The sequence below is a fragment of the Aquimarina sp. MAR_2010_214 genome, from assembly GCF_002846555.1.
Classification (GTDB): Bacteria; Bacteroidota; Bacteroidia; order Flavobacteriales; family Flavobacteriaceae; genus Aquimarina.
In genome coordinates, this window is record NZ_PJMS01000001.1 from 2191517 (window position 1) to 2249187 (window position 57671).

Annotated in this window: 50 protein-coding genes and 1 pseudogene (2 of these 51 running past the window's edge); 22 read left to right on the plus strand and 29 right to left on the minus strand. The window is 32.1% G+C overall.

Annotated elements, in window-relative coordinates:
• Positions 1-664: the 5' portion of a cell division ATP-binding protein FtsE gene (locus ATE84_RS09230; RefSeq protein WP_101447690.1), read on the minus strand. 20 nt of this gene lie to the left of the window's left edge; only the first 664 of its 684 coding nucleotides appear in the window; the start codon lies at positions 662-664; its stop codon lies off the left edge, out of view.
• 410 nt (positions 665-1074) lie between these two features.
• On the opposite strand from ATE84_RS09230, the gene ATE84_RS09235 reads away from it, so the two are divergent.
• The 4 genes from ATE84_RS09235 (at position 1075) to ATE84_RS09250 (ending at position 7433) form a co-directional block, all read left to right on the plus strand.
• Positions 1075-4092, plus strand: coding sequence for a tetratricopeptide repeat protein (locus ATE84_RS09235; RefSeq protein WP_101447691.1), 3018 nt, complete (start codon positions 1075-1077; stop codon positions 4090-4092).
• A gap of 51 nt (positions 4093-4143) precedes the next feature.
• Positions 4144-5901, plus strand: a complete 1758-nt coding sequence (locus ATE84_RS09240; RefSeq protein ID WP_233195777.1) for a TonB-dependent receptor — start codon at positions 4144-4146, stop codon at positions 5899-5901.
• A 185-nt stretch (positions 5902-6086) separates the two neighbouring features.
• Positions 6087-6899 carry a M23 family metallopeptidase gene (locus tag ATE84_RS09245; protein WP_101447692.1) on the plus strand — a complete coding sequence of 271 codons (813 nt, stop codon included), beginning with the start codon at positions 6087-6089 and terminating at the stop codon, positions 6897-6899.
• A gap of 177 nt (positions 6900-7076) precedes the next feature.
• Entirely contained in the window at positions 7077-7433 is a 357-nt protein-coding gene (locus ATE84_RS09250) for a hypothetical protein (protein WP_101447693.1), read from the plus strand.
• 209 nt (positions 7434-7642) lie between these two features.
• On the opposite strand, the gene ATE84_RS09255 is transcribed toward ATE84_RS09250, so the two are convergent.
• From ATE84_RS09255 to ATE84_RS09275, 5 genes are all read right to left on the minus strand, one after another.
• Positions 7643-8503 carry an outer membrane beta-barrel protein gene (locus ATE84_RS09255; protein ID WP_101447694.1) on the minus strand — a complete coding sequence of 287 codons (861 nt, stop codon included), beginning with the start codon at positions 8501-8503 and terminating at the stop codon, positions 7643-7645.
• Positions 8504-10531, minus strand: a complete 2028-nt coding sequence (locus ATE84_RS09260) for a PKD domain-containing protein (RefSeq protein WP_101447695.1) — start codon at positions 10529-10531, stop codon at positions 8504-8506.
• Between the two features lie 91 nt (positions 10532-10622).
• On the minus strand, positions 10623-11516 hold the full coding sequence (locus ATE84_RS09265; RefSeq protein ID WP_101447696.1) for an IS1595 family transposase: 894 nt from the start codon (positions 11514-11516) through the stop codon (positions 10623-10625).
• Between the two features lie 110 nt (positions 11517-11626).
• The gene (locus ATE84_RS09270) at positions 11627-12256 is read right to left on the minus strand and encodes a response regulator transcription factor (RefSeq protein WP_101447697.1); all 630 of its coding nucleotides are present in this window, start codon (positions 12254-12256) and stop codon (positions 11627-11629) included.
• Positions 12253-14298, minus strand: a complete 2046-nt coding sequence (locus ATE84_RS09275; protein ID WP_143273602.1) for a sensor histidine kinase — start codon at positions 14296-14298, stop codon at positions 12253-12255. The genes ATE84_RS09270 and ATE84_RS09275 overlap by 4 nt, the downstream gene beginning before the upstream one ends.
• 168 nt (positions 14299-14466) lie before the next feature.
• Between ATE84_RS09275 and ATE84_RS09280 the strand changes: the two are divergent.
• A pseudogene (locus ATE84_RS09280) lies at positions 14467-14680 on the plus strand (IS1595 family transposase); the annotation flags it as partial.
• A gap of 303 nt (positions 14681-14983) precedes the next feature.
• Positions 14984-16777: a DUF885 family protein gene (locus tag ATE84_RS09285; RefSeq protein WP_101447699.1), complete on the plus strand. Its 1794-nt coding sequence runs from the start codon at positions 14984-14986 to the stop codon at positions 16775-16777.
• Between the two features lie 94 nt (positions 16778-16871).
• On the opposite strand, the gene ATE84_RS26090 is transcribed toward ATE84_RS09285, so the two are convergent.
• Positions 16872-17009 carry a hypothetical protein gene (locus ATE84_RS26090; RefSeq protein ID WP_158237215.1) on the minus strand — a complete coding sequence of 46 codons (138 nt, stop codon included), beginning with the start codon at positions 17007-17009 and terminating at the stop codon, positions 16872-16874.
• Positions 17010-17341: 332 nt separating this feature from the next.
• Positions 17342-18346 carry an SMP-30/gluconolactonase/LRE family protein gene (locus ATE84_RS09290; RefSeq protein WP_101447700.1) on the minus strand — a complete coding sequence of 335 codons (1005 nt, stop codon included), beginning with the start codon at positions 18344-18346 and terminating at the stop codon, positions 17342-17344.
• A gap of 236 nt (positions 18347-18582) precedes the next feature.
• On the opposite strand from ATE84_RS09290, the gene ATE84_RS09295 reads away from it, so the two are divergent.
• Entirely contained in the window at positions 18583-19599 is a 1017-nt protein-coding gene (locus ATE84_RS09295) for a sensor histidine kinase (RefSeq protein WP_101447701.1), read from the plus strand.
• A 30-nt stretch (positions 19600-19629) separates the two neighbouring features.
• Positions 19630-20325: a LytTR family DNA-binding domain-containing protein gene (locus ATE84_RS09300; RefSeq protein ID WP_101447702.1), complete on the plus strand. Its 696-nt coding sequence runs from the start codon at positions 19630-19632 to the stop codon at positions 20323-20325.
• A 34-nt stretch (positions 20326-20359) separates the two neighbouring features.
• Here the strand turns inward: ATE84_RS09300 and ATE84_RS09305 are convergent, their stop codons facing one another.
• Entirely contained in the window at positions 20360-21115 is a 756-nt protein-coding gene (locus ATE84_RS09305; RefSeq protein ID WP_101447703.1) for a DUF6503 family protein, read from the minus strand.
• Between the two features lie 243 nt (positions 21116-21358).
• The gene (locus ATE84_RS09310) at positions 21359-22432 is read right to left on the minus strand and encodes a PorT family protein (RefSeq protein WP_233195778.1); all 1074 of its coding nucleotides are present in this window, start codon (positions 22430-22432) and stop codon (positions 21359-21361) included.
• Positions 22433-22728: 296 nt separating this feature from the next.
• Here ATE84_RS09310 and ATE84_RS09315 point away from each other — a divergent pair, with 296 nt between their 5' ends.
• Positions 22729-24351, plus strand: a complete 1623-nt coding sequence (locus ATE84_RS09315; protein ID WP_101447704.1) for an amidohydrolase — start codon at positions 22729-22731, stop codon at positions 24349-24351.
• Here the strand turns inward: ATE84_RS09315 and ATE84_RS09320 are convergent.
• Positions 24348-25019: an RNA polymerase sigma factor gene (locus ATE84_RS09320; RefSeq protein ID WP_101447705.1), complete on the minus strand. Its 672-nt coding sequence runs from the start codon at positions 25017-25019 to the stop codon at positions 24348-24350. The genes ATE84_RS09315 and ATE84_RS09320 overlap by 4 nt on opposite strands.
• Before the next feature lie 111 nt (positions 25020-25130).
• On the opposite strand from ATE84_RS09320, the gene ATE84_RS09325 reads away from it, so the two are divergent.
• Positions 25131-25505 carry a hypothetical protein gene (locus tag ATE84_RS09325; protein WP_101447706.1) on the plus strand — a complete coding sequence of 125 codons (375 nt, stop codon included), beginning with the start codon at positions 25131-25133 and terminating at the stop codon, positions 25503-25505.
• A gap of 101 nt (positions 25506-25606) precedes the next feature.
• Here ATE84_RS09325 and ATE84_RS09330 read toward each other — a convergent pair whose 3' ends face one another.
• Complete coding sequence (locus tag ATE84_RS09330; RefSeq protein WP_101447707.1) at positions 25607-26377, minus strand: hypothetical protein; 771 nt, start codon at positions 26375-26377, stop codon at positions 25607-25609.
• Between the two features lie 140 nt (positions 26378-26517).
• On the minus strand, positions 26518-27228 hold the full coding sequence (locus ATE84_RS09335) for a bifunctional 2-polyprenyl-6-hydroxyphenol methylase/3-demethylubiquinol 3-O-methyltransferase UbiG (protein ID WP_101447708.1): 711 nt from the start codon (positions 27226-27228) through the stop codon (positions 26518-26520).
• 137 nt (positions 27229-27365) lie between these two features.
• Here ATE84_RS09335 and ATE84_RS09340 point away from each other — a divergent pair, with 137 nt between their 5' ends.
• Positions 27366-27860: a YkgJ family cysteine cluster protein gene (locus tag ATE84_RS09340; protein ID WP_101447709.1), complete on the plus strand. Its 495-nt coding sequence runs from the start codon at positions 27366-27368 to the stop codon at positions 27858-27860.
• A gap of 71 nt (positions 27861-27931) precedes the next feature.
• Here ATE84_RS09340 and ATE84_RS09345 read toward each other — a convergent pair whose 3' ends face one another.
• Entirely contained in the window at positions 27932-28615 is a 684-nt protein-coding gene (locus tag ATE84_RS09345) for a Lipl32 family lipoprotein (protein ID WP_101447710.1), read from the minus strand.
• Between the two features lie 593 nt (positions 28616-29208).
• Here ATE84_RS09345 and ATE84_RS09350 point away from each other — a divergent pair.
• A complete protein-coding gene (locus ATE84_RS09350) occupies positions 29209-30207 on the plus strand; it encodes an IS1595 family transposase (protein WP_101444842.1) in 999 nt (332 codons plus the stop codon).
• Positions 30208-30577: 370 nt separating this feature from the next.
• Here ATE84_RS09350 and ATE84_RS09355 read toward each other — a convergent pair whose 3' ends face one another.
• The 11 genes from ATE84_RS09355 to ATE84_RS09405 all read right to left on the minus strand — a co-directional run bounded on the left by ATE84_RS09355 (position 30578) and on the right by ATE84_RS09405 (position 38385).
• Positions 30578-31012 carry a hypothetical protein gene (locus ATE84_RS09355; protein WP_101447711.1) on the minus strand — a complete coding sequence of 145 codons (435 nt, stop codon included), beginning with the start codon at positions 31010-31012 and terminating at the stop codon, positions 30578-30580.
• A gap of 134 nt (positions 31013-31146) precedes the next feature.
• Complete coding sequence (locus ATE84_RS09360; protein WP_101447712.1) at positions 31147-31935, minus strand: hypothetical protein; 789 nt, start codon at positions 31933-31935, stop codon at positions 31147-31149.
• A 122-nt stretch (positions 31936-32057) separates the two neighbouring features.
• On the minus strand, positions 32058-32786 hold the full coding sequence (locus tag ATE84_RS09365) for a hypothetical protein (protein ID WP_101447713.1): 729 nt from the start codon (positions 32784-32786) through the stop codon (positions 32058-32060).
• A gap of 112 nt (positions 32787-32898) precedes the next feature.
• A complete protein-coding gene (locus ATE84_RS09370; protein ID WP_101447714.1) occupies positions 32899-33969 on the minus strand; it encodes a DUF6620 family protein in 1071 nt (356 codons plus the stop codon).
• Positions 33970-34003: 34 nt separating this feature from the next.
• A complete protein-coding gene (locus tag ATE84_RS09375) occupies positions 34004-35041 on the minus strand; it encodes an SPFH domain-containing protein (RefSeq protein WP_101447715.1) in 1038 nt (345 codons plus the stop codon).
• 20 nt (positions 35042-35061) lie between these two features.
• A complete protein-coding gene (locus tag ATE84_RS09380) occupies positions 35062-35826 on the minus strand; it encodes a hypothetical protein (protein WP_101447716.1) in 765 nt (254 codons plus the stop codon).
• Between the two features lie 17 nt (positions 35827-35843).
• Positions 35844-36047, minus strand: a complete 204-nt coding sequence (locus ATE84_RS09385; RefSeq protein WP_101447717.1) for a hypothetical protein — start codon at positions 36045-36047, stop codon at positions 35844-35846.
• Positions 36048-36157: 110 nt separating this feature from the next.
• On the minus strand, positions 36158-36841 hold the full coding sequence (locus ATE84_RS09390; RefSeq protein WP_101447718.1) for a Lipl32 family lipoprotein: 684 nt from the start codon (positions 36839-36841) through the stop codon (positions 36158-36160).
• Positions 36842-36888: 47 nt separating this feature from the next.
• On the minus strand, positions 36889-37500 hold the full coding sequence (locus ATE84_RS09395; protein ID WP_101447719.1) for an SIMPL domain-containing protein: 612 nt from the start codon (positions 37498-37500) through the stop codon (positions 36889-36891).
• A gap of 31 nt (positions 37501-37531) precedes the next feature.
• Positions 37532-37873, minus strand: a complete 342-nt coding sequence (locus ATE84_RS09400; protein WP_101447720.1) for a zinc-ribbon domain-containing protein — start codon at positions 37871-37873, stop codon at positions 37532-37534.
• A gap of 92 nt (positions 37874-37965) precedes the next feature.
• Positions 37966-38385 (minus strand): hypothetical protein, encoded by a 420-nt coding sequence (locus ATE84_RS09405; RefSeq protein ID WP_101447721.1) that lies wholly within the window; start codon positions 38383-38385, stop codon positions 37966-37968.
• 266 nt (positions 38386-38651) lie between these two features.
• Between ATE84_RS09405 and ATE84_RS09410 the strand changes: the two genes are divergently transcribed.
• Both ATE84_RS09410 and ATE84_RS09415 read left to right on the plus strand, forming a co-directional pair.
• Positions 38652-42713, plus strand: coding sequence for a gliding motility-associated C-terminal domain-containing protein (locus ATE84_RS09410; protein ID WP_101447722.1), 4062 nt, complete (start codon positions 38652-38654; stop codon positions 42711-42713).
• Between the two features lie 3 nt (positions 42714-42716).
• Complete coding sequence (locus ATE84_RS09415; protein WP_101447723.1) at positions 42717-43643, plus strand: type IX secretion system membrane protein PorP/SprF; 927 nt, start codon at positions 42717-42719, stop codon at positions 43641-43643.
• Positions 43644-43794: 151 nt separating this feature from the next.
• On the opposite strand, the gene ATE84_RS09420 is transcribed toward ATE84_RS09415, so the two are convergent.
• The 3 genes from ATE84_RS09420 to ATE84_RS09430 all read right to left on the minus strand — a co-directional run bounded on the left by ATE84_RS09420 (position 43795) and on the right by ATE84_RS09430 (position 48023).
• On the minus strand, positions 43795-44439 hold the full coding sequence (locus ATE84_RS09420) for a response regulator transcription factor (protein ID WP_101447724.1): 645 nt from the start codon (positions 44437-44439) through the stop codon (positions 43795-43797).
• Between the two features lie 76 nt (positions 44440-44515).
• Positions 44516-46675, minus strand: coding sequence for a tetratricopeptide repeat protein (locus tag ATE84_RS09425; protein WP_101447725.1), 2160 nt, complete (start codon positions 46673-46675; stop codon positions 44516-44518).
• A gap of 67 nt (positions 46676-46742) precedes the next feature.
• The gene (locus ATE84_RS09430) at positions 46743-48023 is read right to left on the minus strand and encodes an exo-beta-N-acetylmuramidase NamZ domain-containing protein (RefSeq protein WP_101447726.1); all 1281 of its coding nucleotides are present in this window, start codon (positions 48021-48023) and stop codon (positions 46743-46745) included.
• Between the two features lie 8 nt (positions 48024-48031).
• Between ATE84_RS09430 and ATE84_RS09435 the strand changes: the two genes are divergently transcribed.
• The 3 genes from ATE84_RS09435 to ATE84_RS09445 all read left to right on the plus strand — a co-directional run bounded on the left by ATE84_RS09435 (position 48032) and on the right by ATE84_RS09445 (position 51847).
• Positions 48032-49273 carry an ABC transporter permease gene (locus tag ATE84_RS09435; RefSeq protein WP_101447727.1) on the plus strand — a complete coding sequence of 414 codons (1242 nt, stop codon included), beginning with the start codon at positions 48032-48034 and terminating at the stop codon, positions 49271-49273.
• 92 nt (positions 49274-49365) lie between these two features.
• Positions 49366-50727 carry a pyridoxal-phosphate dependent enzyme gene (locus ATE84_RS09440; protein WP_101447728.1) on the plus strand — a complete coding sequence of 454 codons (1362 nt, stop codon included), beginning with the start codon at positions 49366-49368 and terminating at the stop codon, positions 50725-50727.
• Between the two features lie 139 nt (positions 50728-50866).
• Positions 50867-51847 carry an AraC family transcriptional regulator gene (locus tag ATE84_RS09445; RefSeq protein WP_101447729.1) on the plus strand — a complete coding sequence of 327 codons (981 nt, stop codon included), beginning with the start codon at positions 50867-50869 and terminating at the stop codon, positions 51845-51847.
• 368 nt (positions 51848-52215) lie between these two features.
• On the opposite strand, the gene ATE84_RS09450 is transcribed toward ATE84_RS09445, so the two are convergent.
• Positions 52216-53070, minus strand: coding sequence for a peroxiredoxin family protein (locus ATE84_RS09450; RefSeq protein WP_101447730.1), 855 nt, complete (start codon positions 53068-53070; stop codon positions 52216-52218).
• A 196-nt stretch (positions 53071-53266) separates the two neighbouring features.
• On the opposite strand from ATE84_RS09450, the gene ATE84_RS09455 reads away from it, so the two are divergent.
• The 5 genes from ATE84_RS09455 to ATE84_RS09475 form a co-directional block, all read left to right on the plus strand.
• The gene (locus ATE84_RS09455; protein ID WP_101447731.1) at positions 53267-54547 is read left to right on the plus strand and encodes a DUF2851 family protein; all 1281 of its coding nucleotides are present in this window, start codon (positions 53267-53269) and stop codon (positions 54545-54547) included.
• Between the two features lie 29 nt (positions 54548-54576).
• Complete coding sequence (locus tag ATE84_RS26550) at positions 54577-54798, plus strand: PspC family transcriptional regulator (protein WP_024768898.1); 222 nt, start codon at positions 54577-54579, stop codon at positions 54796-54798.
• Positions 54795-55811, plus strand: a complete 1017-nt coding sequence (locus tag ATE84_RS09465) for a TrkA family potassium uptake protein (RefSeq protein WP_101447732.1) — start codon at positions 54795-54797, stop codon at positions 55809-55811. Before ATE84_RS26550 ends, ATE84_RS09465 begins: the two co-directional genes overlap by 4 nt.
• A gap of 99 nt (positions 55812-55910) precedes the next feature.
• Positions 55911-57518, plus strand: coding sequence for a sodium:alanine symporter family protein (locus ATE84_RS09470; RefSeq protein ID WP_101447733.1), 1608 nt, complete (start codon positions 55911-55913; stop codon positions 57516-57518).
• A 15-nt stretch (positions 57519-57533) separates the two neighbouring features.
• A protein-coding gene (locus ATE84_RS09475; RefSeq protein WP_101447734.1) for a helix-hairpin-helix domain-containing protein crosses the window boundary here: on the plus strand, positions 57534-57671 show its 5' portion. Its footprint extends 741 nt past the window's final position; 138 of the gene's 879 nt are visible here — the first part of the coding sequence; its start codon is at positions 57534-57536; the stop codon falls past the right edge of the window.

Genomic DNA, 57671 nt, shown 5'->3' on the forward strand with positions numbered 1-57671 from the left:
CTTCAAATACTTTATTTCCATCACATTTTAATGTTTTAGAAGGGTATTTAAGTAATAAAGCATAATCGTGAGTTGCCATAAGTATGGTGTTACCATTCTTGTTGATATCCCTTAAAACTTCCATAACCTCTACAGATGTCTGTGGATCCAGGTTTCCGGTAGGCTCATCAGCTAATATTAACTCAGGATCATTAAGTAATGCTCTTGCAATAGCAATACGTTGTTGTTCTCCACCAGATAATTGATATGGATATTTAAAATCCTTAGTTTTCATACCTACTTTATCCAATACATCATCAATTTTACTGTCCATCCCTTTTTCATCGGTCCAACCTGTGGCTTTAAGGACAAATAAAAGATTGCCTTTTACCGTTCTGTCGTTAAGCAATTTAAAATCCTGAAATACAATACCTAATTTTCTACGTAAAAAAGGGATTTGATTTTCTTGTAGTGTAGGTAGATCAAAGTCAACAATACTACCTTCACCTTCTAGTAAAGGAAGGTCCCCATACAACGTTTTCATAAAGCTACTTTTACCTGTACCAGTCTTACCAATAAGATATACAAAATCACCTTTATTTACTTCAACATTGACATCAGAAAGAATTAAACTTTCGCGTTGATAAATTGAAGCATTTTTGAGGCATAATACCGTATTGGACATAGTTTATGATTCTGAATTAATATACTTGGTAAAAGTAAAAAGTTTTCTGTTAAAAAAATCAGGTATAGAAAATAGTTTTTAATAAAATTCATTTAAAATTTTCATTCTAATTGAAAAAGTTTAAACGAATTCATTTACTCTATACCAATAACAGAGTTTCAGAATAAATATTTTGATTTTTAGAAAGTCAACCCTCAAATTGAAAGAAAATTACCCATTTTTATGAATCCATTTGAGGTAGATTATATCAAAAGTGAAGTTTTAATATTCATAAAGTATTCCCAATTCTAAATTCACTATGTAATTATATCCAAGATATTTCGTTATTAAAATGAAGATTAAGGTATCTTTAACACAAAATTTATTCGCGGGAAACGATATTTACTTTTTAGATTGTAATACTTACTTAAATGAACAAATACATCACCTCGATGCTTTTTGTGATTGTAGTGTCTGCATATATGTCTGCACAGCAATCCGCAATTTACACCAATGAATTAGTACTGTATAATCAGGCTCTCGAATTGTATAACAATAAACAATTTCTAGCAGCTCAAAACCTATTTGATAAGGTCAAAGATGCCTCTGGAGATGAGAATATTGATGCTGATTGTACGTATTATATTGCTAATTGTGCAGTATGGCTAAATCAAAAAGGAGCAGATCAACTTTTAGAAGATTTTGTAGTGCAATACCCTACAAGTATTAAGCGTAATGCAGCATACCTTGATGCAGCGACATACTATTTTGATAATGGTAAATATGCATACGCACGTAAATGGTATGATAAAGTTGATGAAAGTAATTTAGGTCGGGCAGAAAAAGAGAAATATAGTTTTAATAATGGGTATGCCTATTTTAAAATTCAACGATTTAATGAAGCAAAGAAATTTTTGAATCGTGTAGAAGATTCTCCAGAGTATGGAGCTAAAGCAAAATATTATCTGGGTTTTATTGCTTATGAAGGAGATAATTATAAAGAAGCCGATAAATTGTTTGACGAAGTAAAAGACCTGGATCAGTACAATAAGAATTTATCATATTTCCAGAGTGATATGAACTTCAAGTCAGGAAATTTTGAAGAAGCTATTAATGAAGGATTAGTACAATTGCCTAAATCGAAGCGTTCAGAAAGATCTGAGTTAAATAAAATAATAGGAGAAAGCTATTTTAATCTTGGTAAATATGATAAAGCAATTCCATACCTTAAGGAATATAAAGGACGAAAAGGTAAATGGAATAATACAGATTATTACCTATTGGGATATGCTTATTATAAACAAGGAGCATATCAGAATGCAATTTCAGAATTTAATAAAATTGTAGATGGGCGTAATGCTACAGCTCAAAACGCATATTATCACCTGGCAGAATCGTATCTTAAAACAGATCAGAAGCAACAAGCGTTAAATGCTTTTAAGAATGCTTCAGAAATGGATTTTGAAGCTAAAATCAAGGAAGATGCTACGTATAATTATGCAAAATTAAGCTATGAAATAGGAAACTCCTTCGAGAGTGCCCCAAAAGTTTTACTATCCTATTTAGATCAATACCCTAAAACAGAATTTGAAGAAGAAATCAAAGAACTGCTGATCAGCTCATATATTACATCAAAGAATTATAAAGAAGCAATGGATCTGCTTGAAGGAAGTAGAAATTTTGCAGATAAAGAGGTGTATCAAAAAGTAGCTTTTTATCGTGGGATAGAATTGTATTCTGAAAATAAGTATCCAGAAGCAATAGTCTATTTTGATAAATCTTTAAAAGAACAAGTCGATCCGACATTTACTGCCAAAGCTATATACTGGAAAGCTGAGAGTGATTACTTACTAAACAATTTTGATGATGCTTTGATTGGATTTAAACAATTTAAAGGCAGCACAGGAGCTTCATCGACCAGTGAGTATGAACATATAGATTATAATATGGGATATACTTATTTTAAGTTGAAACAATACCCTCAGGCGGCTCAATATTTTGAAACTTTTTCTAAGAGTAACAAAGCCGATGAAACAAGACAAACAGATACCTATCTAAGATTAGGAGATAGCCATTTTATTTCTAGTAAATATTGGCCGGCAATGGAAGCTTATAATCTGGCAATCAAAAAAAATGGACCAGATTCTGATTATGCACATTATCAAAAAGCAATTAGTTATGGTTTTGTAAATAAGCATAATAAAAAGATCCAGGATCTAGAGATGTTCTTAAAAATGTACCCCAGATCCACGTATCGTGATGATGCTATGTTTGCCCTTGGAGATGTGTATGTTTCTGAAAATAAAACACAGCGAGGTATTGATGCTTATGATCGCTTAATTAGAGATGTGCCCAGAAGTTCGTATGTGCCAAAAGCATTACTAAAACAAGGGTTAATTTATTATAATGGAAACCAGGGAGATAGAGCTTTGTCTAAATTTAAAAAGGTAGTTGCAGAATATCCAGGTACTGATGAAGCAATCCAGGCTGTAAATACGGCAAGATTAATCTACGTAGACTTAGGAAGAACAAATGAGTATGCTAGCTGGGTAAAGGGATTAAGCTTTGTAGATGTTAGTGATGCCGATTTGGATAATACGGCTTTTGAAGCTGCAGAAAAACAATTTGTAGAAAATAATGAAAATGGAGCAATTAGTGGTTTTGAGAAATACCTCAGTGAATTCCCTAATGGTTTGCATGCTCTTAAAAGTCATTTTCACCTGGCGCAGCTGTATTTCAAGAAAGGAAATAAAGATGCAACAATCCCACATTACGAATTTGTCCTGCAACAAGATAGAACCGAGTTTACAGAGCAAGCATTGGCAAGACTCTCACAAGTGTATCTGGAGAATCGTAAATATGAAAAAGCAATCCCGGTGTTAGAACGTTTAGAGAGTGATGCTGATTATCCGCAAAATATCATTTTTGCACAATCTAATTTGATGAAGTCTTATTATCAATTGTTGAATTATCAAAAAACTATCGAATATGCTGATAAGGTTTTGGCGAATCCAAAAATTCAAAATGATGTAAAAAGTGATGCTAAGATTTTTACTGCCCGCGCAGCATTTAAGACTGTAGATATGCAACGTGCAAAGAGAGCATATGCCGAGGTACAAAAAATTGCTACGGGAGAATTGGCTGCCGAAGCATTATATTATAATGCGTATTTTAAAAATCTTGACGGTAATTACAAGGTTTCTAATGAAACCATTCAAAAATTATCTAAAGATTTTCCCGGATATCGATTATATGGTTCTAAAGGACTAGTGCTCATGGCCAAAAACTTTTACGGACTTAAAGATGCATACCAAGCCACATATATTTTGGAAAGTGTAATTAAAAATTTCACCGATTTCCCCGAGGTAATCGATGAAGCACAAACCGAACTTAGAAAAATCAAAGCCGAAGAAGCAAAAACAAATTCATCCATCCAAACCGAACAGTAAGAATCAGTTAGTAAAAACGAGTTGTATTGTATGTTTACATATTTTAAAAAATTGAATAGACCTCACAGGTCTTCAAGACCTGTGAGGTCTAGAGTATTACTTTTTGTTCCTATTTTTATAATTGGACTAAAAAGCTTTGCTCAAGAAAAAGAAAATGAAACTCTGGAAACAGAACGTGTTGTTATTGTAAAAGCATACACACCAACAATTAGTGATGCATTTAAAGTAAAATCTACTCCCGTTCTTAATGATTCTGTGACACAGCAGAAAAAACAAATACGATATAGTATTTTTTCGGTACCAGTAGCATCTACATATACACCTGCAAAAGGAAGAGCAGCCAATATCGATAGACCAAAACCCATAGATATCTATGATAACTATGCTACATTAGGGTTTGGAAATTTTACATCGGTTCTTGCAGAGTTTTATAGCAATTTTCAGATTAACCGATCGGATAATATGGGATTGTATTTGCATCATAATTCATCACAGGGAGGCATAGAAGAGGTGCAATTAGACGATAAATTTTATAATACTTTTCTTGATCTTAATTATACATCCCGTACAAGAGATTATACGTATGGGATTGAAGTAGGAGCAGAGCACCAATTATACAATTGGTATGGATTACCAGATGTTCCATCACTAACACAGGAACAGATTAATGCAATTGATCCACAACAAAGTTATTTTGGAGCAAAGCTCGGAGGAAAACTACAATTTGATGATCTGTATTTTAAGAAAGCAGTAGTAAACTATAGATATTTTGGCGATGCTTTAAGTTCTGTAGAACATCATGTGATAGCGAAACCTACTTTTGAGTTCGAAATTGGAGATAACCTAATCACAACCAATTTTATCGCAGATTATTTAAAAGGAAGTTTTGAACGTGATCTTGCGTTCCAAACACCTAATGAGTACGGCGTTTTAAATGTTGGGGTCAATCCAAGTCTTGTGATATTAAGAGATAACCTTACCGTAAATCTTGGAGCAGCAGTATATTATAGTATTGATACAGAAAATAGTGATAACGATTTCTTTATTTACCCCAAAGTAACTGCTTCTTATAGATTATTAGAAGAGGCTGTTATCGCCTATGGAGGGTTAGAAGGAGATTTACAGCAAAATTCGTACAGAGATGCAGTACAAAAAAATCCTTTTGTATCTCCTACTTTAGTTATAGAACCTACAAATATGTTGTATGATGCTTATGTAGGATTGAAAGGAAAAATATCTGATGTGGTAAGTTATAACTTCAGAGGAAGTTATATTTCAGAAGATGAGAAACCTTTGTTTGTTAATAACGTTAGACCAACATTACAACGAGAAGGGTTTGATTACGGAAACTCATTCTCGTACCGTTATGATGATGTTAATACACTAATAGGGTATGGAGAGCTAAATTTTGAAATTAGCAAAAAGTTTAAATTAGGAGCTTCTGCAGAATATTTTAATTATAGTTCAGAAGATGAACAAGAAGCATGGAATCTTCCAGAGCTAAAAGCTTCAGTACTTATGGATTACCAGATCAATAAACAATGGTATGTAGGAGCACAATTGTTTTATGTTGGCGAACGAAAAGATATTAATAATCAAATCACTTCTTTACCTACTGTTCCTGAGTCTATCGTAACTCTAGATTCTTATTTTGATGCTAATGTAAATTTGGGATATCGGTTAAGTGACAAACTATCTTTCTTCATTAAAGGAAACAATCTGGCAGGAGATAATTACGAACGTTGGGTGAATTTTCCAGTTCAAGGAATACAGGTTTTAGGAGGAGTTACATATAAGTTTAACTACTAATTTTAACCTCGAATTTAGATAGATTTAAAATTTTTGGTACCTTATAGTAATAAAAATGCCAGGCATCTATACATATTTTGAATATAGAATGATCAGGTTTCTTTACCGATAATACCTTGTTAATTGATTAATTAACATATTGCTATCGGTATAGTTTTTGTTACTATTTAGATAAAATAAAGCTTATGAAAGGTACTTTACTTCTTATTTTTTGCCTGTTTTCAATAGGTGTGTTTTCCCAGGATAACTTTAAACTCTATTATGAAGAAACAGAAAATGGGTTTAAGATTCTGGCAGATAATGATGAATATACTCCGGTATCTGCAAAAATAGATTTCAGATTAGAAAATCTTACATCAACTAATGGGAGTAATAAAGTTTTTGTAATACCAGCAAAAACCAAGAGACATACGATTACAGATTTAGAAGTAATTGATAGAAAGAAACGTATAAAACTGGGATATGAATCTACCTATAATCATGGAAATCATAACCAAAAAAAATACGATACTAGTTTTAAGTATTATTTACCATTTCAAAAAGGAACAGAATATTGGTTGTCTCAAGGATATAATGGCGCTACTTCTCACCAAAATGAAAATGCATTAGACTTTAAAATGCCTGTGGGAACTAAAATTTATGCGGCACGAGATGGAGTTGTTGTAGATATTGAAGAAAGCTTCAGTAAAAGTTGTACTTCAGCAGAATGTGCCAAGTATAATAATTTTATTCTCATTTATCATAGTGATGGTACTTTTGCCGAGTATACCCATATTAAAAAGAATGGAGCACAAGTAAACATTGGAGATGAGATAAAAATAGGTCAATTTATAGGATATAGTGGTGATGTAGGTTGGGCTACAGGGCCGCATTTACACTTCATCGTATTTTTTCAAAGATTAAAAGAAAGAATAACCCTAAAAACAAAATTTCTGATCGGAAAAGGAAAACAAGCTGTTGCACTTAAAGAAAAAGAGAAATATATTAGAGAATACTAATTTATTTTTTGACAGATTTTAAATACACTATGATATACCAATAAATAGGGATTGAAACACCCCTGTTTTCAGTACGTTAATTTTCATCGTTTACGGTGTTTTGGATACACCTAAACCGCTATATCTTGCACAGTATTAGGAACAGTTTTATTACAACTTTTAATACTAGATATACAGATGAAAAAGATTAATATAAATACGTACATAACTACATTTGTTTTACTTTTTGTTTTAGCAACAATATGTAGTTTAATTGGATATGCTAATAATGAAGGAACACTTGTTTTTACTCCTACAACAGAATTCTTACTAAAATTACATTCTATAGTTAACCTTCCTACAAATACTATAGGATACCCTGAATTGGTTAAGGGTGTTTACGGTGTTATAGGAGGATTAGCCCTTAATGTAATGTTATACTCTCTGGTATTTGAGCGTTTTGTTTTTTGTCTAAAAGCCTTGAAAAGAAGTGTTTCAAAAACTAAAAAAATAACTATAAAAGAAAAACAAGCTATTTTACTTATTGAAAAGTAAGCGTACCAAAATCGCATCAAAACCCAATACATCATTGACCTCACAGGTTTCACAAGCTTGTGGTTTTTTTAAAGTTTATCTCCTCATTGAATCTGAATTCCTACGGATAGATACTTATGGTGTTTTACTTTGTTTTTGAGGGCTAAAACACCATTAACTATTATGTCATCTAATCGATTAAGAATGTATGTTACCAAGTTTTTGTTAAATTATAATTGGCATAAACACTTGTTTGTTTCTTTAAAATTTATCCCCAATTTAATTTGAATTCCGGCAGATAGATACTTACTGTGTTTTACCGTATTATTAGCGGCTAAAATACCATTAACTGCTATGTCATCTAATCCATTAAGGTTATATGTTACCAAGTTTTTTGTTGAATTATGATCTTGTAAATCTGTTAAACCATAATCGGCATAAATACCTGTATACAACTTCGTTCCTTTCTTTAAAGAAAAACTAAGTCCACCTTCTAAACTTAATAAAACAGATGGTTTTAACGACAGGCTTCCTTTATCTTCCCAGTTGTTTAAAATTCCAAAACCATGATTTGGTAAATCATCAATTTCTAAATTTAAATCTGGATAATAACCACTTGTAGCTATTGTTGCTGCACTAGCCGACACTTGTTGATTGGTTGGTAGTAAAAGTTTTCCTCCAACCCCAAAATAAAACTCTGTTTTATTAGAAATTAGCGATCGATATTGAACAATCAATGGTATCGCAACAGAAACAAAAGATTGGTCTTCTTTGTAACCTGTTGTTTTTACCTGATAGTAAAAAGCAGATCTGTAATCATCAATTTTTGGTGTTGAAATAACCTCATCTGTATTTAGCTTATATTGGTTTTGATTATAAGCAATTTCTGCTCCTGTTAAAATACCCCAATGAGCATTCAAAAAATAAGTGTAACCAACTCCTAAACCTCCTCCAAAACCTATTGTTCCTTTACCATTTAAATCATCATATAAAATGCCAGAAAGACCACTACTTGTTTTTAATACAAACTCTTGTGTATGACCTATGAGTGTACAAAATAGACATAAACCTATTATTACTTTTAATTTCATTTAATGCACTAATATATTCAATGTCTTACGGTTTCCATTAGATAAACCTAATGATAAAATATAAACACCTGCTGTTGATGGAGCTCTAAGTTTCATCGATGTATTATCTACTGTTTGAGTGGTGATTAGATTTCCTTTTAAATCAAATAACCTTAGTGTAGCTCCATTTAATATTGAATTTTCAAAATCTAAATCAGCAGTAAATAAACTTCCTGATTTTACGGGGTTAGGAATGATTGTCATTTTTCTTGAAAAATTAGATGCCGATACATCTAAATTACATGTTTGTACAATCTCTCCGTTTATAGTTGTAGCTTTTACGTAATAACGCCCTTCTAAAATCGCATTACTATAATATTGTTTAGTTGCCCCTGCAATAGCACTCCCGTCTTTATACCATTGCCATGATACAAACCTATTGTCATAGTTGTCGAAAACTAATACATCATCCCAATGTTGATGAATTAATCCTGGTTTACTTACAACAATTGTTTCACTAATTGCACTTCCAGATAAATTTTGACTACAAAATGGCTCATTTGAATGCCTAATTTTAATTAACGTATAAGTAGTATTTACAGTCAATAATGATGTTGAAATAAATGCTTTACCTGATTCGTTTAAGGTTATTGTTTCATCACTTCCTCCGTTTACTGTGTAAGTAACAATTGCATTTGGTGTTCCTTCAAAAGAAATAGAACCAGAATTGTTATGACAAACAACATCATCTGCTTCGATAGAAGCGATTGGCAACTTTTTTATAATAACATCAACTGGTTTTATATCAGAACAATTTCCATTAACACTTTTAATATAATATGTACCACTTAAAGTAATTGATGTTGGATTAGATATTGAACTTGTTGCTGCTAAATCATTCCAATAGGTCAGTATTCCATTTCCTGTACTGCCATTTGTAATATATGGCGCAGTTATATCAACCGTATTGGACTCACAAATAGGATCAGGATTCGTAATAACTAAATTTATTGGTTCGATTATAACGGATTGATTTTGAGTTGCTGTGTTTGTACCATCTGTATACGTCCAAACTACCGTTGTTGATGTTGTTATAGGAAAAGTTGTTAAGGTGGTTCCTGTTACTGTTCCACAATTATCAGTAGCTGTAGGTGCCGTTATACTTGTTACCTCACATTGTTCTGTTATTGTTGGTAACGTTGTAACATCTGTTACAGGTGCTATTACATCTGAAGTATCGATAAAAGCTGTTTGTGTAAATGTACGATCACAGCCATCTATATCGGTAACTCGTAACCTTACATTAAAAATTCCAGCAGTAGTGTAGGTGTGGTTAACATTCCCAATAGTATTACTGATTGTTCCATCCCCAAAATCCCACTCAAAAGAAGTGAGTGGAGCTCCGAATGTCGTTTCATTAACAAAATTGATAGTTAAAGGAAGGCAACCCGTAGTAGGATCTGTTGTAGAAAAGTTAGGGCTGGGTCCAATAACTTGTATAGCATTAGGACGAGATATCACATGAGTATTACCAAAATCGTCGGTAATTTCTAAAACTACTGAAAAGCTTCCTCTATTTTTATAAATATGTGTTGGATTTTGTTCTGTAGATGTTTCTCCATCTCCAAAGTCCCAATCCCAAGCCACAATAGGAGCTCCATTAGCTATAGAAGTATCTGTAAAATTGACCGTTAAGGGACCACAACCGAAAGATGAATCCCTGGAGAAATCAGCTGCAGGAATAGATATGCGTACCATTTTAGTAATATTATCAGAAGTCCCAAAAAGAGTATCATCAACTTTAAGATTTACTTCAAATTCTCCCGTAGTAGTATATGAATGAACAGGGTTTTGAACAGTAGAAGTTGTTCCTCCATCTCCAAAAGTCCACAACCAGATATCTGGATTTATAGATTCATCTGTAAAAAACACAGTATGAGGCACACTAGACCCTAGAGTTGGGGCTGCTGAAAAATCTGCTGTAATAGATTGGCTATAGGATAGTGTTTGAAATAAATAAAAAAGAAAAATAAGTAGACGTATTCTCATAGAATAGTGTTTTAAATTAACTACCTCTTAAATAACAGGCTGTTTTGAATTTAAAATTCAACCTACAAATTAACTTTTTAGAGGTCAGTAGTTAGTTACTTATTAATTCTTTGTGATATATTTTATCTCCTTGTACCATTTTTGTTATTAAGTTATTGAAGATCGTAGCTTTACTTTGAGATCTGTTTATCCTAAAACAAAACTCATTAAAATATCTATTGAGATTCTCATCACTTACCCAAGAATAGGTTGTCCTAATCCAAGATTTAACTTGGTGTATCATCGTATGAAGTGCTTTAAAATTCAATCCCCTATTACTGGGTAGTTGAGTTATATTGTATGCCTTTGAAATAGGTCTATATCCTCTCCATTGGTCAGTTGTGACATTAGCCTCTCGGCTAATATGATTAACAAATATGTATTGTAGTGATTGCGCTGAAAAATCATTTATTTTCATAGCGTACATCCTCTTAACTTTACCGTCTTCTGTAAGCTGAACCGCTGTTACAGCCTTCTTTTTCTTACCGTCATAGCTTCTGCCTGTTTTGCCTTGATCTCTACCACCCAAAACAAATTCGTCAACGTGAACATCACCATCCATTGGATTATTCCCACCTGAACCCATAGCCTCCCTAACTTTCAACATAAAAAGTCTGGCTGTCTTTTCTGTTACGCCATAGCGCACACCCATATAGCTTGCAGATAAACTTTTAGTGGTCGTGGACATCTCAAAGCAAATAAAAAATGCTTTTCTTACTCCAAACTTTACCTTATGGAAAAGTGTATTAGCAGTAGCCGATTCGATGTGACCACATATGTTACATTGCCTCGAAAAATCCTTACGAACTTGGCAAGCTGTATGATTACATCTCAAACACTTATAATCCATTTCTGACTTCATTGAAGCTAGGTATTCCTTGCAATCTTCATCGGTTTTGAACCGATCAGAGAACTCTAGAAGATTTTGACCCTTAAAAACATTCATAAAACTATATATTTATTGATCTCCAAGTTAAGTATTTATATACTGACCTCTATAACTTTTTTTTAAAATACCATAAAATACGTAGACCTACGTAATGGATAGTAAGGGTTTTAAGAAAAAAATGCAATATTCTTTTGTGCCCATAGCACCAAAGAATGTAGATTACTATCTAATTCTAGCTTCTTTAAAATATTACTTCTGTGTTTTTCTACTGTTCGTTTTGAAAGAAATAAACAATTTGCAATTTCTTGTGAGGTCATATTCTTTGCTATAAGCCTAAGTATTTTTACTTCAGAAATTGTAAGTCTTTTTATTACTTCATTTTTAGTATCGAACAAATCTGAATTTACTAAAACAGAACTAATATATTGCTTATTTAAAAAAACAGTATCAATGCATTTTATCAATTCTGATAATGCATCGTCTTTCAAAATATATCCATCAATACTTTTACCTACAGCTTCTACAATTTCTTCACTTTTATGTAGCGATAAAATAATAATTTTTGTTTTGATTTGATTTGTTTTGCATGCCTCTGCTACTTCTATTCCATTTAAAATAGGCATATCCATATCTAATATGGCAATATTAGGTTGTTGCTTACTAATCATATTATAGGCATCGTTTCCATTTGTTGCAACACCTTTTATAATGTAGCCCTTATTGGTTAAAAACGTGGTATTTCCTTCTAATATTAATGGATGATCATCTGCTAAAATAATAGATATGTTTTTTGTCATTTTACAGGAACTTTTAAATGTATAATTGTACCTTTATTTTTAATGCTATTTATAGTTAGTATACTTTCAATCATTTTTGCCCGTCCTTGCATGGTTTTCATACCTAAAGACCTTTTGTTTGCTTCTGAAAAAACGAAACCAATGCCATTATCTTTTACAATAAAATTCACATATTCTAATTCTGAATAAACACTTAAATTACAGGCACTAGTTTTAGAATGTTTTAAAACATTATTTAGCGCTTCTTGTAGTATTCTGTAAATTTGTAAATGTTTTTCTTTAGAGATCATCCCTTCAATGTTTTCTTTATTTTTTATTTCTTCAGAAAAAAAGATGGAAGTACTTTCTTGTAATAATTTTATAGTGTTTTTAAGAGATGCTTCTAACCCTATTTTTTCAAACCTGTATGGGTGTATGTTTTGCGATATTTCACGAATTTCTTTTATTGTTTGATCTACTATTGAAACATCTTCATTTTCATTTTGAAGTAAAATTTTATTTTTTATAACTAATAAGTTTTGACCAATACCATCATGTAAATCACTTGCAATACGTTTGCGTTCGGTTTCTATAGAATTGAGTAAATCTTGACCAAATTGTTTTAATAGTTTTTGTTGATGTTTTTGAAACCTTTTAGACCTAATTAAATAGGTTATAAAAAAAATAGCTGTTAAAAAAATAACTATAATAATAATCCATTGCGATTTTAATTTACTTTCAACACTAAGTAATACTATATGTTTTTTTTGTTTTGCTATTTCTAGATCTTTTTTTTCTGCTTCAAACTGTGACTGTATGTATGCAAAACGCTTTCTAGAGGTACTTTTTTGTATAGAGTCTTTTAATCGAATATAGCTTTTGAAATGATGAATTGATTGATTAGCGTTTCCCATACTTTCATAGGTTTGTGCTAATAAATATTCGTAATCTAATATGTTTTCGGATACCTTAGACTGCTTTACAATTTTAAGCCATTTTGCTAAACCCTTTTCTGCTTTTTTAAAGTTTTTATGGGCATACGCATTTTGACTACTTGCTAGGGTGTAATATGTACTTAAAAAAGGACTGTCATTTGCTCCTATCATTAAATTATTTAATTTTTTTAAATTTTCATCCGATTCTTTTAATAAATCATGCCGAGCAAATACATAAGTCGCACAGGCATGATTAAGAATCTCTACAATCTGTTTTTCAGATGATGTCATTTGACTATTAAACAAAAGCGCTTGACGTACATGATAAAGTTCTTTTTGAGTATCATTTTGCATAATAGCTTGAAGAGCGGCCGTTATGTGCGCCATAACCACTACACCTGTCTCGTTAATAATATCTATATCTGCCCATAAAAAAATTGGTTTTCGTACTTCATCAGCTTCCTTATATAAACCATTATTTCCTAATAACCTACTCAATCCGTTTTGCGACCATAAAAAAGAAACAGTATCTTTTTGCTTTAAAAAAATATCAGAAGCCTTTTTAAAATAAGTAACACTGTTTATTAGATTGTTTGTTTTAGTACTAGTTTCTGCTGCTTTTAAATAGGCATATCCATATTCATATAATAAAGAATCTTTTTTGCTCTCTAAATAAGAAGTTGCTTGGGTTAATATTTTTAAAGAAGCGTGGTATTTTTGAAGATAAATAGCAGCTTCTGCATAAGAAATATAATATTTAGCGACTTCTTTGGTGTTTTTAATTTCTGGTATATAATCATTAAATTTTTTTAATGAATCATATACTGCTTTATGATTCATTTGAGAATATATACCTTCTTCTGCTAATGTATTTTGAATAACAATAGCAGATTCCCAATCATTATTATTTTTTGCTAATTCCAATTGTTTTGCTAAAAAAGGAACATATTGTTCATCTTTGACAAGTGTGTTGTTTTTTATTTTCGAAACGATACTTTCTTGATTTTCAGATTCTTCATTTTGAGCCCAGCAAAATGTTACAGAGAACAATAAAAAAACGAGTACTATTTGTAACTTCTTATAAATGTTTTTAAATTTTAAAAGTTGACTATTTATTCTTGTTTTCAAATATAGATAAAAGACAATCAATACATTTTTTCTCCTAATATATTTAAAACTTATTATTTTAAAATATAGAGGTCAGTATATAAATACTTAATTTAAGATCAATAAACATATAATTTTACGAATGTTTTTAAGGGTCAAAATCTTCTAGAGTTCTCTGATTGGTTCAAAATCGATAAAGATTGTAAGGAATATCTGGCTTCAATGAAGTCTGAAATAGGATATAATTGTTTTAGGTATAATCATACGGCTTGCCAGGTGTAAGGGTTTTTCGAAGCAATGTAATATATGTGGTCATATCAAATAGGCTACTGCTAATACACTTTTCCATAAAGTAAACTTTGGAGTTAGAAAAGCATTTTTTATTTGCTTTGAAATGTCGACACTACTAAGGGCTTACGTAAAACATATCTTATCTATTTGAATCTAGCTATGAAAGAAGATAGCAAATTACTATCTTCAAATTCTAATGATAAAGTATTACAAAGGTATTATATAGATCAAAAAGTAGTACCTAAGGTAGCACAAGAACTTTACCTTTTTAGATAAAAAATAGAAGTAGACTCCACAAACTTATAAAACCTGTGAGGTCAACGTTTGTTCAGAGAAGTTACTGCAGTGTTAAGATGTATTTCTTTTCATGCCAATTTTCCTATCTTTCATTCCTAAATCAAAAATATACCATATCATGATCAAAAAGATGCTTTCTATAGCCTGTTTTGCTATGATTTTTACAGGTTGTAAAAATGAAGCGACTACAACCAAAGAACCTGTGGAAAAGATAGATGTTAGTGCCAAATTTAATGAGATGCTAGATAATTATTATGAAGAAGGTCTGCAGCTCAATCCGGTACAAGCTACCTTTGCCGGCGATAATAGATTTAACGACCAATTTCCTAATCCTCTGGCAGAGGAAACAGTAAATAAAACTAAAGCTTATTTTAAAAAGTATAAAGAACAATTGGCGCAATTTAATGATACTACACTATCTGAAAGCGAGAAGATGACTAAGGCAATTCTCAATTGGGAATGTGATATGAATTTGGAAGGTTTTAATTTTAATCAAGACTACTTTCCAATCGATCAGATGTGGTCTATTAATCTTGTCGCCGGTCAATTGGCTAGTGGGGCAAGCGCACAACCTTTTAAAACTGTCGAAGATTATAACAATTGGTTAAAACGCCTTGATGGCTATGTAGATTGGATGACCACTGCCGAAGCAAAAATGAAAGAAGGTATGACTGCAGGGTATGTGTTGCCAAAATCATTGATCGTAAAAGTACTTCCACAATTAGAAGCATTAACGATTGAAGACTTAGATCAACATCTTTTCTATACTCCTGCAAAGAATTTTCCAGAAGAATTTTCTGATGAAGACAAAAAACAATTAACAGAAGCTTACGGTAAAATGGTTTCCGAAAAAATTGTTCCTGCGTATAAAAGTCTTCATAAGTTTATGAGTACAGAGTATTTACAAGCAGGTAGAGCAAGCTCTGGTATTGAAAGTATACCTGGTGGAAAAGAATTTTATCAATATCAAATCAAGTTGTATACGACAACGACCATGACAGCCGATGAAATTCATAAGTTGGGACTTTCTGAAGTTGCCAGAATCTCTTCTGAAATGGAAAAAATCAAAGAGCAAGTAGGATATACCGGCGATCTAAAATCATTTTTTGATTATGTGCGTAATAAGAAAGAATTGATGCCATTTACAGAACCAAAGCAAGTGATCGATAATTTTAATGCAATCCATGATCGCATGAAGCCACAGATTGAAAAACTGTTTGATGTAAAACCAAAAACACCATTTGAAGTACGTAGAACAGAAGCTTTTCGTGAGAACTCAGCTAGTGCAGAATATAATCCAGGATCATTAGATGGTACTCGCCCAGGGATTTTTTATACACCGATTCCAGAAGTAACCAAGTATAATACCTATAGTGATGAGTCGTTGTTTTTACATGAAGCAATACCGGGCCATCATTATCAGATCTCATTAACTCAGGAAAGTGAAGAATTACCAAAATTTAGAAAAACATTATGGTACAGTGGTTATGGTGAAGGTTGGGCATTGTATAGTGAATCTTTGGGTAAAGAACTAGGTTTATATACCGATCCATATCAATATTTCGGGATGTTAGGAGCAGAAATGCACCGTGCTGTTCGTCTTGTTGTAGATACGGGGTTACATTCTAAGGGCTGGACACGTGAGCAGGCAATTCAATATTCATTAGATAATGAGGCAGAATCAGAAGCAGGGATTACTTCAGAAATAGAACGGTATATGGCTAATCCAGGTCAAGCATTATCTTATAAAATCGGGCAGTTAAAAATAAGAGAACTTCGTGCTAAAGCAGAAGCGGCACTAGGAGATAAATTTGATATTCGCCAGTTTCATAATCAAGTGTTAGAAACCGGATGTGTACCATTAGCATTGCTAGAAAATAAAATCAATACGTGGATTTTAAAAAATAAGTAATTAGATCTCGAACAATATTTTGATCCAAAAAATAAAAAACGCGCATAAATTCATGCGCGTTTTTTAATAGGTTTTTATATGCTTAGCTAGAAAATTATAAAGTATCACTCCATGCATTCTCTTCTAATTTTCCATCCAAAATAATAGTGCCATTCCCTAAAGGAACATCAATAACTTCTTGTGAAGATGATAATACGTTCACCATCATACATACAACAAAAATAGACCTCATTTGATTTTCTGTTCGTTTTTTGATTGTTTAAAAGAGATCTATTCTTGTCTTTTTTTACCTAAAGGTTTTTAGATGCTTAACAACTTCTTTTGATTAATCATCACTCTATTTTGGGTGATGAAGAAATGTGCCCATGTGGTCCTTTTACATACAGTATTCGGAGTGAAAATTCTAATATCGATTGATGATGTCGATCTTTCCGAAAAGAGCAGCGGTAAATACATGGTTTGAGCTTCATGATCCAATAGGTATTGAGCCAATTCTTTGTGCTCAACAATACCTGTAGTTGAGAATTATTTCCTATCCATAATTAGTATTTTTATAAGGTGTTGTTAATCATCTAGTTTTACTTTTAAGATGGTAGGTTCATATAATTTTTCCATAGAGAATAGGGATCCATCTTTATTAAAACTTCCGAATTGTGCATTTGCGATATAATACAATTCATTGTCTACCAAAACCCCTGTAGTAGGATTGTTCATCATAGGATGATTATACTCTAGAGGTATAGTTTTTATAATCGTATTTTGCTCTGTATTGAGTACGAATTTTTTAACTGAGTTTTTACCTGGTTGTATACCGATCAAAGAGTTTTTATAAAAGTATAACCCATCTATGCCTTTGTTATCAGTTGTGTCAATATCCGCAGAATATTGTATGTTTTGCTTTTTTCCAGTTTTGATATGTATGCGAAGAATTCCTTCAGAATGTGCTATAAATAGATAAGTATTGTTATCAGAAATAGTAATACCATTAGGATATTTTATTTCAGAAAGAGAAGTTAAGACTTTTAATTCATCGTTGTCATTTTGGATCGTATACAATATTGGGTTAGAAAACATATGTGTAGCATATAGATTTCCTGATGTATCCAAAACGATGTCATTAAAAAAATGAACCTCTCCAGGAATATCGATCCAATATTTTTTGATGAGTTTTCCTGTTTGTAAATCATATTTAAAAATCCCTGCAGGACGCCCTTCGTTTTTATCTTTTCTATTATATCCAATAAGGTTACTTCCTCCAGAGCTACATACCCAAAGATATCTTTGTATTGGATCGACTTTCATCCCGATAATCATATGTAAGCCATCTTGTTGCGGTTTTGCAAAATCATGATATGCTCCATCTTTGGTTCGTTTTATGATTTTTCCTTTACGAGTACTACCAATATAAAAAGATGCATCTGCAGGATCATAAGCAACATTTTCGGGCAATATGTCTTTTTCGGGAATAGTATAGGCTATAAAACTCTTGTTTAATCGCTCAACTGGTTTTTGTGCGATACCATAAAAACCAAACCCGATAAAAAAAATAATACAAAAAACTGCTTTCATCTATATTTGTTTTAAAAAATAAAATGTGTGAGATTGATACTACTTATTGTTTTTTCTTTTAACGAATGTATTTGATAAAAGAATTGAGAAGATCGATTTTATATTAAATTCCCCTTTTTTGATGTGTAATTGGTTTTTACTTATGTGAATTCATTACACATGAATAGATTATAGATTTGCATAAATTATAGATTTTGGTAGGACTGAAATCCAAAAATCCTATAGCTTTGTTATTGATGAAGATTAAAAGCATTTGGTTTCATATTGGTTTTTGGATTGTGTATACTGCTATATTTACCATAGTTGGGGCTAGCTATAAAGGGAAATATACTGAGGCATTGACTTTTGAGCTTATGAATATGCCTATGCGACTTATTATTGTGTATTTTAATTATTTTGTGCTGTTGCCAAAACTTTTATTGCAAGGTAAAACGGCAAAATATTTTGCGTATACCTTACTCACATTAATTATCTCTGGATTTATTCAGCGAATTATTAATTATGAAATATTATCCACTCTTCACACTGATATGGTTGATTCTGGAATATGGCTGCCGTATAAGTTTTTACAAGCTTCAATGATCATTGCTTCTCCTTTAATTTTTATTATTGGAATTTCGGTTATTTGGAAAGTAGCAGAATTACAAAAGAGGGCTAAAACTCTTGAAAATGAAAAATTGCAATCAGAATTGAAGTACCTAAAATCGCAAATTAATCCTCATTTTCTTTTTAATACCTTAAATAATATCTATGGGTTAACTTTAGAAAGCTCAAAAAAAGCACCTGAACTTATTCTCAAATTATCAGATTTCCTTAGTTTTTCTTTATACGAGAGTTCTCAAAGATTTATTCTTTTAGAAAAAGAAATCAGTTTGCTAAATGATTTTATTGATCTAGAAAAATCTAGGTTTGAAGATAGAGTAGATGTACAGGTTGATATCCCCGAACAAATAGATTCAGTATCTATTCCTCCTCTTATTTTGGTTCCATTTATAGAAAATGCTTTTAAACATAGTTTAAAAAACGAAACCAAAATTGCTCATATAATTGTTAAATTAGAGGTGATAAATGGTCAATTAATCTATGAAGTTATAAATTCAAAACCAGAAGATACTGTAGACGATTCTTCACTAAAAGGAATTGGTTTACAGAATATCAAAAAAAGATTAGATATCCTATATAATGATCGGTATCAATTGGATATTAAAGATGAAGAAAGATTATATACTATTGTATTAAGAATTACGATATAATAAGTAAGTTGCGAAAAATAACATATACAGATGAAGCTTCGATGTATTATTGTAGATGATGAACAGATTGCAAGAAATATTTTAAAAAAATATATTGGAGATGTCTCTACTTTGGATCTAATTGGGGAATTTAAAAATGCTCTGGAAGTCTTAGATTATATTCAGAATCATCCGGTAGATGTGATGTTTTTGGATATTGAAATGCCTAAGCTATCAGGTTTAAATTTGGCCAAAATCATAGAGAATAAAATTAAAGTCGTATTTACAACCGCACATCGTGAGTTTGCTTTAGAAGGATTTGATTTAAGTGCAGTAGACTATCTTCTAAAGCCTTTTTCTTTTGATCGCTTTTTAAAAGCCATTCAAAAAATTAATCCTAATTTATCAAATTCTACTGTTATATCTACGCCTGTAATTGATCATGTTTTTGTGAAAGCAGACAAAAAAATGGTTAAAATTAATTTTTCAGAACTACTATATATCGAAGGGCTGGGGAATTATGTCAAAATTCATACAATAGAGAATACTTTGATTGTTTATGAAAAGATGAGTGACCTTGTATTGCGATTACCTTCTCTTTCCTTTATGCGTATACATAGATCTTATATTATAAATACCAAGAAAATAAAGACATATACCAAAGAGTACGTAGAAATTAAGAAAAGACATATTCCGATAAGCTTAACATATCGAAATTCATTATTGTCATTTTTAGAAAAAGCCTAAAGCTTCTTCTAAGAAAATTATTGTATTAATAAAGCTACTTGTTTTTAACGATCTCTTTAACTATAATATCTGATCCCGAATATGCATCGGTGTCATATTCGTGCCAATGACGTATTCTTGGGGTTTTAACTCCATCAATGGTAATGTTACCAGAAAAGTAAAGACGTTCTCCTTTTGCAGGGTCATCAGGAAATACAATTTCGATACCTAATAGGGTATAGTCTTTTTGAGAAACAAATACATTCCAGTGTTTAGAAAATATAGCTTCTTTCAATACAAGTTCAATTTTATAACTATCTGTATCATTAAATATAGCTTTACTTGTCTTACCAAAAGTATCAACTGTAACGTTGTTTAAAGACATGGGTAAACCAATTAAATGCTGATAAAATTTTTGGTAGTTGAGGTTTCGTTCTGGTTGTAATCGATATTTTTTTATTTGAATACTATCCGTATTAATTTCTCCATCTAAAAGCGTTCTGGAGACCCCTTTTTCATCTATTATATGTGTAGATATATGCTTACCTCTATTTCTTTTTAATTCAAAGCTGTTATCAGTATTATTCATTTTTAAGATAGAATATCTGTAAGGGTTAGATAAACGAGGCTCTTGTATATGAATTTTTAGATTTGCCACCAACCAACGATTATCAGGGTCATATGTTTTTGTGCTTTTTTGAAGAATGACTTGAGTATCTAGTTGTTGTTGATTTTTTTGAGCGTTGCAATTCAAGCCAATACATACGGTTAATATTAAGATATAGTATAATTTGTTGTGCTTGATCTTCATGTTTTTATTTTTATGAAATTTAAGTTTTTATTTTTAATTTCTCTGAATTCATCTTGATATAATAAAGCAAAAACTAATAAATAATGGTCAAGAGATTACTAAATAAAATAAGCTACCTAAATACTATTTTTAAGTAGCTTGTTTTTCTTTGTAAGATATAAAGTGATAAAAAAGGTATTGATTTAAGATCTTTTTTTAGAATATAGCTTTTACATTTTCGACCCTTACTACAGTAAATGAATTTTAAAACAAAGTATATCCTAATATTACCGATAAACTTTCGTAATCAGAATTCCAAAAAGTATAATCACCTAAAATAGCTCTACCTGATCCGTATCGCATTTCTAAACTATATTTTTGGTTATAATTATAACCAATACCAAAAGCTAAGTTTCCATCTGTTTTAATAGTGAGATCAGCATCTTTTTCAAAATTTATTTTTGAATCCATGTCTAAATCGATAATAAATACCCCATTTATAAATATCCTGGAATTGTTATTTAAGAAAAAATAATGTCTAAACCCTAACGGTAATTCTATAGATTTATAATCTACATTTATTACTTGTTGGTCTACTATTTTTTCAAATTTTGAGTATTGATAAGTAGGTTCGATAAGTAAGGCCCATTTGTTTTTGTTAAATGGCATAATGAATTCAGCTTCAACTCCAAACCTGAAACTTAATTTACTGCCAAAATCTATGATGTCTGGATAAGAAATAACATTTTGTATAGATAAAGACGTATTCTTTATCCCTGGTCTTATGGTTAGATTAAAAAGATCTCTTTTTTGTTTTTTTTCGAAATTTATAAAGGCAGAATCGCTACAACTATTATATTTGACAAATAAATTTACTAGTTCCTTTTTAGTATAGTTGGCATTTTTCAAATCTTTTACAGAAATGCTTTCGCATTTTAATATGTTCAATAATTGTTGTTTATACCTGTTGTTCTTTCCTTTTTGAACATTGGTAGTTCGATAACTTTTAAAAATTAATTGTCGAATAGAAGAGGTATCTGTCTTATAAAAATATCTTTTTAGATTACCATCTCCATATCGATATAAATTGGCTTTTCCTTCTACTAAAACCTTTAAAAAAAGCTGTTCTTCTTTAAATACAGGGTTTCTAAGAGTACTTAGATCTTTTAAATTTTCACTTGATCTGTCGATATCTACTTTTCTTCTAACATATTTTGATTTGTTTATAATGCCAAATTCTTTGATAGAATTAATGTGCCCTTTTTTTGGCTCTGTATTTTCTGATAATTTATAAAAGAATTTTGTAGGGTTGTTTTTCCAATCTAAATTTTTGATCAAGCAATCTATTCTTTGATCTGAATTATTAATATAATAGCCTTTTTCAAAATTTATTTGTGAAAAACAGTTGCAGCTTAAAATTACAGCAAATAAAATAAAAATTTGTTTGTTCATCATAGTTTAGTTATTGCTTATTGTGCAAGAATACAAAATCTCAGTTTCATTTTTCGTTACTGAGATTTATTAATGATAGCATATATTAAAGGTTTTAAATTCATAATTTCGATATTAAGAAAACTTTAACCACTACACCCATCAGATATTTTTACATTTAGAATTCTAAAAAGTCAACAATAATGAAAAGATTATCCCTACTATTGGTTCTTACTGTATTACTTTTTTCTTGCAAGAAACCGATTGAAGTAGACTTATTGGTTATTAATGCGAATGTGTATACTGTAGAGGACACAAACCCAAGAGCAGAAGCATTTGCAATAAAGGAAGGTAAATTTGTTGCCGTAGGTAGTAACGATGAGATTTTGAAGGGATATATAACTGCTAATACTTTGGACGCAGGAGGAAAGACAATAGTGCCAGGGTTAATTGATGCACATTGCCATTTCTATGGTCTTGGATTACAACAGCAAAAAGTAGATCTTATGGGAACCAAGAGTTATGCAGAGGTATTGGATAGGATTGTAGCTTTTCAGAAAGAAAAAAATGTATCATTCATTACAGGACGAGGATGGGATCAAAATGACTGGGAGATAAAAGAATTTCCGACCAAAGAAAAACTAGATAGTTTGTTTCCTGATATCCCTGTAGCAGTAACCCGGGTAGATGGCCATGCAATGATAGCAAACCAAAAAGCATTAGATCTTGCTAAAATTACTATAAATACCAAAGTAGAAGGAGGGGAGATACTTCAAAAAGAAGGAAAACTTACAGGTGTACTGATCGATAATCCTATGGGGTTGATTGGTGCGGTTATCCCTAAACCTACAGTACATGAGCAAATACAGGCTTTAAAAGATGCCGAAAAGATTAATTTTGGTTATGGATTAACTACTGTAGATGACGCGGGATTGAGCCCCGAAGTGATCACATTGATAGATAGCTTACAGAAAATAAAAGAACTTAAGATCAGGATGTATGCTATGGTAAGTAATGTACCCGAATATGTAGATCATTATCTGAAGAATGGAGTGCACAAAACAGATAAGCTAAATGTTTCTTCTTTTAAAGTGTACGCTGATGGAGCACTGGGGTCTAGAGGAGCTACATTAAAACAACCATATGCAGATAAGGAAAATCATTATGGAGCTATGGTCATAGGTAATGATGAATTTAAAACTCTGGCAAAACGATTAGCTGGGTCACCTTTTCAGATGAATACCCATGCCATTGGCGATTCGGCCAATGCAGTAGTAATAAAGACGTATTATGATGTACTACAAAATAAATCAGATAGAAGGTGGAGAGTAGAGCATGCCCAAGTGGTTGCTCCCGAAGAATTTGAAGCCCTTAATAATAATCTGGTCATGAGTGTACAGCCAACTCATGCTACCAGTGATATGTATTGGGCAGATGAGCGATTGGGAGAAGAACGTATTAAAGGAGCATACGCTTATAAGAAATTATTAGAAAAAACAGGTAGAGTTGCTTTAGGAACAGATTATCCTGTAGAGCATGTAAGTCCATTCTATACTTTTTATGCAGCAGTAGCTCGAAAAGATCTAAAGCAGTATCCAGAAGGTGGTTTTCAAAAAGAAAATGCACTTAGCAGGGAAGAGACCCTAAAAGGAATGACGCTTTGGGCAGCATATAGTAATTTTGAAGAGTACGAAAAAGGAAGTATTACTGCAGGGAAATTTGCAGATTTTGTAATTCTTGAGGATAACATCATGGAAATTGATGAAGATCAAATTCCAAATATAAAAGTGAAAGCTACCTATATTGATGGGGAAAAGGTGTATTAGATGGTCTTCATTACTTTATCTACGATAGTATCACATTTGCTAAATCCGAATTCGAAAATATCAGTATCCAGAGAGAGTTCATAGAGTTCTTCTCTAATCATATCTTTGGCACGATGTAGGCGAACTTTTACATTAGAAACTGTTAACCCCAAACAGTCTGATATCTCAGCCATACTCATACCTTCAGCTTCTCTAAGAACATAAACAGTTCTGTATTTTACATCTAATAAATCAATAGTTTTTTCTAAAATCTGTTTTGCTTCTTGTCGTATCATTTTTTTCTCGGGATTTAGTTGTTCAGCATCAGGAATTTCGAGAATAAAATCATTCGATACGCTATTTTCTGATTTATATAAGTTAAGATATTTTCCCTTTGTTTTTAATCGAGCCAGAGTTTCATTTATTCCAATTCGTATTAACCAAGTAGAGAATTGCGAGTTGTGTTTGAACTGGTGTAGTTTTTCATAGGCTTTGAGATAAGTGTTTTGCATTATATCTTCAATTTCGGTCAGATCGTCAATATAGCTTCGGATAACTCGATACAGTTTTTGATTATTTCTTCTTAACAAGATTTCATACAACTCTTTTTCTCCAGAATGAATACGGAATATTACATCAGAATCTGATATTTTATGAGTTTTATAATCATTGATTTTAATGGGCTCCATAGCTTGTTATTTATAGCTTAGATGAAAAACTGTACAAAAAGTTACAAAACTTTGTAACCAAAAGTTGGATTTTTTATCTAAAAACCGAATAACAAAAAAATATTTGAAATTATGGATTCGCAGATTAAGACAGTTTTTACCTTATTAAAATACACATACGGTCTTGTGCCTATAGTAGCCGGATTAGATAAATTTACCAATATACTTACAGATTGGAGCCAGTATATTTCTTCAGGATTTGTGGGTATATTACCTTTTGAAGCCAGAATATTTATGATTATCGTGGGAGTGATCGAAGTTATTGCTGGTATTATGGTGCTTTCTCGCCCTAAGATAGGCGGATATATAGTTATGGTATGGTTAATAGCTATAGCATTAACTCTCCTGTTTGGAGGACATTATATTGATGTAGCGGTAAGAGATATTGTAATGGCAATAGGAGCATTCTCACTTGTGAAATTGGCAGATTCTAAAGTTGAACAATAAAAATATAAGCAGATTAAAAAAGAGAAAGATTAATTTTTAGGAATGCCAGTGATTTTTTTCAAGAAAGCATCATCAGAATAATAAGATGGTGCTTTTTTATTTCATCTACCTCCATTTGCTTGCAAATCAGCAATGCATTGGGCATCTAGTTCTGGAATTACATCACCCATACCCATCATCCCACTACCAAATTCTATAGCAGCTTCCATCAAACAACTTGATACATTACAATGGTTACTTGCGTCTGGATCTTCATGTTCAGATTGTAGAGGAGTACCTATGTTTACTAACCCCATTAAATGAGAAAATTCATGATTTAGAGTAGCAGTCTCTATAGCATCAAGTGATGGAGAATTTGGCCTTGCGCTTAATGCACGTAATGTACCTTCATAGATTACCATCGAAGTATTTAGGTATGCAGAACCTAAAGTTACTTGTTCATTGGTGTCATTCTCTTTGCTTCCATCAGCAAAATATACATATACGGTGATATCGTCTTCTTTATTAAATAGTGTTCTGGTAGTACTTTCTATTTCTGCGATCTCTTCAATAGAAAAAGGAGCTTTACCAGAGGAAGGTATAGAACGTTGTGTGATCGTAATTCCGTCGGGTTTAAATAATCGATCTTGTAAAAATTCTCTAAACCCTTGTATTGCCGTTGTAGTGGGCTCGAACCCTTGTACAGCTATAATCTCGATCGTTATACTATTAAAATTGGTTGCACTTAGCAAATCATTTGCAGAACTACCCAAAGGTCTTTTGTTTCCTGATTGTAATGCGTTTGTAGCAAGGTTGTTATCATCGTCGTCAGAACATCCAATGAGAATAAAAGAAGAGATCAATAGGTAAACAATGAGCTTTGTTATTTGCACAGGATTTCTTTTTAAAGAGGTTATGACTAGTAAGTAAACGAATTTATATCGTGTCTTATTTCTAGTTTAACATTGTTTTGTTAAATGATTTCTTTGCCACAAAGATTGTACCATCAATATTATTATAAAGATTTTTACTATTATGCTAAAGTAAATCTGGCCAGGTAATCACTATTTTCTCCTTCAATTATTAATTCTGATAGAAAACCATTAGCGTTAGCAGCATTTTGAAGTGTATTATAATCAATATATAACCAATCAAACCATTCTGATTCTTGGTTTTTGTATTTTAATTTATATTGCATTTCTCCATAATATCCGGCAGAGGCATCTACCCAAAAGCCTCCATCTTCATCTTGAAAAAGATAGGAAATATCTGATGAATCCATTAAGATTTGACCTCCGGGAGCAAGAAGTGTTTTAATATGTGTGAAAAACCGATCGATATGATCCATAGTACCAATAATCCCACTTCCATTCATTAATAATAGTATGGTGTTATATGTGGCATCAGTATGATCATAAATATCTTGTACTATAGCATGTTGCACTCCTCTTTTTTTACAGATTTCGATTGCACCTTCAGAGATATCTATAGCTTTTACCTCTAGTTTTTGTTTATTCTGAAGAAACAAACTATGACTTCCAGCACCGCAACCTACGTCTAGTACTTTTCCGTGTGAAAGCTCTAATGCTTTTTGTTCTATTTTTGGCATTTCAGCATAAGCTCTAAACAGGTAGGGGATAGGGATATGATCATCATCAAAATCATTTGCCTGTACAACAATATCTTCTGTGTATTCTTTATTGTAAAAATCTTTGATGGCTTTTCCGAAGATATCTTTATTCATGAGTAGCGGTTTATAATTGTGGGAAATGATTTTAGATGTTGGATTAAAATATTGTTACAGATTCAAACTAGTCTTAATTGAAGTTGAATATGTTAGTAATTGGTAATCAAAACTCTCAAAAGTCTTACTTTTGTACTATGCAAGAATTTATAGACCAATTACCGAAACTGGCCAAAGATAAACATAACGAGAACAAAAAGTTCTTTGCTAAACTCAAAAAAAGAACACCTAAAAAACTAGATCATATCATGCAGGAGTTACATGATGAAGAGTTTAGCAATACAGATTGTTTAGAATGTGCGAATTGCTGTAAAACAACGGGTCCATTATTTACAGATAAAGATGTAGAGCGTATTGCAAAATTTTTAAGAATAAAGCCCCGAAAGTTTGAAGAACAATACCTGAGAACAGATGAAGATGGAGATTTGATATTGCAACAAACTCCATGTACTTTTCTTGGTGTTGATAATTACTGTGCGATATATGAAGTAAGGCCAAAGGCATGTCGAGAATATCCACATACAGATCGTAAAAAGTTTCAGCAGATATCTAATTTAACGTTGAAAAATGTAGCAATTTGTCCAGCAGCTTATAATATTGTAGAAAAAATGAAATCTAAAATGCCTATATAAAACAAGTACTCCTATAGATACTTTACAAGCATATATAGGAGTAAATGTAAGTGTGTGTTTAATGAATTATATTATAACCCTTTTTTTAATTCTTCGATAGTTTTAGCCATCACAACTCCTGGTAATTTAATAGGAGCAGCAACTTGAGCTAAGAAAGTACCTTTTACTTCACCAGTTTTATATGTTGTGAAACCAATTCGATATAATCCAGCAGTTAATGCTTTAAGAGGATCTCCCACTTCACTTTTATATCTCAATAAAGAGTTGTAACTACTTCCGCTAGGCTGCTTAGGCATTTCACTACTGTCATCATTACGCTCTAAAACAGTCCAGTTAGCACTTTTTGCTGCTTCTGCACTAATTTTATCTTTGCTGATGATATCAGAACGTTCTAAAGTAATGTAGGTATCAAAGAAATCACTAGAACCTGCATTTTCTGTATATGCTGCAGATTGAGTAGCTCCTTTTACTTTATTTTTACCTACTGGCGACATCATTCTTATACCAAGCTCTGGAGCCACGGCAGGAACCCATACATAGATATAGTAAAATTTCTTACCATCTTTTACTTCATCTTCATTACCTGGTGCAGCATACCCAAGATAAGTTACGATATCTGTATAAGGTACTTTTATAGTTTTTGGACCTATCTTTTTTTCAGTTAGACCACCAAATTTTTTTAGTTTTTGCGCTTGGGCATCAACAGAAGTTCCTAAAGCAAATATGCTTAGTAAAATTAAAATTTTTGTTTTCATAAAAATTGATTTGATTTAATTTAAGCGATAAATACACACACACTTTTTATCACTATAGGTTAGTGTTACGATAATCTATGATTATCAATTTAATTACAAATATGAGAGTTTATTATTAGAATAGGATAACTTATTTGTATTTAATCATTCTATTCTAACAATGGATTTTGTGTTTCAGTAGGTTATTTAAAAAATAGGCTGCATTCATTCTGAATATGTAATATTAGTGATATTAAAAGATAAGGTTATGAGAACTTTTATCCATTTGATCAGATAAAGAAGGTTTAAGTAGATTGGTCGTTTTTTAGATTATTGTAGAGAATTTTTGATGTTTTTGACTTCTTAATTTTGAATCTCATTTTTAGGTTTAAAAATGTATAGAGTTCTTTTATTTGTTCACTATTTCTATAAACTTTTCTTCTTCTAAATTAGGAATTTCTGGTGCGGGATCATAATGTCCGCTAAGAGTGGAAAGAATTCTCACTTTGTTCAGCTTTATGCACTAGAGCATACACAGGACTTAAACCTGTTTATTTTTATAGGCTAAGTTCTAATTAGAATATGTTTTATCTTTACTTTATAAAAACGGAGAAATGATACCAGAAGATTTTAGAGATTTTTTCATTAGTTCATCGGCTTTGGTTCAATCAGAAATTGTTTCCACATTATTGGAGATCTCTACTGAGGGTTCAGCCCTGATTGATAGCAATCAGAGTAAAGCCATAAGCTGTCCTCATTGTAAGTGCAATAAAATTAAGGCTAATGGTAAGCTCAAAGGAGTACAGCGCTATGTTTGTAATACTTGTCATAAAAACTTTAGTGAAACTACCGGTAAGTTCTGGTACAACCTCAAGAAGAAAGACAAAGTTAATCGTTATTTATTCTGTTTACTCTCTGGATATAGTATTCGCAAGAGTGCCAAAGAAACAGGGATTTCTATTCAGACTTCTTTTGATTGGAGGCACAAATTACTTGTCTCCTTTGGGAGCGTAAGTGTGGATGAATTCCAAGGAATCCTAGAGAGTGATGATCTTTTCTTTGCTTACTCTGAAAAAGGGAATCGAAATTTGGATCGTCCTGCTAGAAAACGTGGCGCAAAGGCAAGTAAAGCTGGTCTCAGTAATGAAAAAGTAGCTGTGATAGCCAGTTGTGACCGATCAGGGAACAAAGATTTCAAAGTAGCTACCAGAGGTCGCATTAGTAAAAGTGACTTGGAGACTATATTACAAGGGAAGTTGGCTAAAGTAGAAACCCTTTGTAGCGACAGTCACAGAAGCTATACTGCATTTGCAAAAGACAAGAAGGTAGCACACAAAAAATTTAATGCTTCGAAGGGTCAAAGAGCTGTTGACAAAATATATCACGTACAAAATGTGAATAATATGGATATGCGTCTAAGGAAATTTATGGAGCCCTTCAATGGAGTGGCAACAAAATACCTTCAGAATTATCTGAATTGGTTTTTAGTCTTAGAAAAAATAAAAAATTCAACCAGTAAAATGGCAACCGTAGCAGCTATAGCCTTTGCTTCCAATACTGCCTGGATGGAATTTAAAAACATAGTAGTAAATAATATGCTTTTTAGAACTTAGCCTTTTTATATCATACTTCGAAAGGTACTATCTTTTAATAACTATCTTCATGTTATATCATTTTTTTCAATTCAGGAAGTTTGGTATCAATTTCGGCTTGTCTTTTCTTACATTCCTGAGACTTATTGTTTTGGGGATGATTAGCCATTTTTTGAGCTTTTGTTTTTACATCTTCAATCTCAGCGAGCGTTAAAGCAGTCCATTCTGTCTTGTTTTTTCTTTGGTGGTTACCTCGACCAGTATGGTTGTTGGATCATTCATTTTCTGTTTAAGGATTTTGACCATCTCTTCTTTAGAAGTTGTTGTGTAAATGTGGTACTAAACATCATTTATTTCTGAGAGAAGACATATACAATTGATAGGGAACATTCTATGTGAAGAGTAAGAAAGATGCTATAATCTTCCAGCAGCTAATAATGATTCCTAAAACGCTTAACTTATTTTGTTTTAATGCTGATTTTTTTCTTAATTGACTTGCTTTTTCTTTTGTAGCTTTATTCTTGGATAAGAAAAACTTTTTTATTGAGGCAAAGACTAACATGAAACCTAATGCAGCTTCTATAATATTCTCTGCTAATAAGGTGATCCACCAGATAGGAAATGTTGTAATCCATTCTAGATTCAAAATTGTCGAAATGACACCCCATGCACCCCAGAAACAGAATGGAAGTCCGATCATAAATCTGATCACGCTTGGCAACGGTTCGATTTTTTCTAAAAATTGTTTTGTTTTTGATGTCTTTGATAGCAATAGTGATGGTGCCGCTATAATACTTAATATAATTAATGTGATTCCTCCAATCATGGTTTTTAGTTTTAAGGTGTTAGTACTTATTTTTTGATCCCTGTTTTGAAACCTAAAACTCAGAATATAAAGATGAGAGATATAGGTTTTGAGGTTATACTTAAAAAAATTATCTTTTAAGAGCTATCCTTATATTACATCATTTTTTCTAACTCAGGAAGCTTGGTGTTAATTTCGGTTTGTCTTTTCTTGCATTCCACAGATTTATTACTTTCGGGATGATTGGCAAGAAAATTGTTGAGAGCCATTTGCATATCTTTGAGGTATCTTATTTTTAGAGATATTTTTTCTGCTTTTTGGTATTTTTGCCATGCTTCTTCAACATATTCATATTCTAATTCTTGTTGTTCTAATTGTTTAATTTCTTTCCATTTTGGTAATAAATCCGCTAATTTTTGAGAATTTGGAAAAGCTTTAATCGCATCTTCAAGATCGGGAACAGCAGCATACGCTGGCTTTAAGTTAGTGTCAGAAAAGAAAGTGATAGCTTGTTGTTCAGAATCTCCAAGGAAAACAGTAAGAATTTCATCCCATCCATTCAAAATAAATAAAAAACTGCCATCAGGTATTGTCTTATCAGTAGTAAGCTTATACATGTTTTCTTTTTCTAAAGGTTCTATACTGAAATTTATAGTTTCATTAAACCCACCTAAAGCTAATTTTCTTGCTTTGACTACAAGAGATGAACTTTTAAAATTATTCCAGTATAGTATAAGCTCTACCTTATTATTTCCTCTTAGTATCGATGGAGCCTTGTTAAGATCTTTAAACTCTGGGAAGTTGGTGTTATTGAGTGTTACAAATTTGATGTAGTCATCATTACTTTTAATATATACTCCAAAATCTTTTAGTTTTTGTGCACAAATATTAAAACTACTTATTAGTGTAAGAACTGTGATTAAGATTAAATTTTTTGCTTTCATCTTTTTTTAATTTTATAGGAGTATTATATAAAGCTTATTATTACATCTTTATATGATATTAAAACGGTTAATGCGTATAATACCTTATTTCCATATGAAATAGACCCATCGTGTTTTTGCTGTCACATCATTTTTTCTAACTCAGGAAGTTTGGTGTCAATTTCGCCTTGCCTTTCTTTACATTCTTCAGATTTATTACTTTCAGGGTGATTAGCAAGAAAACCATTAAGTGCCATTTGCATATCTTTAAGGTATCGTATTTTTAGTGAAATTTTTTCAGTTTCCTGATATTTTTGCCATGCTTCTTCAACATATTTATATTCTAATTCTTGCCGCTCTAATTGTTTAATTTCTTTCCATTTTGGTAATAGATCTATTAATTCCTGAGAATTAGGAAAAGCTTTAATTGCATCTTCCAGATCAGGAACAGCAGCATATGCTGGCCTTAAACTAGTATCAGAAAAGAAAACGATGGCTTCTTGTTCACTATCTCCAAGAAAAACGGTTAAGATTTCATTCCATCCTGTCGAAATAAATAAAAAACTGCCATCAGGTATTGTCTTATCGGTAGTAAGCTTATACATGTTTTCTTTTTCTAAAGGCTCTATATTGAAATTTATATCTTCATTAAACCCTCCCAAAGCTAGTTTTCTTACTTGTGCTAACAGGGATCCACTTTCAAAATTTTGTAGATATACAATAAGCTCTATTTGATCATTTTCTCTTAGTACCGATGGAACCTTGTTAAGGTGTTTAAACTCTGGAAAGCTGGTGTTGTTGAGTGTCACAAATGCCAGATAACGATCTTTACTTTTAATATGTACTCCGAATTGTTTGATATTATTTTCCATGATTATTTTTGTTTTCAAAAACAAGATGACCCGATTTCACCATTCAAGTAATGTAATGTTGTGGGTTTCTGATGAATCTCAGGCCATCTATACATAAAACTTTGGTTTTCTTTTAAAAATCGATGTCGTCTCCTGCTTTTTCTGAAGCAAATTCGGCATTATATTTTTCCATTAATTCTCCCATTTTTAATGCCATGCGAGTATCTGTAGCCATTTTGGGAGTCCAATGCATACCTACAGAACTCCAATCGGTAACTGTAAGTCCATATTCTTGTAAGATTGAAGCAGCATCTTTTCCTTGTGCCGCTCCCATATTTTGATGACACATAACTTTAATATAAAGTTCGAAATCTTCATAAATATCATTGTTTCCGGCAGGAGAACCAGTTTCAGATTCTTGATTGGTTCCTGCATCTGCAAATTTGCCAATGTTCGAATTCATAAAAGCATCACCATATACCTTAGAAATCGCAAAAGTTGTATCCTGAGACATTCTTGCAGTCCATTCTGCAGATACTTCATCCCAGATTGGTTTTTCTGTTCCTACAATTTTAAGTACTTCTTCTAAATCCATACCACCAGCTATTTTTGCATTGGCAGCAGCCCAGGTTTCCATATCAATACCATTTATAGGATCTAATAATCCACCAGCTTCTGCTGCTTCTATATGAGTATCCATTTGAGCATCTAGCTTGGCTTTTTGCTCTTTTAAAAAGTTGTCAGCATCGTCGTATGCTTTTTCTTCAGCAGAATCTAGTAACGATATTCCCCATAAAAAATGATCTTCATCAGAGAATCCATATTCATGAATCTGATCATTAAATTCTGAAAGGTCACTATTTTTAAGGTTTTTGATATCATTAAGAATATTGGTAGCATCATCATGAGAAAGCTCACGAACCTGCTCTGGCATTTCGAGTTTATTTACATACCCATATCTTCTGATACCGGACTTAAATTGGTTATTAAGATCCACCCAATGTGGTTCATTTAAGTTTGGTTTAAATGGCCAAACATCATAATCTTCATCATCTTCAAGATCCTGAAAAGAAAGATCTGCACATGGCCATGTTGTGTAATCATAATTATGCCAATCCATACGACCTAGGATCGTTAGGTACCCTCTATATTCGTCTTTTTGCTTTCCTGAAACGTCTTGATGTAATTCATTAACTGTACTCATAATGTATAATTTTTAAAGATTTATTTTCTGTTTTTTAGAATTGAGATAATATTTCCTGTTTCTTCAGTTTGTATTCCTGTTCGTCGATTAGGCCAGCATCAAATATTTTCTTAAGTTTTTCTAATTTTTGTACTGGGTCGTCGTTTTGAGGTTGAGATTCAGGTTGAGGAGGAGTATTCTGTTGAGGTGTAGATTGTTGACCTTGATTGTTCATCATATTTCCTAGCATTTGACCCATTCCTAGTCCAGCTCCCATTTGCATACCGATATTACCACCACCTTCGTTTTTTGCCATATTTTTTAATGCTTCGAGTTGTTGATAATCCTGGTAGCTTACCCCAAGTTCTTTCATTGCCTGGGCTTCGGCACTCATATCTGTGATTCGACCAATTCTTGTTTTAGTTTCTTCATCAAAACTGGTTCCTTCTATTCTAAAGTCAAGTAGTTCAAAACCTAGCTCATTAAAGATTTGCGCACTCGAATTCTGAGAGAATGCTGCAATTTCATTACGATGTTTATCAATTTCTACATAGCTAAATGAAGCGTTGGCAAGAAAATCACTGATAGGTTGGGTAATTCTGGATAGAATAACTTTTTGTATCGCTTTTACAGGATAGTAGTCGTCACCTGCAATAACGTTGATGAAAAAATCAACTGGTTTAGTAATTTTGAAAGAAAAATTACCAAAAGAACCTAATCCCACAGGGAAGTTATAAACGGGATCTTTATAGGTAATAGGAGAAGGGGTTCCCCACCGTATATTTTGCATTTCTGCTTTTCTATAGAAAAAGATACCTACTTTATGGGAAGACTCAAAGGTATACATGATACTTTTGATGGTCGTCCAAAAAGGAATATTACCCGTTTTAAGATCGTAAAGCCCTTCTTCTTCAAAAACGCCTTCTACTTTGCCCTCGTATACAAAAAGACATCCTTGTCCGGGCCCTACGATCAATTTTGAAGCATTTTTAATTTCGTCCCCGTTTTCTGTCCATTTTTCAAAAAGAGTTTCGGGTTTTGGGTTTTGCCATTCGATTACCGAACGTAATTGACTTCTAAATGAGTTTGACATATTTTTTTCTTTTAGGATTACTAGTAGTTAGTTAAAAATGCAATTTTAGCTTTAAGATCTTTTTCATACCTGTCTTTATAATCTGGTATGATTTCGATTCTTTTTTTTAAGTAGGTTTCTACATATTTTTGATATAGAGGGGTTAATTCATCGGTACCATACGTTTCTGAATCTTGTATATAATTTTGAAACTTAAGTTCTTCGTAATGCAGATAATATTCTAAAGCGGCCTCTTCTCCAAGAGCATGAATAGCAAAATGTTCGATGTTTCTGGCTTTAGTTCCTGGTTCGAACGTATTTACTGTCTGACAATATTCACAAGTGCTGTAATAGGATCTAAAAAAATTATCTTTTACCGGGAGTTTAGCTTGACATTGGGTACAACAAAAATCTTTGGATAAAGTATTCTTTACTTCTTTCAGTAATTTTTTTGCAGCATCTGCGAAAATTTTAACCTCGTAGGATTTTAGTTTTTGTTCAAGTTCAAATTTTGTTAAATATCCTTTATCTCTTTCTTGTATAAATTTTTTAGAACCAAATTCTGCTCCTGCATCTTCAAAGGCTTCTTCAACCTTATCTTCCCATGTACTGTCTATTTTCCAGATAAGCTCATTGGCTTGAGAATAGATTCCTTGCCAGGCGTTATGAAATGTAGTAGTTTCAAAATCGGTGGCTTCAAATAACAGTGGTAATACAGCTTCTGTTTTCTCCAATATCTCCTCGAATCGATCTTTGATTTTTTTAAGGAAACCGTCCCATCTGTTTTGTGTTTCACTGAATGACATATTTTTAAAAGATTTTTTTAGTAGAATTGGTCTCCACAGAAATCACAATATTTTAGATCTGTGTCTTCTGGTCTTGCTGCTCCGCAGCTTTTACATTTTTTGGTTTCAAGACCTGCATTTGTCTTTTTATATTTTTTTGTAGAAGAGAGCGCGTTGGCCAGAATATCATCGAGAAGATTTTTTTTTTCTTCTTTAGAATTTTGTTTATCGTTTTCTTGCATCTTAAAATTGGTGGTTTAGAGAGAAGACTAAAAAAAAAGAGGTTATTCCCATATTTTTTGGTCTAAAAAACATAGGAATAACCGTAGGTGCTACTATTCCAATTTACGTTTTATAGCCCCTTTTTTAAGTCTTCGATAGTTTTTGCCATTACTACTCCTGGTAATTTGATAGGAGCCGCAACTTCTGCTAGAAAAGTACCTTTTACCTCACCAGTTTTGTATGTAGTAAAACCGATACGATACAATCCAACAGTTAGTGCTTTAAGAGGATCACTTGCTTCACTTTTATATCTTAATAGAGAGTTATAACTGCTTCCACTTGGTTGCTTTGGCATCTCACCGCTGTCATCGTTACGCTCTAAGGTAACCCAGTTAGCACTTTTTACTGCACCCTCGTTAATATTATCTTTACTAACGATATCTGAACGTTCTAAAGTAATATAGGTGTCAAAATAATCAGTTGACTTTGCATTTTCTGTATATGCTGCTGATTTTATTGCTTTTTTGATTTTAGTTTTTCCTACAGGTGACATCATTCTCACACCTAGTTCTGGAGCAACAGCAGGAACCCATACATAAATGTAATAGAATTTCTTACCGTCTTTTACTTCATCTTCGTTACCAGGAGAGGCATATCCCATATAAGATACAATATCTGTATAAGGCACTTTTATAGTTTTAGGTCCAATCTTTTTTTCGGTTAAACCGCCAAATTTCTTTAGTTTTTGTGCTTGAGTGTTGAAACTGCTTCCAAGAGCAATGACTAAGACTAAGGCTAAAATTTTTGTTTTCATTTTTATGATTTTAATTTATTAACTAATTTGTGTTACACACTTTTTTATTATTCAATTGTAAAGGTTACGGTTACAAGATGTTTTTGTATTTCATCTGGTTTATACATATTTATGTATTGCGTTCTAGAATTAGGGTTTTCAATTTTTATAATATGCCCTAATTTTTTATTGAGAAGATCTGCAGTTTTTTTAGCTTTCACTTTAGCGTCTTCAATTGCAGTGTGTGTTAAAGCAGCCAATTCTGTATTATTTTTTTCTTTGGCTTTTGCTTCGACCTGTATGATTGTTAAACCATTCATCTTCTGTTTAATGATTTCTACCATCTCTTCTTCAGAAGTTGTTACATAATTGTAATGCGAAATTTCACTTACTTGTGAGTAAGAAGAATACAGCTGATAGAGGACATTCTTTTGAAACTTACTAAAATCAACTCCTATGGATTTTAACTTATCACTGTATAATTGTTTAACCTGTGATAAGCTTTTGGGTTCGAGTTGTTGATATCCATCTGCAACAATTTGCTTTAGCGAAATGGTAAGAGAATAGGTATTAACTTCTATTTGCTTATTGGCTTCTCCTATTATCGTTATAGTTTTAGTATTTTCTTGCGATATAACAGATGTAACTGTTAGGAGTATTATAAAAACGATTTTTTTCATTTCGTAAATATTTTTTTGGTTTATCTAGATTTTACCTTAAATAAGATAGAATGGTAAGTAAAGAAATACCTGTTAATAAAATGGCTAACCCTATGAAGTGATACCATGGAGTTTTGATATCATTATTTTTTGAATATTCAAAACTCTGTATCAATTCCTGACTTTGTATCTCATTTTTTTCAAATGCTCCTTTACAATGACCGCAAACTGAGTATACTTTTTTTCCGATGGGAAAGAATGGTATCCAAAACACATGAACATATTTTTTATATCCCTGTATCCACATATTATTTTCTGTATTACAATACGGGCAATTCCCTCCTTCTAATTTTTTAGGTTGAATAGTTGAAGAACCTGTTCCAAATATGATCATAGTGTTTAGTTTTTCTAAGAAATTACAGATGTAATTATCTGTTTTTTTAATGAAAATGAACGGTTTGCGGTTTTGTATAGCTTATACTTTCTCTAGTAAGGTAAAAATGATAACACGATCATCAAAGCACCTATGATTAAACCTAAAACTCCTAGTTTACCTTGTTTAGGTGCTAATTTTTCTCTTAACTGGTTAGCTTTTTCTTTGGCTGCTTCATTTTTGGATAATACAAGTTTATTGATCATACCAAAGCCTAACATGAAACCTAGGATTGCTTCTATCGCATTTCCTGCTAAATAAACTGACCATCTAATAGGAAATGTTGCTAACCAACCTATACCTAAGATAGAACTGATTACTCCCCATACACCCCAGAAACAAAATATAAGCCCAATCCAACCTTGATATGGTTCGATTTTTTCTAAAAGCTCTTTTGCATTTGGTTTTTTAGATAATAATAATGATGGTACTGCTATAATACTTAATAAAATTAATGTGATTCCCCAAGTCATGATTTTTAGTTTTAAAGGGTTAGTACTTATTTTTTCTTTTGTGATTTTATAAATGACTTCTTATATCTATGTTTTTGATACTTGTTTTGAAGACCATAAAATCACAGTACAAAGATGAGAGAGAAGCATCAGGATGGAAACACCTTTTCTAGTGAAAAAGCATACCCTGAAAACAGGGGGACGTTTACATGTGGTAAAACCCTACTTATAGTGAGTATTAATTCTAATGGAAAATATAGTTTTGTCATAAACATTTTTTTTCAAGGATGAGAAATATAAAAAGGAATAATAAGACTTTATCATATATAGTACTGTGTACAATCTATTACTTTATAAATAGCAATAGTTTTGCCCAGCAGTTATACCCGGCAAGTTTTGATACTACTACTCTTAATGGTATTAACGGGTTTAGAATACCGGGGATTGATCCAGAATCTCAGTTTGGGGCTGAAACTACTTTCATTGGAGATATTAATAGTGATGGCTTCGAGGACATTGGCATTGGAGTGAATAATGCAGATATTGATGGATTAGATCTAGCTGGTGCTGCATATATTATTTTTGGGACAAATGTTGGTTTTCCTGCTACATTTGATATTACTACTCTTGACGGGACTAATGGATTTGTTGTTAAAGGAATAGTTGGCAGTACTCGAATGGGGAGTTCTGTTGAAGGAGTAGGAGATATTAATGGGGATTCAATTGATGATTTGATTATTCGCGCTTCAGGAATCGCTTTAGTAATATATGGAAAACCTATTGGAGACCCATTTGATGCTGAATCAAATATTAATGATATTAATGGAATAAATGGTTTTAGAATTGAAATGCGAGGAAGTGAAATTAGAGCTCTTGGAGATGTGAATGGTGATGGTAGAAATGATTTTGTTATAGGACACCCAAGTTTTTTTTCAGTCAGTGCTGGAATTGTATTTGGAAGATCAGAAAATTTCCCTTTAAGTATTGATCTTTCATGGTTAGATGGAATAAATGGTTTTAGAACCAGTTCATTTAGTAGCTCAAGAGCTGGCTTTAAAGTTGGAGGAGCAGGAGATATTAATCAAGATGGCTATAATGACATCATAATAGGAGAATGGTCTAGTGGAGGAACTCTGGCAACAGGAGGACAAAGGACACGTTTACTTTATGGAAGAGCATCTTTTGACCCATTAGAGGATTTGAATACTCTGGATGGAACAAATGGTTTTGCTATTGATAACTCGGGAGGTGGTTTTCTGGTATTTACAGGAACTTTGGGTGATATTAATAGTGATGGAGTTGATGATTTTTTCTCAGAACAAAGTGCAATTTTTGGGAAAGAACGAACTGAACCACGTTTTCCTTCTTATATACCATTAAGTAGTATTGAAGATAATACTCTTGGGTTTAGAATTCCTGGATTTTTGACTTCAGCTTCAGTAGGGGATGTAAATAAGGATGGAATTAATGACTTTATAGCTTGTTATGGGGGAAGAGGATTAGACCATGATGCCTATGTCATATTTGGAAGTACTACAGGATTTCCTGACCCTATAGATGAAAGTACTCTTGACGGGACTAATGGATTTGTTATTCCTGGCCTTAGAACATCTAATATTGGAAGGCCTGTAAGTGGTGATGGTGATGTTAATGGGGATGGGATTGCTGACTTTATCGTTGGGAGCCCCAATGAAATACCGGAAGGAAGTACAGAACGAACTGGAGAAGCATATGTGATTTTTGGTGGAGATCATTATGCAATACCATTAAATACTGGATACCCTCAAGCAATTGATGAAACTATATCTGGATTTACACTGGTTGTTAATGGACCAGAAACAGGAACGATACATTATGTTGTTTATCCAGGTAATTTTTCTGGAACTCCAGATCATGATAATATTCTAAATGGAACCGGAGCGACTACAAATGGAAATTTTCTAATGAATATTGCCAATACAGATGTCGAAGAAACAATTTCTTCACTAGCAGCTGGTACTACATATGATGTATATCTATTCTTAGAAGATGGTGTGGGAAATCAAGGGGAAATTTATCATATAGATAATGTAAGAACACTTAGCCCTACCCCTACAGTAACCCTTTCAGTTTCGTCAAATACAGGTACAGAAGCAGCTGGTACAGTAATAACGGTAACGGCTACTTCTTCGGCAGCTGTAGTAGGTGCTCAAACTATTGATCTTGCTACCACAGGAACCGGAATTACATCTTCAGATTTCATTTTAAGTAATGCGACTATTGCTATTACTGATGGGATGACCACAGGTACAGTAACTTTTACTATTGTTGATGATGCTCTTGTAGAAGGTACAGAAACAGCTACACTAACGATTAGTAATCCATCTACAGGTATTACCCTTGGAACGACTACAGCGCAAGATGTTGTTATTACGGATAATGATTCAGCACCTATCCCTACAGTGAGTCTTTCAGTTTCGTCAAATACAGGTACAGAAGCAGCAGGGACAGTAATAACAGTTACAGCTACTTCTTCGGCAGCTGTAGTAGGCGCTCAAACTATTGATCTTGCTGCCACAGGAGTAGGAATTACGGCTTCAGATTTTACCTTAAGTAATAGTACCATTACTATTCCTGATGGTATGACCGCAGGTACAGTGACTTTTACTGTTGTTGATGATACTGTTGTAGAAGGTACAGAAACGGCAACATTAACGATTAGCAATCCGTCTACAGGTATTACCTTAGGAACAACTACAACGCAAGATATTGTTATTACGGATAATGATTCAGCACCTATCCCTACAGTGAGTCTTTCAGTTTCGTCAAATACAGGTACAGAAGCAGCAGGGACAGTAATAACAGTTACAGCTACTTCTTCGGCAGCTGTAGTAGGTGCTCAAACTATTGATCTTGCTACCACAGGAGTAGGAATTACAGCTTCAGATTTCACCTTAAGTAATGCGACTATTACTATTCCTGATGGGATGACCACAGGTACAGTATCTTTTACGGTTCTAGATGATGCTCTTGTAGAAGGGACAGAGACGGCTACACTAACGATTAGTAATCTATCTACAGGTATTGCTCTAGGTACGACTACAACGCAAGATGTTGTTATTACAGATAATGATTCAGCATCTATCCCTACAGTTAACCTTTCAGTTTCATCAAATGCAGGTACAGAATCTGCTGGTACAGTAATAACGGTAACGGCTACTTCTTCTTCAGCTGTAGTAGGTGCTCAAACTATTGATCTTGCTACCACAGGAACCGGAATTACCGCTTCAGATTTCACCTTAAGTAATACGACTATTACTATTCCTGATGGGATGACCACAGGTACAGTAACTTTTACGGTTCTAGATGATGCTCTTGTAGAAGGTACAGAAACAGCTACACTAACGATTAGTAATCCATCTACAGGTATTGTTCTAGGAACGACTACAACGCAAGATGTTGTTATTACAGATAATGATTCAGCACCTATCCCTACAGTCAATCTTTCTGTTTCAACAGATACAGGTACAGAAGCAGCAGGGACAGTAATAACAGTTACAGCTACTTCTTCGATAGCCGTTGTAGGCGCTCAGACTATTGATATTGCTGCCACAGGAGTAGGAATTACGGCTTCAGATTTTGCCTTAAGTAATACGACTATTACTATTCCTGATGGGATGACTACAAGTACAGTAACTTTTACTATTGTTGATGATGCTCTTGTAGAAGGTACAGAAACAGCTACACTAACGATTAGTAATCCATCTACAGGTATTACCCTTGGAACGACTACAGCGCAAGATGTTGTTATAGAAGATAATGACGACCTTGTAATATGTACTATAAAAGCAGGGGAAGATCAAGAAATTACACAAGGGCAGGAAATACAGTTAAATGCAATCGCTTCTGATAATGGAACATATGTTTGGACACCTTCAACTGGTCTTACCAATGCTAATATTGCTAATCCTGTAGCAAGTCCAAATCAAACGACAACCTATACGGTTCTTTTTACAAGTGATCAGGGATGTATTGAAGAAGATACGGTTACAATTTATGTAGAAGCACAACCAGAAGATCAAACACGATATGGTTTTTCACCAGATGGTGATGGAATCAATGAATATTGGGAGATTTATAATATTGAAAATTACCCTGACAATAAAGTATTGATATATAATCGATGGGGAGATATAGTTTTTGAAGTTGAAGGATATAATAATACGTCAAGGGTTTTTAGAGGAATTGCTAATCGAAAGAGAAGTTTGGGAGGAGATAAATTACCCGAGGGGACATATTTCTTCAATATAAAAATAGAAGGTTCTCATAACTTAAAAAAGCAAACCGGTTTCCTTGTTTTAAAGCGTTAATTCATGAAAAAAGTATATATAATATTGATAGTTGCAATACTATCTAAAGGATTTTTGTGCCCAATATTTGGCCAGCAAACTCCGGTTTTTGCAAATTATAATTACAATACAGTGGTTATTAATCCAGCTCATGCCGGTTTTTATCCTGATTCTGATATCACTATTACAAATAGAGGATATTTGAATCAAGTAGATGGCAGTCCACGAAATTTTGGATTAACGCTCAATTCACCATTACGTTCTAATAATATGGGGCTAGGTGCAGGAGTTTTAAGTGATCAAGTTGGAGTGACTACAACCACTAATGTATTTGGAGCTTATTCGTATAAATTGATTTTTGATCATAATTACAACCGATCGAGATGGTGGTCTTACAATCCTAATGTTTTGTCTTTTGGTATTACCGCTGGAGTGATTTTTTATAATGAAGATTTGCTATCGCTGGGAATTCCTAATGATCCAAATTTTGAAAGTAATATAAATACTATTGTTCCTACTTTGGGAGCTGGTGTTTTATATAATCGAGAGCATATTTACTTTGGTGTTTCTGCACCTAATTTATTAGGGAATTCTTTGTCTTCTGAGGATAATATTAATTTAGAGAATCCATATTATGCATATACAGGGTATCGTTTTTTTGCTACACGTTTTGAAGAAGTATTAATAACTCCCAGTGTTTTGGTTAAATATGTCTCTGGAGCACCAATTCAGGTAGATATTAATGCTACTGTGAACTACAAAAATAAAATAGAAATTGGTGCTGGTTATCGAACAAGCTCTTCGATGAATTTTCTTGCAGGGTTTTATATTTCTAATCGATTACGATTGTTATACAATTACAATCAGGCATTACGAGATACACCGGTTAATAATACACACGGAATTATTTTGAGTTATCGTTTGGGTGAGGGGTTTGGGAATAAAGGGTAAACTTCAGTATTAGAGAATCTATACTTATGTTGATATAAGTAAAATATCAAAAATAGTAAAGTCAAAATTTTCTATTATAGAAAATTTTGACTTTACTATAAAACCTGATAGGTTTATAGATATGGTTTCGTTATACAAGCCTAAATTATATTTAAGGTTTTATATACTTCATTTTTAAAGCATACTTGGTTAATCCTGCCAGATTTCTAACATTAAGTTTAGCAATAAGATTTTTTCTATAACTTTCGATGGTATGTTTACTCAAAAATAATTGATCTGCAATTTCTTGAGTAGTAAATTCTTGTGCTATTAAAGTAATAACATCAATTTCTCTTTGTGTTAATTTAATTTCTTCTTGCTTTTTCTTAGAGAATTTGTTTTCCAGATAAATATCTTTTATTTCCTTTGAAAAATACTTTTCTCCTTTAAGTATGGTTTTTATAGCTTTTAGCAGCTCTTCTTTTTCAGCATTTTTTGGCACATAACCATCTACATCATGTTCAATAAGGTTATCAATCATGTCTGCATCGTTATGCATACTAACTACCAATGTTCTAGTAGGTTTTTTTCTTTCCTTTATAATTTTATTGAGAGAAATACCATCTAATTCAGGCATAGAAATATCGGTGATAATAAGGTCTATTTTTTCATCAGGATTAATTTCCAGGTATTTTGCAATATGTTTACCATCTTTGGCAGTTAATAAAATATTGTATTCTTTTTCTGAGTTAAGAATGCTTAGTAAACCATCCAAGAACATTTTATGGTCATCTGCAATTATTAAATTATATTTCATTGGTTTATTATTTTTGTAATTAGGTTTAGATGAAATTTGCTATACACAACCCTAATCCTGTTTACCAATAGGTAGTCTAGGATCTATAGCTTACTTTACCGTTAATTGCTGTTAATGCTGGAACTTCTATATCTATAATAGTACCTCTATTAATTCTGGAATCAATATGAAAAGTACCAGATATTTTTTTTAATCGATTTTTAATATTCTCAAAACCAAGTCCAGTAGCCTTGTTTTTTGCGTTAAAACCAATACCATTATCTTCGAATAGTACATTTATCATATTTTCTACCAGATTTAATTGAAGTTCTACAGAAGTGGCTTTGGCATGTTTGATAGTATTGGTAATAAGTTCCTGAACAATTTTAAAAATTTCGATTTGCAAGGTTTCGTCTAAAAGATCAATTTCTGTTCTTGGGTATGCCACAAAAAAAGTACTTAGACTAGTCGTACCACCAATATTATTAAAATACTCTTCAAGTACATCACAAAAGTTATTTTTACTAAATTTTTTAGGTATTAAGTTATGTGATAAGTTACGCACCTGCTCATAAGTGTCATCTAATTGGTTGTTAATTGTTGTTATTGTTTTTCTATTTCCATTAAGTACAGTGTTATTCAATTGTAACTTTATAGCAGCAAGATTACCACCGATACTGTCGTGTAACTCCAACGCAATACGTTTTCTTTCTTTGTCCTGACCTTTAATAGACGCTTTAATTAGTTTTAACTCCTGATCTTTTATTAGAGAAGAAATTTTTTGTTCACTTATTTCTTCTTGTTTTTTATTTAATTCACTCTGAGCCTGAAGTTTTTGATAGTATGTAAACAATAAACCAATAACCGGGATAAGAAGAACCAAAAAAGAGTACAAGATACTATTTTTAATACTTTTTTGTCTGGCTAATTTAGATTCTTGAATCTCTTGATCTTTTTTTAGCAATCTAATCTCATTAAGTTTTTTTTCTGAAGCATTCTGAAAAGATAAAATCTTGTTCTGAGTTTCTTTTTTTTCAATCTCTTGTTGTAATTTAAGATTTTTGATTGCTTCTTCTTGATTTCCTAAATCCAATTTTCGATTTGCATTTTCAACTTGCAGGACTTTTATTTCTTTTTCTTTTTGAAGAGTATTAAATTTCACTTCTAGTTCATTAAGATCTTTGCTCTTTTGTAATTTACTTATTGAATCTTTGATCTTTATCTCTTTTTTAAGACACAAATAGGCATCTTTATAATTTTTCTGAGTTACAGCAGCTTCTTTGAGATTATTATATATTATAATCTGTTTATCAAGAAAGCCTAACTTTTCTGAAATAGATAAGGCTTCATCATAAGATTTTTTAGCTTCACTATATTTTTTTTTATCTTGATAAACTAAACCGATATTAGTTAGGATATCAATAAGTGCTCTATGAAATTCTGTTTCCTTGGCTATAGGATATGCTTTATAATAATACTCAATAGCTTTGTCGTAATCTCCCATAAGGTGATATAAAGCACCTATATTTTGTAAAATTGAAGTTTTTATTCTCGAAGCTTCTTTGTTTTTGAAAAAATCAAGAGATTTTTTTAAGTAAGACATCGAAACTTTATAATTATCTTTAGAAGCATATGCATTGGCAAGATTATTATAAATCATAAATGTAAAATCCGGCTTTTCTTTATACTCCAAACAAGTTTTAAAAAGCTTTATTGAATCATCATAGTTGCCCAGTTTGAGTTCCATCATTGCCAAATTATGTAATTTTACATAATATTGCCTTTTTGTCTTAAATTTTTTGACGATCTCTAACCCTTTTAAATGCCACTTTTTGGCCTCTTCAAATAGGCCTTTGTGAGCATATGAAAGCGCTATTATATTATATGCAAATGATTTTCCTTGTATGAAGATTGAATCATTTCTTTTACCAATGATTTGTAATGTCTTGTTTCCGTAGAATAAAGCAGAATCTCCCAAATTTCTTTCATTAAAATAAACTCCGAGATTTATATAAGCTTGTAATTTTATTTTTCTGTATTTGGTTTCCTTTAAGATTTTATGACTTATAATATAAGCTGTTCTATCTTTTTTTGTATCAAGATCTTGGAATGCTTGAGAGATTATTTTTTCCTGGGCTGTATATGTTTTTGACTCTGAGTGAGATAAAGGTGTTTCTTTCTCTTTCACTTGTGCATATAAACCAATTGAACAAAAAAATAAAAAAACCGTAAATAGTTTTAGTAAAAATCTTAACATAAGCAAATGTATTAATTCTTCTGCTCGTTAATACCCCTGAAAATGGGGTTTTTATGATTTGCAAATATTATCGATAGATGAGGTATTGTTCTCTCATAATCTTAAATTTTTGGAGCCCTTCTACCCAAGTATTTCTAATTTCTTGAAAAGTGAGACCCTGTTCAATCTGCTTTTGTAGTTTTTTTGTTCCTGCATGAATAGTGAACGATTTAGTGTTAAAAAATTTTTCTTTAACAGTGGTATTGTTATAAGCGTTAATTAACCATTCCAGATTTATAGAATCTAATTGCTTATTTTTTCCTAAATCTTTTCCATAACATACTTCACCTCTGTGTTTAGGATATTTAGAGCCAAAATTTGGTTTAGGGATATATGCATAATCATATTTTTCTATAGCTAAGTCGGGAGAACCAAAAATTTGAAACTGTGTTTCGGTACCACGACCTGCATTTATGGTTGTACCTTCAAAAAAACCAAGACTAGGGTATAAATTGATAGCTTTATCATTAGGTAAATTGGGTGAAGGTCGTATTGGTAAACTATATGAAGCAGTATGAGTGTAGTTTTTAACAGGAATAATATTGATCTCACAGGTTAAATCTTTTCCCAACCAACCTTCGCCATTTACCATTTTTGCATATTCCCCAATAGTCATACCATGAACTAATGGTATTGGATGTACCCCCAGAAAACTTGAATGCTCAGATTCAAGCATAGGACCATCGATATAATGCGCATTAGGATTAGGCCGATCTAATATTAAAATAGGAATATTGTTTTCTGCACAAGCCTGCATTACATAATGTAATGTCGAAATATAAGTATAAAACCGAACTCCTACATCTTGAATGTCAAAAACAACGATATCTATATTGGATAAAGCTTCTTTAGATGGTTTTTTGTTTTTTCCGTGTAGAGAAAAAATAGGAAGTCCAGTTTTGATATCCTTACTATCAGCTACTAATTCTCCTGCATCAGCTTTCCCTCTGAAACCATGTTCTGGAGCAAATACTTTCTGGATTTTAATATTTCGAGATAGTAAAGAATCGACAAGATGCACATAATTTTGATTCGTTATACTATCTTTAAAGATAACAGAAGTTTGATTTCCTACTATAGCTACTTTTTTATTCTCTAAAATCGGAATATAATCATCGGTAAGATTAGCTCCAACTATAATAGGATTTTGAATTTTTGTAGTATCTTGAGCAATATATGCTGTAGAAATTGAATTTTCAATTTTTATTGAAGGAGGGGGTAAAGTTGTTTTTATTCCACTTACACAAGAAATAAAAATTATGAAAAGGAATAAAAATGTATTTTTGAATGCATTTCTAACAAAAACCATAGTTAAGCTTGAATTTCGAGTATTTTATTGCCAAACGCCTCATCAAAGGTAAGGAACATAAAAGTAGCATTTCAACTCCAATTATAAAAATTGCAATTTTTGCTATTGCTATTGGTATGATCATGATGTTAATTACGGTAGCTACTGGCGTAGGACTACAACGTAAAATAAGAGAAAAAGTTGCTGCATTTAATGGACATATATTAATTTCTAGTTTTGATAATAATAGTAGTGTAGAATCTCTTATACCGATATCTTCTGATCAAAAGTTCTACCCTGAGTTTTCTGAAGTTGAAGGAATTGTTCATATGCAAGGGGTAGCAACCAAGATGGGACTTATACGCACAGTATCTGATTTTGATGGTGTGGTCGTTAAAGGAGTGGGTAAAGATTATAAATGGGATTCTTTTAAAGAATATCTTGTAGAAGGAAGAATACCTGATTTTACAAAAGCGCTTAATGAAGAGATTTTATTGTCTTCACATATTGCAAATCGTTTAGGATTTAGTGTTGGAGATAAAGTGATTACTTATTTTTTGAAGAAAAATACAACTTCAACTTCAAAAACTTTTATAAGAGCCTTTGAGATTGTTGGGATTTATAATTCAGGATTTTTAGAGTTTGATGAAACTTTCCTTTTTGCAGACATCAGGCATGTAGTAAAAATGAATAAATGGAAACCAGATGAGATTGGTAATTTTGAAGTTTTTATTGATGATTTTGATCAAATCGATAAAAAAGGACAGGAAATCTATGAAAATATCCCCTCTACCTTGGATAGCCAGACAATCTCATTAAAATACGCTACAATCTTCGAGTGGTTAAAATTATTCGACCTTAATATTATTGGAATTATTGGAATCATTATTTTGGTTGCTGGAATCAATATGATTACTGCTTTATTGGTTTTAATTTTAGAAAGAACACCTATGATTGGGATTTTGAAAGCTTTAGGAACTAGTGATTGGAGCATAAGAAAAGTATTTCTTTATAATGCTTCATATTTGATTCTGAGAGGATTATTTTGGGGTAATCTTATTGGTATAGGCTTACTCCTTATACAAGAGCAATATGGGGTTGTAGGACTTAATCCAGAAACATATTATGTAAGTACCGCACCAGTTTATATTGATATAGGGTATATTGTGTTCCTTAATATAGGAACAATGTTATTGTGTTTGTTAATGTTACTGATTCCTTCATATATTATTGCTAAGATATCACCAACCAAGTCAATCCGTTTTCAATAATCTATTATTGCTTTCTTAAAAATTGCCAATCGATAATCTAGATCGTATCTTTGGCATGTTGAAATACCTTATGAGGTTGTAAATTATAACGAGTGGAATACGCAAAAAACATACTAGAAACCATTGGAAATACACCTTTGGTTCAACTGAATACACTGGTGAAAGATGTAGATGCTTTGGTGTTGTCTAAATATGAAACTTTTAATCCCGGGAATTCTGTAAAGGATCGGATGGCTTTAAAAATGATAGAAGACGCAGAAGCAGATGGTCGATTACAGCCAGGAGGAACCATTATAGAGGGTACATCAGGAAATACAGGAATGGGATTAGCCTTGGTAGCTATCATAAAAGGGTATAAGCTGATTTGTGTGATGGCAGATAAGCAGTCTAAGGAAAAAATGGATATTCTTAGAGCTGTAGGAGCAAAGGTAATGGTTTGCCCAACTAATGTAGAACCGGATGACCCAAGATCTTATTATTCGGTTTCTAAGAGATTGGCAGAAGAAACTCCAAATTCCTGGTATGTTAATCAGTATGATAACCCCTCAAATGCGCTGGCACATTATGAAAGTACTGGACCCGAAATTTGGAAACAAACAGATGGTAAAATAACACATTTTATTGTTGGAGTAGGTACCGGAGGTACTATATCTGGTGTGGGAAAATATCTAAAAGAAAAAAATCCAAATATTAAGATCTGGGGAATAGATACCTATGGCTCTGTATTTAAAAAATACCATGAAACTGGGATTTTTGATGAAAACGAAATTTATTCCTATATCACAGAAGGGATTGGGGAAGATATTTTGCCAAAAAATGTAGATTTTTCTGTTATCGACGGGTTTACTAAGGTAACAGATAAAGATGCGGCAGTATATACTCAAAAACTTGCAAAAGAAGAAGGAATGTTTTTAGGTAATAGTGCAGGAGCAGCTATAAAAGGATTACTTCAATTAAAAAAACATTTTACCAAGGATGATGTTGTCGTTGTTTTATTTCATGATCATGGTAGTAGGTATGTAGGGAAAATGTTTAATGATGATTGGATGCGGGAAAGAGGTTTTCTGGATGAAGAAGTATATACAGCCGATGATTTAGTGAAAAATCATATCGAAAAACCCTTGATTACTGTTAAAACAGAAGAACTGGTATCACATGCTATCGAGCGTATGCGTAAATTTAAAATTTCACAAATACCAGTAGTTGATAGTGATGGATTTGTTGGTTCTGTAGATGAAAGTGCTCTTTTTACGGCCTTTTTGGATGATAAAAATACAGGAAGTACACCAATCAAAGATGTTATGAAAAATCCTTTCCCGATTGTAAATGCTAAAACTTCACTTGATGAGATATCCAAGCTTATTAAAAATGGAAGTTCTGCTGTTTTAGTTACCTTAGAAAACGGAAAGCACCATATCATTACAAAGTATGATGTTATTAGTCATATAAAATAAATTCTTATATTTAAATAATAATTCACCCCCTCTATCGGCTTTTTTTGTAGGCTAATAAAGGGGTTTTGTTTATCTTTTTATAGGTCACCAGGAATACATCTATGTAGACTAAAGATGATAAGTGTAAAATAAGGGTTGTATGTGTAAGTATTTGTTTGATTTTTCTAATATAGACAAGCTAAGTGACTATTTTAGATCTAAATTAAGTCCGAATAGTTCTAAGGGGCGAATTTATTTTCCTTCAGAAATTGGAGAAGGGTATTTATTGTATTATAAAATATCTCCGGAAGTCTTTCTTCTTATAAATAATTATAAAGCTAATACGGATATTGAATATGTAAGAAGGCCTATAGAAGAAAAGGATATTATACTTCATTTTAGGAAATATGCTTTAGATCATCAGTTAGAGAAAGATCAGATTGTAAGTCGATATTCTGACAGCTATACTCCAGGTAATATGAGATGTATGGATGCTCGACAGGGAGAACAAATATTTATTCCAAAAGGAGCAGAAATAAAATCGACTATGATTGTATTAAAAAGTTCGTACACCCAGCCTTTTTTTATAAAAAATAGCGATATGGCAGAGAAACTTGATAATTATATTCGCTATTCTCACCAGCATATTAATAAGTTTTATCTTTCTTATAAGCAATCAAATCTTTTTGATCAGATCGTACAACCGGATATAGATAAAGTAGAGAACTATCTTTATTTTATTGCTCGAGGTATTCGGTTATTAGAAACTTTCTGGAAAGATGTATTAAAATGGGAGACGGAGAGCAATCCTTTTAATATTAATTGTGGGCAAGTTGGTAATATTTATAAAGTAAGTGATTATCTTAAGAACAATCTTAAAGAGCCTTTTGTAGGAGTTGATCAATTAGCTGCAATGGCACATATGAGTCGCACGAATTTTTTTAATATGTTTAAAGAAATTCATAATCAGACTCCATTAGAATTTTTTAATAATAAGCGACTAGAAATTTCATATAACATGATTATCGGAGAAGGATTATCAATACGCGAAGTAATGGATACACTTAATTATTCTAATTCTTCAAAATTTAAAAAAGCATTTTTTAATAAGTTCGATATCTACCCTGATATAAACATGTAATATGTGAAAATCAAATTCTGATTTCTTTATTTGAATAGGTGTAAAAATAAAGATGGTTGCCAAAAGGCAACCATCAATAACCTAACACAAACTCAACTTAGCTTAGGGTTTTGTAATCGTAATATTTTTTGAATGAATTAATTTTCCCTTTAATTCACAACAAAGTAAAGAAATGAATTTGTGGTTGAGTTTTCCATTAATACATAAAACATTACCAATAGTACATTTTTGAGTAAAATTAACTTGATTTTAAGAATTTTATGAGGTAATCGTACTATTTAGGAGGAGTTAGTTTGTGTTTTTCATGTAAATAACAAATCTAACCTTCTTTTTTTAGGGGGTACTAACTAATGTTAGTTAATTTTGAGTTAAAGTACATGATGATCAAGAATTTTTAAAAATAGTTCTGGTTCTGGTCGCACTCTATAATTATTAGTGAGATCTACAAAGATTATTTGCCCCTCTTTATTGGTTATGATTACAGTTGGTAATACGGTATCACTATTATATCCTAGCGCCTGGAATCCCATAGGGAGTCCGTTTTTAGAAAAAATTTGTAATTGCTTAGCAACTTCACTTCCTTGATCTACCAGATAATTGAAATCTAATCCAAATCTTTTTGCAAGAGATTTGGTTTGTTTATGAGGTTGGGGGCTAATAAGGATAATGTTTACATTTCTTTTTTCGAGTTCTTTATATTGTGAAGCAACTTCTTTTATTTGCGCCATACATAATGGACACCAATTCCCACGATAGAATAGAAAAATTGATGGATTGCCTATAAATTTAGAGGTGTTTACATTGTTTTTTTCTGTATCCTGCAATTTAAGCTCTGGTAATTGATTACCAACTTTAATAACTGTGTTTTTTTCTCTATTCCTAAAAGTAGAGTACCATTTTATATATAATATCCACCCTAAAAATAAACCGATCGCTGGTAGGAATCCGTTCAAATCTTGTTCAATAACACCCCCAAATAGTAAGCTAATTAAAAAACCAATAGCTATTGGAAGTGTGTATTTTTTTAGATTGGCATCAGTTCTTGCAACTGGTTTTATGAAAATCAAAATAAAGAGTGTTACGATAGAAACCGAAATAATTAGGTTTCCGATATATCTATAAGATACACCATGGTTAACAAGATGTGTAAAACTGTCAAAAGCAAAGTAAAGAGCAATTACAGGAAAAACAGATATGAAAATAGATTTTAGAATGTTGGTCATTTTATATACTGATTTTGAGGATTAGTCAATGGTATTCAAAAGAGCTTACAGTATTCTAATAAAATTTAGTATTTTCATGGCCAAATTTTAGAAAAGCTATTCTCCTTATTTTCTATCCTACCCGAAATATTTAATAGCTAATTCCACCTGTTTATCTGCAGGTAGGTCTGATAATTATAAACAAGAGATAGAATATATGACTGAGGATTTTTTGCAATACCTTTGGAAATACAAAAAATTTGGATTTACCAATCTTAAGACAACAAAACATGAGGAACTTATACTTCAACAAGTAGGGACTCATAATGTAGAAAACTCTGGACCTGATTTTTTTAATGCAAGACTCATTATCCAAGGACAGAAATGGGCAGGAAATGTTGAGGTACATATTAAATCAAGTGATTGGTACGTTCATAACCATGAGAATGACCCTGCATATGATAATGTAATTCTTCATGTCGTTTGGGAAGATGATGTAGAGGTTTATAGAAATGATAACTCGATTATACCTACACTACAACTTAAAGAGTATGTAAAAGAAGAGCTATTGGTTCGTTATAAGAAACTCTTCGATAAAAATGCTCAACAATGGATTAGTTGTGACAAACAGCTTCCAGAAGTTTCGGATTTTATGCTTTCGAATTGGCAGGAAAGATTGTATTTAGAGCGGCTAGAGAAAAAATCAACTTTAATTTTAGAGCTTTTAGAAGATTCTGCGAATAATTGGGAAGCTGTATTGTTTAGACTACTGTCCAAAAATTTTGGCTTGAAAACAAACGGAATTGCTTTTCTGAGTATAGCAAACTCAATAGATTTTGCAGTACTTAGAAAATGCACAGATCACCTGGGACAAATAGAAGCATTGTTTTTTGGTCAGGCAGGTTTCCTGGAGATTAATACTGAAGGAGAGTATTTCAATACCTTAAAGAAAGAGTATAGGTTTTTGAAAAATAAATTTAAATTAAATACCAATGGAGTAGAACCATTACATTTTTTTAGACTAAGACCATCTAATTTTCCAACAATACGATTAGCTCAGTTGGCAATGTTGTATTTTAAAAACCACCAACTATTCAGCAAAGTAATTAATAGCAATACGATAGATGATTTTTATACTCTTTTCAATGTAGAAACAAGTGAGTTTTGGCAAAACCATTATACTTTTGAAAAAGAGTCAAAAACAAGAAAGAAAAAACTAACAAAATCATTTATTGATTTGTTGTTGATTAATACAATTATTCCCATGAAATTTGTTTATGCCAGAAGTATGGGGCAAAATCCCGAAGAAGATATTTTTGAATTAATTTCTAAATTGCCTTTTGAAAAAAATAGTATTATTAGCAATTTTGCGGACTTAAAAGTACCAATTGAAAATGCGATGCATTCTCAAGCAATGATCCAACTCAAAAATACATATTGTGATCAAAAAGCATGTTTAAAATGTGCAATCGGGAATTATTTATTAAATGGTGAATAGAATTTAGGATAATATATTTATTTTGCGATATGCTTTATAATCTAAGACAATTTTTAGAACGTAACGGGTTTTATGTTTCCTCCAGGTTAGCCGATAGGTTGGGGATGCGAGCTAAAAATGTGCGTTTGTTCTTTATTTATTTAACTTTTGCTACCGTAGGCTTAGGTTTTGTAATATACCTTAACCTAGCATTTTGGTTAAAATTAAAAGATTTGGTTTATACTAAACGAACTTCAGTATTTGATCTATGAAAAAGAGATATAGATGGGGAATACCAAAAATATATATTGCATTAATTTTATTAATTATAGTAGTTGCTATCGGGGTACTAGGGTTTCGGTTTTTTTCAAATTATTCCTGGGTTGATGCTTTATACATGACAGTTATCACCTTGTCTACTGTAGGTTTTGGAGAAGTTCAGCCTTTAGATGATAATGCAAAGTTATTTACTGTATTTCTTATCTCTACTAGTGTAGCCATATTTGCATATTCGGTATCTGTAATAACAGAGTATATTGTAAGTAAAAATGATCCTAGAAGAGTTCAATATCGAAAAACACAAAAAATGATAAATCACATTGAGAATCATATTATTATTATAGGTTATGGTCGTAATGGTAAACAAGCTGCTGCCAAATTGTTAGCATACAATAAACCATTTATTATTATAGAAAAAGACGAAGCCGTAATAGAAAGGTATCAAAATGAAAACCTGCTTTTTCTAAAAGGTAATGCTACAGAAGATGAAGTGTTAACAGAAGCAGGAGTAAGGAAAGCTGATTGTTTAATATGCACATTGCCAGAAGATGCAGATAACCTGTTTATCGTGCTTTCTGCCAGACAAATTAATAAAGGACTCAAAATAATTAGTAGAGCTTCTCAAGATGCTTCTTATAAGAAAATACGATTAGCTGGTGCAGATAATGTTATTATGCCTGATCGTATAGGTGGAGATCATATGGCATCATTAGTAGTAGTGCCTGATTTAATAGAGTTTTTGGATAACCTTTCTATTGTAGGTAAAAGATCTATAAACATCGAAGAAATATCTTTTGAAGATATGTTTGATGATAAAATAGAAAGGACCATTCTTGATATTGATATGAGATCCAGAACAGGATGTACTATTATAGGTTACAAATCACCAGATGGAGAATATATTGTAAATCCAGAAGCTAACACATTATTAAAACCGAGTTCCAGGATTGTAGTTTTAGGTCGCCCGGAGCAAATTAATCTTTTAAATAAGGAATTCGATATTTGATGATTAGAAACATTTAACATGTAAAAAAATTGTAAACAAATGTTTTTTTTACCATCTTGCTCACTTCTTAACAATTAAATTCAATTAATTCACAACATCATGAAGAGAATTCTTCTTTCACTTTTAGCACTTACTATTCCATTTATAACATTCGCACAAGAGACCACAGAAAAGGGGTTAGATCAAAAAATAGATGAAGGTTTTAAACCTGTATCCGATTTTTTCTCTGCTGTAATTTTCTTTGAAGTTTTTGATGGTGCTCCATTTGTTATTATATTATTAGTATTAAGTGCCTTGTTTTTTACTCTGTACTTTGGTTTTCCTAATTTTAGGTATTTTGGAAAAGCAATTAATGTGGTACGAGGGAAATATGATGATGTTGAAGGACATGGTATTGAAGGGCATCCAGAAGTTAATATAGTTGAAGGAGATATTAGAGATACTATACGTGATGAATCTAAAGAAGGAGAAGTTAGTCATTTTCAAGCACTGGCAACAGCAGTTTCTGGTACTGTAGGTAATGGTAATATTGCTGGGGTAGCTTTGGCAATTGCACTTGGAGGACCAGGAGCAACATTTTGGATGATCATCTGCGGATTATTAGGAATGTCCACAAAGTTTGTAGAATGTACGTTGGGAGTTCAATATAGAGATGTAGGAGAAGATGGTACTGTATATGGTGGTCCCATGTATTATTTAAGTAAAGGATTAAAAGAAAGAGGGTTTAAAGTTTTAGGAAAAATTGCAGCAATTATATTTGCTGTATTTTGTATAGGAGGATCTTTTGGAGGTGGTAATGCCGCACAATCTAACCAAGCAACTGTTGTTTTAAAAGAGCTTTTGGATCTTCAAAGTACAGGAGCAGGGTTTTGGATTGGAATAGTTCTGGCAATTCTTGTTGGAATTATTATTATTGGTGGAATTAAGCGTATTGCTTCTGTGACAGAAAAGGTAGTTCCGTTTATGGCTATCTTATATTTGTTAGCGTGTTTATATATAATTTTTGGTAATTTTTCATTGGTTGATGATGCTATAGGGTTAATTATTAGCGAAGCTTTTAATCCAACAGCTATTGGAGTAGGAAGTATCATAGGAGTATTGTTAGTTGGATTTAAGAGAGCTGCATTTTCTAATGAAGCAGGAGCAGGTTCTGCATCTATTGCGCATTCAGCAGTAAGAACTAAGTATTCTGCCAGTGAAGGACTTGTTGCTTTACTAGAGCCTTTTATTGATACTGTAGTGATATGTACAATGACAGCATTAGTAATTATTATTTTCAATTTTGGTGGAGCATTTGAGTATGGAGGTGATGGTTCTGGAGCAGTTTTTATTGATGGAGTATCCTATGAAGGTGCAGGGATAACTTCTATGGCCTTTGCAAAATATATACCTTATTCTAATGTTTTTCTAACCATTGCAGTAGTATTATTTGCTGTTTCAACTATGATTTCATGGTCATATTACGGTTTGCAATCCTGGAAATTCTTATTCGGTAGAGGTAAACTTGCTGATTTAACCTATAAATTATTGTTTTTAACTTTTGTAATAATTGGAGCAGCAGCTAGTATGAGTTCTATTTGGGCATTCTCTGATGCAATGATTTTTGCGATGGTGTTTCCAAATATGATAGGTTTATTCTTCTTATTTCCAGTAGTTAAAAGACAACTGGCGAGATATTTTGAAGCAATAAAAGCATCTAAGAGCTAGTAAGAAATATTTTCTATGAATAATATAAAATCCCATTTCGAAATACATTCACGTTTTCGAAATGGGATTTTTCTTTTATCAATTATCCTATTTATTATGCTTATAGGATATTATTTTTATCCGAAATCGCCTTCGTCTAAGCATGATTTTGCT

Coding starts and splice junctions, on each gene's coding strand:
- ATE84_RS09320 (WP_101447705.1), bottom strand. CDS start 25,019: ATGGAGCCCATTAAAATCAATGATTATAAAACTCATAAAATATCAGAT.
- ATE84_RS09325 (WP_101447706.1), top strand. CDS start 25,131: ATGGATTCGCAGATTAAGACAGTTTTTACCTTATTAAAATACACATAC.
- ATE84_RS09350 (WP_101444842.1), top strand. CDS start 29,209: ATGATACCAGAAGATTTTAGAGATTTTTTCATTAGTTCATCGGCTTTG.
- ATE84_RS26550 (WP_024768898.1), top strand. CDS start 54,577: ATGCTTTATAATCTAAGACAATTTTTAGAACGTAACGGGTTTTATGTT.
- ATE84_RS09345 (WP_101447710.1), bottom strand. CDS start 28,615: ATGAAAACAAAAATTTTAATTTTACTAAGCATATTTGCTTTAGGAACT.
- ATE84_RS09395 (WP_101447719.1), bottom strand. CDS start 37,500: ATGAAAAAAATCGTTTTTATAATACTCCTAACAGTTACATCTGTTATA.
- ATE84_RS09375 (WP_101447715.1), bottom strand. CDS start 35,041: ATGTCAAACTCATTTAGAAGTCAATTACGTTCGGTAATCGAATGGCAA.
- ATE84_RS09360 (WP_101447712.1), bottom strand. CDS start 31,935: ATGAAAGCAAAAAATTTAATCTTAATCACAGTTCTTACACTAATAAGT.
- ATE84_RS26090 (WP_158237215.1), bottom strand. CDS start 17,009: ATGAGGTCTATTTTTGTTGTATGTATGATGGTGAACGTATTATCATCT.
- ATE84_RS09430 (WP_101447726.1), bottom strand. CDS start 48,023: ATGGTTTTTGTTAGAAATGCATTCAAAAATACATTTTTATTCCTTTTC.
- ATE84_RS09365 (WP_101447713.1), bottom strand. CDS start 32,786: ATGGAAAATAATATCAAACAATTCGGAGTACATATTAAAAGTAAAGAT.
- ATE84_RS09450 (WP_101447730.1), bottom strand. CDS start 53,070: ATGACCAACATTCTAAAATCTATTTTCATATCTGTTTTTCCTGTAATT.
- ATE84_RS09445 (WP_101447729.1), top strand. CDS start 50,867: ATGTGTAAGTATTTGTTTGATTTTTCTAATATAGACAAGCTAAGTGAC.
- ATE84_RS09400 (WP_101447720.1), bottom strand. CDS start 37,873: ATGATCATATTTGGAACAGGTTCTTCAACTATTCAACCTAAAAAATTA.
- ATE84_RS09380 (WP_101447716.1), bottom strand. CDS start 35,826: ATGTCATTCAGTGAAACACAAAACAGATGGGACGGTTTCCTTAAAAAA.
- ATE84_RS09420 (WP_101447724.1), bottom strand. CDS start 44,439: ATGAAATATAATTTAATAATTGCAGATGACCATAAAATGTTCTTGGAT.
- ATE84_RS09295 (WP_101447701.1), top strand. CDS start 18,583: ATGAAGATTAAAAGCATTTGGTTTCATATTGGTTTTTGGATTGTGTAT.
- ATE84_RS09390 (WP_101447718.1), bottom strand. CDS start 36,841: ATGAAAACAAAAATTTTAGCCTTAGTCTTAGTCATTGCTCTTGGAAGC.
- ATE84_RS09370 (WP_101447714.1), bottom strand. CDS start 33,969: ATGAGTACAGTTAATGAATTACATCAAGACGTTTCAGGAAAGCAAAAA.
- ATE84_RS09385 (WP_101447717.1), bottom strand. CDS start 36,047: ATGCAAGAAAACGATAAACAAAATTCTAAAGAAGAAAAAAAAAATCTT.
- ATE84_RS09250 (WP_101447693.1), top strand. CDS start 7,077: ATGAAAAAGATTAATATAAATACGTACATAACTACATTTGTTTTACTT.
- ATE84_RS09315 (WP_101447704.1), top strand. CDS start 22,729: ATGAAAAGATTATCCCTACTATTGGTTCTTACTGTATTACTTTTTTCT.
- ATE84_RS09425 (WP_101447725.1), bottom strand. CDS start 46,675: ATGTTAAGATTTTTACTAAAACTATTTACGGTTTTTTTATTTTTTTGT.
- ATE84_RS09415 (WP_101447723.1), top strand. CDS start 42,717: ATGAAAAAAGTATATATAATATTGATAGTTGCAATACTATCTAAAGGA.
- ATE84_RS09235 (WP_101447691.1), top strand. CDS start 1,075: ATGAACAAATACATCACCTCGATGCTTTTTGTGATTGTAGTGTCTGCA.
- ATE84_RS09465 (WP_101447732.1), top strand. CDS start 54,795: ATGAAAAAGAGATATAGATGGGGAATACCAAAAATATATATTGCATTA.
- ATE84_RS09270 (WP_101447697.1), bottom strand. CDS start 12,256: ATGACAAAAAACATATCTATTATTTTAGCAGATGATCATCCATTAATA.
- ATE84_RS09245 (WP_101447692.1), top strand. CDS start 6,087: ATGAAAGGTACTTTACTTCTTATTTTTTGCCTGTTTTCAATAGGTGTG.
- ATE84_RS09260 (WP_101447695.1), bottom strand. CDS start 10,531: ATGAGAATACGTCTACTTATTTTTCTTTTTTATTTATTTCAAACACTA.
- ATE84_RS09300 (WP_101447702.1), top strand. CDS start 19,630: ATGAAGCTTCGATGTATTATTGTAGATGATGAACAGATTGCAAGAAAT.
- ATE84_RS09410 (WP_101447722.1), top strand. CDS start 38,652: ATGAGAAATATAAAAAGGAATAATAAGACTTTATCATATATAGTACTG.
- ATE84_RS09340 (WP_101447709.1), top strand. CDS start 27,366: ATGCAAGAATTTATAGACCAATTACCGAAACTGGCCAAAGATAAACAT.
- ATE84_RS09355 (WP_101447711.1), bottom strand. CDS start 31,012: ATGATTGGAGGAATCACATTAATTATATTAAGTATTATAGCGGCACCA.
- ATE84_RS09455 (WP_101447731.1), top strand. CDS start 53,267: ATGACTGAGGATTTTTTGCAATACCTTTGGAAATACAAAAAATTTGGA.
- ATE84_RS09470 (WP_101447733.1), top strand. CDS start 55,911: ATGAAGAGAATTCTTCTTTCACTTTTAGCACTTACTATTCCATTTATA.
- ATE84_RS09405 (WP_101447721.1), bottom strand. CDS start 38,385: ATGACTTGGGGAATCACATTAATTTTATTAAGTATTATAGCAGTACCA.
- ATE84_RS09290 (WP_101447700.1), bottom strand. CDS start 18,346: ATGAAAGCAGTTTTTTGTATTATTTTTTTTATCGGGTTTGGTTTTTAT.
- ATE84_RS09255 (WP_101447694.1), bottom strand. CDS start 8,503: ATGAAATTAAAAGTAATAATAGGTTTATGTCTATTTTGTACACTCATA.
- ATE84_RS09335 (WP_101447708.1), bottom strand. CDS start 27,228: ATGAATAAAGATATCTTCGGAAAAGCCATCAAAGATTTTTACAATAAA.
- ATE84_RS09265 (WP_101447696.1), bottom strand. CDS start 11,516: ATGAATGTTTTTAAGGGTCAAAATCTTCTAGAGTTCTCTGATCGGTTC.
- ATE84_RS09285 (WP_101447699.1), top strand. CDS start 14,984: ATGATCAAAAAGATGCTTTCTATAGCCTGTTTTGCTATGATTTTTACA.
- ATE84_RS09305 (WP_101447703.1), bottom strand. CDS start 21,115: ATGAAGATCAAGCACAACAAATTATACTATATCTTAATATTAACCGTA.